The organism is Streptomyces sp. NPDC003077 (genome assembly GCF_040611095.1).
In the GTDB taxonomy this organism is placed as follows: domain Bacteria; phylum Actinomycetota; class Actinomycetes; order Streptomycetales; family Streptomycetaceae; genus Streptomyces.
In genome coordinates this window covers 1-55386 of record NZ_JBEXNM010000060.1, presented here as the reverse complement: position 1 = coordinate 55386, position 55386 = coordinate 1, and the positions used below count along the sequence as shown (strand labels likewise).

At 72.0% G+C, this 55386-nt stretch carries 47 protein-coding genes and 2 pseudogenes; 30 read left to right on the top strand and 19 right to left on the bottom strand.

The features are described from left to right. Nucleotides 1–544 precede the first annotated feature (544 nt). Nucleotides 545–2050 (bottom strand): amino acid permease, encoded by a 1506-nt coding sequence (locus ABZX96_RS29845; RefSeq protein WP_355550371.1) that lies wholly within the window; start codon nucleotides 2048–2050, stop codon nucleotides 545–547. A 484-nt stretch (nucleotides 2051–2534) separates the two neighbouring features. Here ABZX96_RS29845 and ABZX96_RS29840 point away from each other — a divergent pair, with 484 nt between their 5' ends. Next, nucleotides 2535–3272 carry a MerR family transcriptional regulator gene (locus tag ABZX96_RS29840; protein ID WP_355550369.1) on the top strand — a complete coding sequence of 246 codons (738 nt, stop codon included), beginning with the start codon at nucleotides 2535–2537 and terminating at the stop codon, nucleotides 3270–3272. 186 nt (nucleotides 3273–3458) lie between these two features. Here ABZX96_RS29840 and ABZX96_RS29835 read toward each other — a convergent pair whose 3' ends face one another. From ABZX96_RS29835 to ABZX96_RS29820, 4 genes are all read right to left on the bottom strand, one after another. Then, the gene (locus ABZX96_RS29835) at nucleotides 3459–5633 is read right to left on the bottom strand and encodes a 3-hydroxyacyl-CoA dehydrogenase NAD-binding domain-containing protein (RefSeq protein ID WP_355550367.1); all 2175 of its coding nucleotides are present in this window, start codon (nucleotides 5631–5633) and stop codon (nucleotides 3459–3461) included. Between the two features lie 29 nt (nucleotides 5634–5662). Beyond that, nucleotides 5663–6877 carry an acetyl-CoA C-acetyltransferase gene (locus ABZX96_RS29830; RefSeq protein WP_355550365.1) on the bottom strand — a complete coding sequence of 405 codons (1215 nt, stop codon included), beginning with the start codon at nucleotides 6875–6877 and terminating at the stop codon, nucleotides 5663–5665. A 91-nt stretch (nucleotides 6878–6968) separates the two neighbouring features. Beyond that, nucleotides 6969–8111, bottom strand: coding sequence for an acyl-CoA dehydrogenase family protein (locus ABZX96_RS29825; protein ID WP_355550363.1), 1143 nt, complete (start codon nucleotides 8109–8111; stop codon nucleotides 6969–6971). Between the two features lie 91 nt (nucleotides 8112–8202). Continuing rightward, a complete protein-coding gene (locus tag ABZX96_RS29820; RefSeq protein WP_355550361.1) occupies nucleotides 8203–9330 on the bottom strand; it encodes a CaiB/BaiF CoA-transferase family protein in 1128 nt (375 codons plus the stop codon). A gap of 534 nt (nucleotides 9331–9864) precedes the next feature. Between ABZX96_RS29820 and ABZX96_RS29815 the strand changes: the two genes are divergently transcribed. After that, on the top strand, nucleotides 9865–10620 hold the full coding sequence (locus ABZX96_RS29815) for an MgtC/SapB family protein (RefSeq protein ID WP_355550359.1): 756 nt from the start codon (nucleotides 9865–9867) through the stop codon (nucleotides 10618–10620). Nucleotides 10621–10725: 105 nt separating this feature from the next. Here the strand turns inward: ABZX96_RS29815 and ABZX96_RS29810 are convergent, their stop codons facing one another. The 3 genes from ABZX96_RS29810 to ABZX96_RS29800 all read right to left on the bottom strand — a co-directional run bounded on the left by ABZX96_RS29810 (nucleotide 10726) and on the right by ABZX96_RS29800 (nucleotide 14370). Further along, nucleotides 10726–12303: a sialate:H+ symport family MFS transporter gene (locus ABZX96_RS29810; protein WP_355550358.1), complete on the bottom strand. Its 1578-nt coding sequence runs from the start codon at nucleotides 12301–12303 to the stop codon at nucleotides 10726–10728. A gap of 53 nt (nucleotides 12304–12356) precedes the next feature. After that, nucleotides 12357–13286, bottom strand: a complete 930-nt coding sequence (locus tag ABZX96_RS29805) for a dihydrodipicolinate synthase family protein (RefSeq protein ID WP_355550356.1) — start codon at nucleotides 13284–13286, stop codon at nucleotides 12357–12359. A 358-nt stretch (nucleotides 13287–13644) separates the two neighbouring features. Continuing rightward, nucleotides 13645–14370, bottom strand: coding sequence for an endonuclease V (locus ABZX96_RS29800; RefSeq protein WP_355550354.1), 726 nt, complete (start codon nucleotides 14368–14370; stop codon nucleotides 13645–13647). Nucleotides 14371–14536: 166 nt separating this feature from the next. Between ABZX96_RS29800 and ABZX96_RS29795 the strand changes: the two genes are divergently transcribed. Further along, nucleotides 14537–14836: a YciI family protein gene (locus tag ABZX96_RS29795; RefSeq protein WP_355550352.1), complete on the top strand. Its 300-nt coding sequence runs from the start codon at nucleotides 14537–14539 to the stop codon at nucleotides 14834–14836. Nucleotides 14837–15016: 180 nt separating this feature from the next. On the opposite strand, the gene ABZX96_RS29790 is transcribed toward ABZX96_RS29795, so the two are convergent. Beyond that, a complete protein-coding gene (locus ABZX96_RS29790; RefSeq protein ID WP_355550350.1) occupies nucleotides 15017–16420 on the bottom strand; it encodes a sugar porter family MFS transporter in 1404 nt (467 codons plus the stop codon). A 293-nt stretch (nucleotides 16421–16713) separates the two neighbouring features. On the opposite strand from ABZX96_RS29790, the gene ABZX96_RS29785 reads away from it, so the two are divergent. From ABZX96_RS29785 to ABZX96_RS29770, 4 genes are all read left to right on the top strand, one after another. Continuing rightward, nucleotides 16714–17619: an SIS domain-containing protein gene (locus tag ABZX96_RS29785; protein WP_355550348.1), complete on the top strand. Its 906-nt coding sequence runs from the start codon at nucleotides 16714–16716 to the stop codon at nucleotides 17617–17619. Between the two features lie 123 nt (nucleotides 17620–17742). Further along, nucleotides 17743–18624 (top strand): class II fructose-bisphosphate aldolase, encoded by an 882-nt coding sequence (locus tag ABZX96_RS29780; RefSeq protein ID WP_355550347.1) that lies wholly within the window; start codon nucleotides 17743–17745, stop codon nucleotides 18622–18624. A gap of 38 nt (nucleotides 18625–18662) precedes the next feature. Further along, entirely contained in the window at nucleotides 18663–19466 is an 804-nt protein-coding gene (locus tag ABZX96_RS29775) for a DeoR/GlpR family DNA-binding transcription regulator (protein ID WP_355550345.1), read from the top strand. A 460-nt stretch (nucleotides 19467–19926) separates the two neighbouring features. Continuing rightward, complete coding sequence (locus tag ABZX96_RS29770; protein WP_355550344.1) at nucleotides 19927–20262, top strand: SH3 domain-containing protein; 336 nt, start codon at nucleotides 19927–19929, stop codon at nucleotides 20260–20262. A 791-nt stretch (nucleotides 20263–21053) separates the two neighbouring features. On the opposite strand, the gene ABZX96_RS29765 is transcribed toward ABZX96_RS29770, so the two are convergent. After that, nucleotides 21054–21830: an SDR family oxidoreductase gene (locus ABZX96_RS29765; protein WP_355550343.1), complete on the bottom strand. Its 777-nt coding sequence runs from the start codon at nucleotides 21828–21830 to the stop codon at nucleotides 21054–21056. 467 nt (nucleotides 21831–22297) lie between these two features. On the opposite strand from ABZX96_RS29765, the gene ABZX96_RS29760 reads away from it, so the two are divergent. The 4 genes and pseudogenes from ABZX96_RS29760 (at nucleotide 22298) to ABZX96_RS29745 (ending at nucleotide 26005) form a co-directional block, all read left to right on the top strand. Then, nucleotides 22298–22909: a helix-turn-helix domain-containing protein gene (locus ABZX96_RS29760; protein WP_355550342.1), complete on the top strand. Its 612-nt coding sequence runs from the start codon at nucleotides 22298–22300 to the stop codon at nucleotides 22907–22909. 129 nt (nucleotides 22910–23038) lie between these two features. Then, nucleotides 23039–24289 (top strand): annotated as a pseudogene (locus tag ABZX96_RS29755) (lipase family protein); the annotation flags it as partial. 52 nt (nucleotides 24290–24341) lie between these two features. Beyond that, a complete protein-coding gene (locus ABZX96_RS29750; protein ID WP_355550380.1) occupies nucleotides 24342–25037 on the top strand; it encodes a hypothetical protein in 696 nt (231 codons plus the stop codon). A 668-nt stretch (nucleotides 25038–25705) separates the two neighbouring features. Continuing rightward, nucleotides 25706–26005, top strand: coding sequence for a hypothetical protein (locus ABZX96_RS29745; protein ID WP_355550341.1), 300 nt, complete (start codon nucleotides 25706–25708; stop codon nucleotides 26003–26005). Between the two features lie 295 nt (nucleotides 26006–26300). On the opposite strand, the gene ABZX96_RS29740 is transcribed toward ABZX96_RS29745, so the two are convergent. Next, nucleotides 26301–26750, bottom strand: a complete 450-nt coding sequence (locus tag ABZX96_RS29740) for a hypothetical protein (RefSeq protein WP_355550378.1) — start codon at nucleotides 26748–26750, stop codon at nucleotides 26301–26303. Between ABZX96_RS29740 and ABZX96_RS29735 the strand changes: the two genes are divergently transcribed. The 3 genes from ABZX96_RS29735 to ABZX96_RS29725 all read left to right on the top strand — a co-directional run bounded on the left by ABZX96_RS29735 (nucleotide 26638) and on the right by ABZX96_RS29725 (nucleotide 30619). Continuing rightward, complete coding sequence (locus ABZX96_RS29735) at nucleotides 26638–28692, top strand: FUSC family protein (protein WP_355550377.1); 2055 nt, start codon at nucleotides 26638–26640, stop codon at nucleotides 28690–28692. The genes ABZX96_RS29740 and ABZX96_RS29735 overlap by 113 nt on opposite strands. A gap of 222 nt (nucleotides 28693–28914) precedes the next feature. Then, nucleotides 28915–29781: an acetoacetate decarboxylase family protein gene (locus tag ABZX96_RS29730; protein ID WP_355550340.1), complete on the top strand. Its 867-nt coding sequence runs from the start codon at nucleotides 28915–28917 to the stop codon at nucleotides 29779–29781. A 331-nt stretch (nucleotides 29782–30112) separates the two neighbouring features. After that, on the top strand, nucleotides 30113–30619 hold the full coding sequence (locus tag ABZX96_RS29725; protein WP_355550339.1) for a MarR family transcriptional regulator: 507 nt from the start codon (nucleotides 30113–30115) through the stop codon (nucleotides 30617–30619). 98 nt (nucleotides 30620–30717) lie between these two features. Here the strand turns inward: ABZX96_RS29725 and ABZX96_RS29720 are convergent, their stop codons facing one another. After that, nucleotides 30718–31932, bottom strand: a complete 1215-nt coding sequence (locus ABZX96_RS29720; RefSeq protein ID WP_355550337.1) for an oxidoreductase — start codon at nucleotides 31930–31932, stop codon at nucleotides 30718–30720. A 373-nt stretch (nucleotides 31933–32305) separates the two neighbouring features. On the opposite strand from ABZX96_RS29720, the gene ABZX96_RS29715 reads away from it, so the two are divergent. The 3 genes from ABZX96_RS29715 (at nucleotide 32306) to ABZX96_RS29705 (ending at nucleotide 34475) form a co-directional block, all read left to right on the top strand. Then, nucleotides 32306–32557, top strand: a complete 252-nt coding sequence (locus ABZX96_RS29715; RefSeq protein ID WP_355550335.1) for a DUF2630 family protein — start codon at nucleotides 32306–32308, stop codon at nucleotides 32555–32557. 305 nt (nucleotides 32558–32862) lie between these two features. Then, entirely contained in the window at nucleotides 32863–33276 is a 414-nt protein-coding gene (locus tag ABZX96_RS29710) for an SsgA family sporulation/cell division regulator (RefSeq protein WP_355550334.1), read from the top strand. 230 nt (nucleotides 33277–33506) lie between these two features. Then, on the top strand, nucleotides 33507–34475 hold the full coding sequence (locus ABZX96_RS29705) for an aldo/keto reductase (protein WP_355550332.1): 969 nt from the start codon (nucleotides 33507–33509) through the stop codon (nucleotides 34473–34475). A gap of 208 nt (nucleotides 34476–34683) precedes the next feature. On the opposite strand, the gene ABZX96_RS29700 is transcribed toward ABZX96_RS29705, so the two are convergent. Further along, on the bottom strand, nucleotides 34684–34875 hold the full coding sequence (locus tag ABZX96_RS29700; RefSeq protein WP_355550330.1) for a hypothetical protein: 192 nt from the start codon (nucleotides 34873–34875) through the stop codon (nucleotides 34684–34686). 116 nt (nucleotides 34876–34991) lie between these two features. Between ABZX96_RS29700 and ABZX96_RS29695 the strand changes: the two genes are divergently transcribed. Then, nucleotides 34992–35624 (top strand): response regulator transcription factor, encoded by a 633-nt coding sequence (locus tag ABZX96_RS29695; RefSeq protein WP_355550375.1) that lies wholly within the window; start codon nucleotides 34992–34994, stop codon nucleotides 35622–35624. Here ABZX96_RS29695 and ABZX96_RS29690 read toward each other — a convergent pair. The 3 genes from ABZX96_RS29690 to ABZX96_RS29680 all read right to left on the bottom strand — a co-directional run bounded on the left by ABZX96_RS29690 (nucleotide 35551) and on the right by ABZX96_RS29680 (nucleotide 39096). Continuing rightward, the gene (locus ABZX96_RS29690; RefSeq protein ID WP_355550328.1) at nucleotides 35551–36531 is read right to left on the bottom strand and encodes a cytochrome c oxidase assembly protein; all 981 of its coding nucleotides are present in this window, start codon (nucleotides 36529–36531) and stop codon (nucleotides 35551–35553) included. The genes ABZX96_RS29695 and ABZX96_RS29690 overlap by 74 nt on opposite strands. Nucleotides 36532–36621: 90 nt before the next feature. Beyond that, complete coding sequence (locus tag ABZX96_RS29685; protein WP_355550326.1) at nucleotides 36622–37137, bottom strand: DUF2243 domain-containing protein; 516 nt, start codon at nucleotides 37135–37137, stop codon at nucleotides 36622–36624. A gap of 1290 nt (nucleotides 37138–38427) precedes the next feature. Further along, nucleotides 38428–39096 carry a TetR/AcrR family transcriptional regulator gene (locus ABZX96_RS29680; protein WP_355550324.1) on the bottom strand — a complete coding sequence of 223 codons (669 nt, stop codon included), beginning with the start codon at nucleotides 39094–39096 and terminating at the stop codon, nucleotides 38428–38430. A gap of 124 nt (nucleotides 39097–39220) precedes the next feature. Here ABZX96_RS29680 and ABZX96_RS29675 point away from each other — a divergent pair, with 124 nt between their 5' ends. Both ABZX96_RS29675 and ABZX96_RS29670 read left to right on the top strand, forming a co-directional pair. Further along, on the top strand, nucleotides 39221–39736 hold the full coding sequence (locus ABZX96_RS29675; protein ID WP_355550322.1) for a PH domain-containing protein: 516 nt from the start codon (nucleotides 39221–39223) through the stop codon (nucleotides 39734–39736). Further along, nucleotides 39733–41262, top strand: coding sequence for a PH domain-containing protein (locus ABZX96_RS29670; protein ID WP_355550320.1), 1530 nt, complete (start codon nucleotides 39733–39735; stop codon nucleotides 41260–41262). The genes ABZX96_RS29675 and ABZX96_RS29670 overlap by 4 nt, the downstream gene beginning before the upstream one ends. Before the next feature lie 264 nt (nucleotides 41263–41526). Here ABZX96_RS29670 and ABZX96_RS29665 read toward each other — a convergent pair. Further along, nucleotides 41527–41817, bottom strand: a pseudogene (locus ABZX96_RS29665) (hypothetical protein); the annotation flags it as partial. A 167-nt stretch (nucleotides 41818–41984) separates the two neighbouring features. Between ABZX96_RS29665 and ABZX96_RS29660 the strand changes: the two are divergent. The 6 genes from ABZX96_RS29660 to ABZX96_RS29635 all read left to right on the top strand — a co-directional run bounded on the left by ABZX96_RS29660 (nucleotide 41985) and on the right by ABZX96_RS29635 (nucleotide 47663). Beyond that, nucleotides 41985–42395 (top strand): helix-turn-helix domain-containing protein, encoded by a 411-nt coding sequence (locus ABZX96_RS29660; RefSeq protein ID WP_355550319.1) that lies wholly within the window; start codon nucleotides 41985–41987, stop codon nucleotides 42393–42395. A gap of 522 nt (nucleotides 42396–42917) precedes the next feature. Then, nucleotides 42918–43334, top strand: coding sequence for an SsgA family sporulation/cell division regulator (locus ABZX96_RS29655; RefSeq protein ID WP_355550317.1), 417 nt, complete (start codon nucleotides 42918–42920; stop codon nucleotides 43332–43334). A 301-nt stretch (nucleotides 43335–43635) separates the two neighbouring features. Beyond that, nucleotides 43636–44343: a response regulator transcription factor gene (locus tag ABZX96_RS29650; RefSeq protein ID WP_355550315.1), complete on the top strand. Its 708-nt coding sequence runs from the start codon at nucleotides 43636–43638 to the stop codon at nucleotides 44341–44343. A 173-nt stretch (nucleotides 44344–44516) separates the two neighbouring features. Next, complete coding sequence (locus ABZX96_RS29645) at nucleotides 44517–46319, top strand: ATP-binding protein (protein ID WP_355550313.1); 1803 nt, start codon at nucleotides 44517–44519, stop codon at nucleotides 46317–46319. Further along, entirely contained in the window at nucleotides 46316–47074 is a 759-nt protein-coding gene (locus tag ABZX96_RS29640) for a hypothetical protein (protein ID WP_355550311.1), read from the top strand. Before ABZX96_RS29645 ends, ABZX96_RS29640 begins: the two co-directional genes overlap by 4 nt. A gap of 187 nt (nucleotides 47075–47261) precedes the next feature. Then, nucleotides 47262–47663 (top strand): VOC family protein, encoded by a 402-nt coding sequence (locus ABZX96_RS29635; RefSeq protein WP_355550309.1) that lies wholly within the window; start codon nucleotides 47262–47264, stop codon nucleotides 47661–47663. A 126-nt stretch (nucleotides 47664–47789) separates the two neighbouring features. Here ABZX96_RS29635 and ABZX96_RS29630 read toward each other — a convergent pair whose 3' ends face one another. Further along, the gene (locus ABZX96_RS29630; protein ID WP_355550307.1) at nucleotides 47790–48251 is read right to left on the bottom strand and encodes an SCP2 sterol-binding domain-containing protein; all 462 of its coding nucleotides are present in this window, start codon (nucleotides 48249–48251) and stop codon (nucleotides 47790–47792) included. Between the two features lie 731 nt (nucleotides 48252–48982). Here ABZX96_RS29630 and ABZX96_RS29625 point away from each other — a divergent pair. From ABZX96_RS29625 to ABZX96_RS29615, 3 genes are all read left to right on the top strand, one after another. After that, nucleotides 48983–49660 (top strand): hypothetical protein, encoded by a 678-nt coding sequence (locus ABZX96_RS29625; RefSeq protein ID WP_355550305.1) that lies wholly within the window; start codon nucleotides 48983–48985, stop codon nucleotides 49658–49660. A gap of 434 nt (nucleotides 49661–50094) precedes the next feature. Next, nucleotides 50095–51759 carry an AMP-binding protein gene (locus tag ABZX96_RS29620; protein ID WP_355550303.1) on the top strand — a complete coding sequence of 555 codons (1665 nt, stop codon included), beginning with the start codon at nucleotides 50095–50097 and terminating at the stop codon, nucleotides 51757–51759. 279 nt (nucleotides 51760–52038) lie between these two features. Then, entirely contained in the window at nucleotides 52039–52854 is an 816-nt protein-coding gene (locus ABZX96_RS29615) for a class I SAM-dependent methyltransferase (protein ID WP_355550373.1), read from the top strand. A gap of 86 nt (nucleotides 52855–52940) precedes the next feature. Here ABZX96_RS29615 and ABZX96_RS29610 read toward each other — a convergent pair whose 3' ends face one another. Next, nucleotides 52941–53519 carry a hypothetical protein gene (locus ABZX96_RS29610; RefSeq protein ID WP_355550301.1) on the bottom strand — a complete coding sequence of 193 codons (579 nt, stop codon included), beginning with the start codon at nucleotides 53517–53519 and terminating at the stop codon, nucleotides 52941–52943. Between the two features lie 597 nt (nucleotides 53520–54116). Between ABZX96_RS29610 and ABZX96_RS29605 the strand changes: the two genes are divergently transcribed. After that, the gene (locus tag ABZX96_RS29605; RefSeq protein WP_355550300.1) at nucleotides 54117–55292 is read left to right on the top strand and encodes an Ig-like domain-containing protein; all 1176 of its coding nucleotides are present in this window, start codon (nucleotides 54117–54119) and stop codon (nucleotides 55290–55292) included. The last annotated feature ends 94 nt before the right edge of the window (nucleotides 55293–55386 follow it).

Sequence of the window (55386 nt, the reverse complement as noted above, 5' to 3'; positions counted from 1 at the left end):
CCGCCGTCACCCCGGTGGCGCGGCGGGCCCGTCCGGGTGGTGCGGCCTCCGGTCGGCCCCCGGGGCGTACCCCGTGGCGCGCCTCGTACGCGTACTCCGCCGGAGCCCCTCGGCCCCCGGAGCCTCGCGCACACGACATGCGCGGCGCCCCTCCCCCGCGGTGCGGTGGCGTCCCCCGTGACGTACCTCGTCTCAGCCATGCCCCCACGCTAGGGCCAGGCACTGACAACCGGCCGGGCACCGACCATCGGCCGGGGCCGGGCACGGGGATCGGTCGAGGCGGACGGACCGGCCGACACCCCGCATCGGCACGGCTGCCGGACCAGGCGGAGCCACGGGCCACCGCCACACACCGGAACGTCGAACGGCCCGGGCGGACGCGCGGAAACCCCCACCCGCACGACGAACGGCCCGGGCGGACCCACGGAACCCCCCACGCACGACGAACGGCGGGTGACCGGGCGCCGCCGCGAGGCCTGCCTGGTCACCCGCCGTTCCGGTCCCCGCGCTCAAGGCGCGGTTCCCGGGGCCTGGCCCCGTCCGGTCACTTCCGGGCCGGGGACTTTGAGCCCTCCGCGTCGCCCGCGTCCGGCCGCTCGGCCGCGATCCGGTTGACCCGGCCGCGCACCACGAACCAGCCGGCGACCAGCAGCACCGCGAGGATGGGCAGCATCAGCACGGTCTTCTGTCCCACGGCGTGGCCTTCGTCGTCGAACGCCATGAGGACGATGACGCCGAGCAGGAAGGCGATGGTGGCCACGTCGGTGACCGGCGTCCACCACAGCCTGAAGTGCGGCCGGCGCACCAGCCCGGCCTTCGCCCGGCGGACGAACACCATGTGGCAGATCATGATCGTGACCCAGGTGCTGATGATGCCCAGCGCCGCGATGTTGATCACGATCTCGAACGCCTCGTCGGGCAGCAGGTAGTTCAGCCCGACGCCCAGCACGCACACCGCCGACGTGAGCATGATGCCGCCGTAGGGCACCTGGTTGCGGTTCATCAGGCTGGTGAACTTCGGCGCGGAGCCCGCCATCGACATGGAGCGCAGGATGCGGCCGGTCGAGTAGAGACCGGAGTTCAGGCTGGACATGGCGGCGGTGAGCACGACCAGGTTCATCACGTCACCGGCGTACGGCACCCCGACGTTGGAGAGCACCGTCACGAAGGGGCTCTCCTTGCCGCTGTACTTGTCCCACGGCAGCAGCATGGCGAGCAGGATCACCGAGCCGACGTAGAAGACGCCCACCCGCCACATGATGGAGTTGACGGCCTTGGGCACGACCTTCTCGGGCTCGCTGGTCTCGCCTGCGGTGACGCCCACCAGTTCGACGGCGGAGTAGGCGAAGACCACGCCCTGGAGCACGATCACCACCGGCAGCAGCCCGGACGGGAAGAGGCCGCCGTGATCGGTGATCATGTGCAGCCCGGGGGCCTGACCGTCCACGGGGTGCTGCGTGGCCAGCAGGAAGATGCCGATGAACATGAAGACGACCAGGGCCGCGACCTTGATGATCGCGAACCAGAACTCCAGCTCGCCGAAGATCTTCACCGAGATCAGGTTCACCGCCAGCACCACCGCGAGCGCGATGAGCGCCATCACCCATTGGGGAATGCTGGTGAACAGACTCCAGTAGTGGGTGTAGAGCGCGATGGCCGTGATGTCGGCGATACCGGTCGTCGACCAGTTCACGAAGTACATCCAGCCGGCGACGTACGCGCCCTTCTCCCCCAGGAACTCCCGGGCGTAGGAGACGAACGAGCCGGAGGACGGGCGGTGCAGCACCAGTTCGCCCAAGGCCCGCACCACGAAGAACGCGAACAGGCCGCAAACCGCGTACGCCACGGCCAGCGCGGGCCCGGCGGAGGCGAGGCGACCGCCCGCACCCAGGAAGAGCCCGGTGCCGATCGCGCCGCCGATGGCGATCATGTTGATGTGCCGGCCCTTGAGGCCCTTGCTGTACCCGGCGTCCCCCGCGTCGTGGGGGGCGGCCCCCTGCTCTCCGCCTGGCGGCCTGTGTGCGTCTTCTTTGACGGCTTCCGTGCTCACGGCTGGTTCATCTCGCTTTCAGGCCGGCGTATGGAGCTGTTCGCCGTGCCCCGCGATGCGTGTGGGGCGGGACCGGCCGACGGCACACCTTCCCCGAATAGACCGCCCCCGTCTGTGCGCTGGATCACACCAACGACTTCCACATAGTGAGATGTCCAGTTTTGCGGCAAAAATTTTCGGTGTGGGGCGGGCGGAAGCGGGGGTTTTGGGGACCGAGACGGGGGATTCGGACGGGCGGTGGACCATGTTCGGACGGGCGGTGGACCATGATGGCCACCCCGGGACCGTCGTCGATCCGCCGCCGCGGCCGGTAGCCCGCCACCGACGACCCCGGACGGCTTCCGTGGCGGCCGGGGGGGCACCCCCGCGCGTCGCCGACCGGAGCGACGAGGCTTCGCCCGGCGGACCCCCGTCCGCCCCGTGGTGCCGATCCGAGCAGGCCAGCCGGTTTCACAACACTGGTGAGACAGCAATACTGCTGCACATGAGTGAGCCCGCCACCGACCTGAGCCTGACCGTGGACGAGCTGGCCGCGCGGGCCGGCGTCACGGTCCGCACGATCCGGTTCTACAGCACGCGCGGGCTGCTGCCGCCCCCCGAGATCGGTCCCCGCCGGGTGGGCCGCTACGGGCCCGACCACCTCTCCCGGCTCGCCCTGATCGAGGAGCTGCAGCACCAGGGCATGACGCTGTCCGCCATCGAGCGCTACCTCCAGCAGCTGCCGCCGGACCTGAGCGCGCACGACCTGGCCATCCACCGGGCCCTGGTCGCCGGCTGGCTGCCGGACCGGGCCGAGGAGGCGACGCGGGAGCAGCTGGAGCGCCGGGTCGGCCGGGCGCTGACCGAGCAGGACCTGGACCGGCTGGCCGCGATGAGCGTGCTGGTGCGGACGGCGGACCCGGACGTCTTCCAGGTGGATCCCGGCCTGCTGCACCTGGGCGTGCGGTTGCTGGACGTCCCGATCGCGCTGGAGACGATCCTCGCCGCCCGCACGGTCGTCCTGGAACACACCCGGTCGGCGGCGCGGGAGCTGAGTCGCCTCTTCAAGGACGAGATGTGGGAACCGGACCGCGAGGACGCGCCGGACGCGGAGGAGCGGGCCCGCATGCGCTCGCTCTCCGCCCATATGCAGCCGCTGGTGGTGCAGGCGCTGGTCACGGCCTTCCAGCGCTCCATGAAGGACGAGCTGCGGGAGTGGCTGGGCGGGGACGCGACGCGGTGACACCGCGGATGCGAGGCGGCGACGGGCCGGACGACCGCGGCGGGGACCGGCCGTCCGGCGTCGGCGGGCACCGGGCCGTCCGCCGTGGCCCCCGCCCCGCCTCTCACCTCACGTCCTGAGAGCGCGACCGGCCCGGGGGCGGAAGAAGCCGGATGCCTCGGCCGCCCCGCCCCCGCACGCGTCCGCTCACGCGTCGGTGAACTTCTCTCCCCTCTCGGCCTTCTCCAGCAGCAGCGACGGGGGCGCGAACCGTTCCCCGTATGCCTCCTGGAGCTCACGGGCGCGGGCGACGAACCCGGGCAACCCGCCCTCGTAGCCGTTGATGTACTGGAGAACACCGCCGGTCCACCCGGGGAAGCCGATACCGAAGATCGAACCGATGTTGGCGTCGGCGACGGAGGTCAGCACGCCTTCCTCGACGCAGCGGACGGTGTCCAGCGCCTCGGCGAAGAGCATGCGTTCCCGCATGTCCCGGAACGGGATCGCGGCGTCCTTCTTCGTGAAGTGCTCCCGCAGGCCGGGCCACAGGCCGGCGCGCTCGCCGTCCGGCCCGTAGTCGTAGAAGCCGGCGCCGCCGCTGCGGCCGGTCCGTCCGAACTCCTCCACCATCCGGTCCAGGACGCCGTCCGCGGGGTGTCCGGGCCAGGTCCCGCCGGCCGCTTCGACCGCCCGCCGGGTCTCGTCGCGGATCTTGCGCGGGAGGGTGAGCGTCAGCTCGTCCATCAAGGACAGCACCTTGGCGGGGTAGCCGGCCTGGGCGGCGGCCTGTTCGACTGAGGCGGGGTCGATGCCCTCCCCCACCATGGCCACGCCCTCGTTGATGAAGTGACCAATGACGCGCGAGGTGAAGAAGCCGCGCGAGTCGTTGACGACGATCGGGGTCTTGCGGATCCGGCGCACCAGGTCGAAGGCGCGGGCCAGCGCCTCGTCGCCGGTCTTCTCGCCCTTGATGATCTCGACCAGCGGCATCTTGTCGACCGGCGAGAAGAAGTGCAGCCCGATGAAGTCCCGCTCCCGCGTCACCCCTTCGGCCAGGGAGGTGATGGGGAGGGTGGAGGTGTTGGAGCACAGCAGCGCGTCGGGGGCCACCAGGTCCTGGATCTCCTGGAAGACCCGGTGCTTGAGGGCGGTGTCCTCGAAGACCGCCTCGATGACCACGTCGCAGCCCGCCACGTCCTGGGGGTCGGCGGTCGGGGCGATGCGGGCGAGCAGGGCGTCCCGCTTGCTCTCGGTGGTGCGGCCCCGGGCGAGCGCCTTGGCGAGCAGGCCCTCGGAGTACGCCTTCCCCTTCCGGGCCGCCTCCGGGGTCACGTCCTTGAGGACGACCTCGATGCCCGCCTTGGCGCACGCGTAGGCGATGCCGGCGCCCATCATCCCGGCGCCGAGCACGGCGACCTTCTCGACCGGGCGGGGCGCGATGTCCCGGGGGCGGCTGGCGCCGGAGTTGACGGCCTGGAGGTCGAAGAAGAACGCCTGGATCATGTTCTTGGCGGTCTGGCTGGTGGCCAGTTCGACGAAGTACCGCGACTCGATGGTCTGCGCGGTCTCGAAGTCCACCTGGGAGCCCTCGACCGCCGCGGCGAGGATGTTGCGCGGCGCCGGGTAGGGGGCGCCGTTGAGCTGCTTCTTCAGGTTGGCGGGGAAGGCCGGGAGGTTCGCCGCGAACTTGGGGTGGGCGGGCGTGCCGCCGGGGATCTTGTAGCCCTTGACGTCCCAGGGCTGTTGGGATTCGGGGTTGGCGTCGATGAAGGCGCGTGCCTTGGCGAGCAACTCCTCCTGGGTGGCCGCGGTCTCGTGGACGAGACCGGCGTCCTTGGCGCGGGTGGCGTTGTACTGCGTCCCCTGGAGCAGCACTTTCAGCAATGCGTCGGTGATGCCCAGGAGGCGCACCGTCCGCACGACGCCCCCGCACCCCGGAAGGAGGCCGAGGGTGACCTCCGGCAGGCCGATCTTGGTGTCCGGGGTGTCCAGCGCGACGCGGTGGTGGCAGGCGAGCGCGATCTCGTACCCGCCGCCGAGCGCGGCGCCGTTGACGGCGGCGACGACGGGTTTGCCCAGGGTCTCTATGCGGCGCAGGTCGCGCTTGATGGCGTTGCCCGCCTCGAAGATCCGCCGGGCGTCGTCAGGGGTGGCGCGGATCAGGTCGCGCAGGTCGCCGCCGGCAAAGAAGGTCTTCTTGGCGGAGGTGACGATGATGCCGCGGATCCCCTCGCGCTCGGCTTCCAGCCGGTCGGCGATGGCGGCCAGGGAGGCGGCGAACGCGCTGTTCATGGTGTTCGCGGACTGCCGGGGGTCGTCCAGGACGAGGGTGACGACGCCGGTCTCGTCCTGTTCCCAGCGGATGGTGGTGGTCTGGCTCACTGTGGCTTCTCCGTATGAGGGCGGGGCGGTCAGAGGCGCTCGATGATGGTGGCGGCGCCCATGCCGCCGCCGACGCAGAGGGTGACCAGGCCGTAGCGCTTGTCCTGGCGCTCCAGTTCGTCGACGAGCGTGCCGAGGATCATGGCGCCGGTGGCGCCGAGCGGGTGGCCCATGGCGATGGCGCCGCCGTTGACGTTGATCTTGTCCAGGGGCAGTCCCATGTCCCTGGCGAACCGCAGCACGACCGCGGCGAACGCCTCGTTGATCTCGACCAGATCGATGTCCTCTATGGACAGCCCCGCCTTGGCGAGCGCCTTGCGGGAGGCCGGGGCGGGCCCGGTGAGCATGATCGTCGGGTCGGCGCCGGAGACCGCCGCCGCGACGATCCGGGCCCGTGGCGTGAGCCCGTACCGCTCGCCCACCTCGGCGTTCCCGATGGCGACGAGCGCCGAACCGTCGACGATGCCGGAGGAGTTGCCCGCGTGGTGGACGTGGTCGATCCGCTCGACCCAGTGGTACTTCTGCAGGGCTACCGCGTCGAAGCCGCCCGCCTCGCCGATCGTGGCGAACGACGGCTTCAGCCCGGCGAGGGTCTCGGCGGTGGTGCCGGGGCGGATGTGCTCGTCGCGGTCCAGGACGACCAGGCCGTTGCGGTCGCGGACGGGCACGATGGAGCGGTCGAACCGGCCTTCCTTCCACGCCTGGACGGCCCGCTCCTGGGAGAGGGCCGCGAAGGAGTCCACATCGTGCCGGGAGAATCCCTCGATCGTGGCAATGAGGTCGGCGCCGACGCCCTGCGGGACGAAGTTCGTCTCGTAGGAGGTCATCGGGTCCATGGCCCAGGCCCCGCCGTCCGAGCCCATCGGGACCCGCGACATCGACTCCACGCCACCCGCCAGGACCAGGTCCTCCCAACCGGAGCGGACCTTGGCCGCCGCGAGGTTGACGGCCTCCAGGCCCGAGGCACAGAAGCGGTTCTCCTGCACGCCCGCCACCGTGTCGGGGAGGCCGGCGGCGATGGCCGCGATCTTGGCGATGTCGGAGCCCTGGTCGCCGATCGGGCTCACCACGCCGAGCACGATGTCGTCGATGGCGGCCGGGTCCAGGCCGGGGAAGCGGCGGCGGAACTCGTGGATGAGGCCGACGACGAGATCCACGGGTTTGGTGCCGTGCAACGCGCCGTTGGCCTTGCCGCGCCCGCGCGGGGTGCGGATCGCGTCGTAGACAAACGCTTCGGTACTCAAGACAACCGGCCTTTCACGTCAAAGGTGGGGAATGGGGCATTGCTGGTGGGCGACCTTGAGGGGCTGCAGGCGGCCCGGTCGCCGTGGGCGCTCAGCCGAGGAGCGAGCGGCCGATGATCTCCTTCATGATCTCGGTGGTGCCTCCGTAGATCGTCTGGATGCGGCCGTCGGTGAACGCCCTGGCGACCGGGTACTCGGTCATGTATCCGTAGCCGCCGTGCAACTGGAGGCAGCGGTCGGCGACCCGCTTCTGGAGCTCGGTCGCCCACCACTTGGCCATCGAGGCGTGTGTCGCATCCAGTTCCCCGGCCGCGTGGTCCACGATGCAGCGGTCCACGAACGACCTGGTGACGGCGCACTCGGTGGCCATTTCGGCTATCTCGAAGCGGACGTGCTGGAGCTTGGCCAGCGGGCGGCCGAACGCCTCGCGCTCCTTGACGTACCGGGTGGTGATCTCCAGCAGGTGCTCGGCGGCGGCGATGCCGGCCACGGCGATGGCCATCCGCTCCTGCGCCAGATTCGTCATCAGGTGGACGAACGCCCCATTCGGCTCGCCGAGCAGGTTCTCCTTGGGCACCCGGACGTCGTGGAAGAACAGTTCGGCGGTGTCCTGCGCCTTCTGACCGATCTTGTCCAGGTTGCGCCCGCGGGCGAACCCTTCCATGCCGCGCTCGACCACCAGCAGGCTCAGGCCGTGGGCGCCGCCTTCGGGAGTGGTCTTGGCGACGACGATGACGAGGTCGGCGAGGATGCCGTTGGAGATGAAGGTCTTGGAACCGTTCATCAGCCAGTGATCGCCCCGGTCCTCCGCGGCCGTGCGGATGCCCTGGAGGTCGGAGCCGGCGCCCGGCTCGGTCATGGCGATGGCGGTGATCGTCTCGCCCGAGCAGAAACCGGGCAGCCAGCGCCGCTTCTGCTCGTCGGTGGCGAGCTGGGTCAGGTACGGGCCCACGATGTCGTTGTGCAGCCCGAGCGCGAGCCCGGCGGCGCCGGCCCGGGTGAACTCCTCGGCGAGCACGGCGCTGAAGCGGAAGTCCGCGGTGCCCCCGCCGCCGTACTCCTCCTCGACGGCGAGCCCGAGCAGCCCCTGCTTGCCCGCCGCGCGCCAGGCGTCGCGGCTGACGATGCCGTCCTTCTCCCACTGCTCGTAGTGCGGCGACACCTCCTTGGTCAGGAAGGTGCGGACGGTCTCCCGGAAGGCGTCGTGCTCCGCGGAGAAGATCTGGCGCTTCATGGGTACGGGCCCTCCTCGGAGCCGGTGCTCGGCGGTCGCGTGCGGTACGGCGGCGGGGCCCACGGGCGTCCCGCCGGACGGGGCGGTGCGGTCAGGAGCCGGATATCAGGGCGGGGACCTGCCAGTCGCGGGCGACCTCTTCGGTGTCCGCGCCCGGCAGGGCGGGCGGGCGCCGCAGGGCACCGGGTGTGCGGGAGAACCGCGGCGCGGGCGCGGGCTGGGTGATCCCGGCGTGCTCGGTGAAGGTCCCGCGGGCGGCCAGGTGCGGGTGCGCGGGCGCCTCCCGCAAGGAGAGCACAGGTGCCACACACGCGTCCGACCCCGCGAAGACGGCCGTCCACTCGTCCCGGGTCCGGGTCTTGAAGGCGGCGGCGACAGCGGTGCGCAGGGCCGTCCAGGACCCGGGGTCGTCGCGGTCGGGCAGGTCGTCGGCGACGCCCAGCAGCCGGACGAACTCCTCGTAGAAGCGCCCTTCCAGCGCCCCCACGGCCACGTGGCCGCCGTCGGCGGTCTCGTACGTGCCGTAGAACGGCGCCGCGCCGTCCAGGAGGTTGGCGCCACGCCGGTCCTGCCAGCCGCCGGCGGACAGCATGCCGTGGATCATGGCTGTCAGATGAGACGTCCCGTCGACGATCGCCGCGTCCACCACCTGGCCGCCTCCCCCGTCGCTCCGGGCGTGGTGGAGGGCGGCGAGGACGCCGACGACCAGATAGAGCGAACCGCCCGCGTAATCCCCCAGGAGGTTGGCCGGGACGACGGGCGGGCCGTCGGCCGGGCCGATCATCCCGAGGGCGCCCGTGACGGCGATGTAGTCGATGTCGTGCCCGGCCGTGGTGGCGAGCGGGCCCTCCTGGCCCCAGCCCGTCATCCGCGCGTAGACCAGCCGCGGGTTGCGCTCCAGGCAGGGGCCCGGGCCGACCCCCAGGCGCTCGGCGACGCCGGGGCGGTAGCCCTCGATCAGCACGTCCGCGCGTTCGGCCAGCTCCAGCACCCGGCCCGGCCCGTCCGGGGCCTTGAGATCGACGAGCACCGAGCGCTTGTTGCGGTTGGTGACGTCGTGGGCCGGATCGACGCCGAGCCCGGCGCCGCCGGGCCGGTCGACCCGTACGACGTCGGCGCCGAGGTCGCCCAGCAGCATCGCCGCGAAGGGGCCGGGGCCGATGCCTGCGAGCTCCACCACCCGCACGCCGCTCAGCGGACCGTGCCCTGTCCCTGCCATCGATCCCCCAGCGCTCCGCCACTGTGACACTACTGATGTAACACTCGTGATGTTAAGAACGTGTTCCACTCTCCACAAGCCCCCCGGCCCAAGTGCCCGACAGACAAGGGCCCGTGGCGGCGAGGTCGCTTCCCATCGCCGCCACGGGCCCTCACATGCCGCGTCCTCCGCGCGTCAGCGACCCCCGCCCCACCCGGCGACGAACCTCCCACCGGATATGGACCGGCACCGGCGCACCGCTCCCCCGGACCTGCGGTGCCCCACGCCGGACGACCGGGTGCCGGCCTTCGGCCGGACGCCGCACACGGGGCGCGCACAGCGCCACGCCGCGAGCGACTTCGTCCTCACCGCCCTCTTCACCATCGCCCCTCCGTCTCGCCGCGGTCGGCCGCGGGACCGTGGCCCGCCACCGTCTCCCCAGACGTTTCCGCCGGTCCCGCCATCGCGAACCACGCTAGCGGGGGCCACTGACAACGGCTCGCAGGCGGCGCGTGACCAGCCGTCACACATCACCTCTCGATGAACAATAGGGACATGTCGCACACAGACCTCGCCGCCCCGCTGTTCGAGTTCCACGCCGGTCAAGGGACGCGGCAGTTCGCCGAGCTGGCCATGGCGCTGTTGCTCTCCTCACTCATCGGTCTGGAGAGGGAGGTACGGCAGAAGAGCGCCGGCCTGCGCACGCACACCCTGGTCGGGGTGGGCAGCGCCCTGTTCATGGAGGTGTCGGTACACGGCTTCAGCGCGCTGCTCGGCACCGACGGGGCCACGCTCGATCCCTCCCGGGTCGCCGCGCAGATCGTGTCGGGCATCGGCTTCATCGGCGGCGGACTGATCTTCGTCAAGAAGGACGCGGTACGTGGACTGACGACGGCCGCCACCGTCTGGCTGACCTGCGCCATCGGCATGGCCTGCGGCGGCGGCCTGATCCTGCTGGCCATCGGCGCCACGGCGGTGCACTTCCTCGTGGTCCGCGGCTTCCCGAAGGTGACCGAACGCCTGCTTTCCTCCGTCTCCCCGGAACGCGTGGAACTGCGTCTGGCCCACCACCGGCAACCGGGGTTCCTGGGGCAGGCCCTGGAGTTGTGCACCCGCCGCGGTTTCCAGGTGACCGACGTCCGGGTCGAGGCCGACACGCACGATCGCGATCAGACGGACGACCGGACGACCTCCGAGATCTTGCTCTGCCTGGAGGGCCGGGCGCCCGCGAACACGTTGCTGGAGGAACTGGCGGAAATGGACGGCGTGCGCAGGGTCACGCTGGTACGGCACACGGACAGTACGGAATGAGCGCTGTCTCAACGACTCCGCGACGTCCCGGGACGCGCCGACAGGTGACGGCGCGCGTCCGGAGCCGGTCGGATCGGATCGCCGGGCGCGTGACGCCCCGGCCCGTCACGAGGGCGCGTCGGCGGCTGCCCGGCGCTTTCCCGGCAGCAGGTGGTCATCGGGGAGGTCACGGTCCAGCAGGCGGGCCAGGCGCTGGGGAACGTTGCCGCCGACCAGAAGGACGACCACCAGCGTCAGCCCGAAGGTCAGGACGGCCAGCGCCCGGCCGAGCGGCATCCCCTCCGCGAGCCGGGCACCCAGGACGGGGGCCACCGCCCCGCCCAACGCGCCCACGTTGTAGACGAACCCGAGCGAAGCCGCTCGGTTTTCGGTCGGGAAGTGACCGGCGATGTACTTCGGCAGGATGCCGGAGATGCCCTGGCTGAGCGCCAGCAGTACGAACAGCAGCGCACCGAGCCCCCACAGGCTGTCGCGCACGGCGAAGACCGGGAAGACGAAGCCGAGCGAGGCCAGCAGCGTGCCGGCGTAGGCGCGCCGCGTCCCGAAGCGGTCGCCAACGAACCCCGCCAGCCAGCATCCGGCCATCGTGCCGAGCCCCGCGTACAGCATCACGTCGGTGACCTCGGAGGGCGTGTAGCCGAGTTCGGTCTTCACATAGGTCGGCAGCAGCGCCTGGATGGGCCAGCTGTAGAGGAAGGCGCAGAAGACGGTCACCATCAAGGACACGTAGAGCACCCAGCGGCGTCTGCCGCCGAGTTGGACGGCGAAGCCGATCAGGCACAGCGCCGCGAGTGCCGCGAGCCAGGGAACCTGCCCCGCACCGACCGGTGTGAAGACACAGAACAGCGCGCCGGTGGCCACCAGCGCGGCCCCCGCGTTGAGGCGGCGGCGCGCCCGCCCGGTGAACAGCGGGCGGAAGGGGTTCGGCCGGTGCCCGGGCGCGCGTACACCGGCGTGCCAGTCGTCGGTCTCCGGCAGCGACCGCCGCACCCAGACGGCGACGAGAACGGGGAGCACCCCGATCCAGAACAGCCAGCGCCACCCCCAGTGGGGCACCACCCACTTGTAGAGCTCGGCCGCGACCACCGTGCCGCCCGCGTAACCGGATATCAGGAAGCCCGACGCCCGGTTGCGCATGCGGACGGGCCAGCTCTCCAGGACGTACGTCGCACTCGTGCTGTACTCCCCCGCCATGCCGAGGCCGATCACCAGCCGGGCGACGAACAGGCTGGTGTAGTCCCAGGCGAACCCGCACGCGAAGGTCCCGAGCGAGTAGAGCAGGATGCTCAGGATCATGGCGGGTTTGCGGCCGTGACGATCGCCCAGGGCACCCAGGAGCGCACCGCCCAGCCACCGGGTGATGAAGGCGGCGGAGACCAGGGAGGCGGCGGTGGTCGTCGCCAGCCGGAACTCGGCGGCGATCTCGGTCAGCACCAAGGTGATGAGGACGAAGTCGAACCCGTCCAGGAGGTAGCCGAGCCAGGCCGCGGCCATGGACCTCCACTGGCGCGGCGACACCTCGCGGTACCACCGGACGCTTCCCGGGGGGTGTTCCTCCTTGCCGGTCACCTTCGGGAGGGCCGGTTCCGTACCGGTCACCCCCGGGAGGGCCGGTTCCGTACCGGTCGCCTTCGGGAAGGCCGGTTCCGTATCGGTCACCCTGGGGACGACCGGTTCCGTCATGCGCTCCTGAGGCAGACCCGGTTCCTGAGGAGGAGCGCCGTCCGCGCCGGGGCTCACAGCAGACCGGCCTCTTCCAGGAGCCGGCGGACGGTCTTGACGGCGGAGTCGTCGAGCGGGACCTGCGGCGCGGCGGTGGCCGGGCTCGCGAAGACGCCGAGCAGGTGGAGCGCTGCCTTGAAGGCCCCGAGGGCGGACGCGTTGCGGCCCATCACCGCCTCCGCGCCGACGTCTGTCATGGCGAACAGCGCGGCGAGCCGGTCCTGCTCCGCGGCGGCCTCCCGCCAGCGGCCGGCCCTGGCGTGCTCGTACAGCCGTACGTAACCGTGCGGATCGACGTTGCCCAGCCCCGGCACCACTCCGTGCGCACCGGCCAGGAGCGCGCCGTCCACGGACAGTTCCGAACCCGTGAGCACGGAGAACCCCGGATGCGCCGCTCGGGCCCGCACCAGCAGCCGCCGCAGCGCGCCGTCATCGCCACTGCTGTCCTTCAGCCCGGCCAGGACACCGTTCGCGGCCAGGTCCAGCACCGTGTCCGCGGGCAGCTTGGTGTGGACGGCCATGGGGATGTCGTATGCGAAAAGCGGCAGTTGGGAACCGTCGCGCAACCGGGTGAAGTGATCGGCGATCTCCGCGGGGTGGGTGCGCGTGTAGAAGGGCGCCGTCGCCACGATGGCGTCCACCCCGAGGCGGCGGGCCGTCCGCGCGTGATCCAGTGTGCGGGCCGTCGCCGTGTCGATGACCCCGGCCAGGACGGGCAACCGTCCGGAGACCGCGTCGACCACCGTCTCGATGACCGTGCGCCGCTGGTCATCGGACAGATAGGGCACCTCCCCACTGGAGCCCAGGACGAACAGGCCACTGGCCCCGGCGTCCATCAGGCGATGGGTGAGCGCGGTCAGGGAGCGGGTGTCCACCTGACCGTCGGGAGTCAGCGGCGTGCACAGTGGGGGAACGACGCCGGTCAACGGCGTGGGGAGGGGCATCGAGGACCAGCTTTCTGCCGTACGGGCCCAGCGGAAAGAGCGGGCATGGGCACCATATGCGCCAATCCGGACATTGGACGTCCTGTCTGTGGGCTGAATGTCGCCCAGCCATGCGAACGTGTCAATACCGGCGACCGGCCCGGCGTCGCCGGCCGGGAGGACGGCAGAGCGTCCGGCCGAAGGCGGACCGCCTGGCCGCGAGACCAGCAGAGCGCCCGGTCGAGGCGGCGTTCCGTCCGGGCGGGCTTGCGGTCTGATCCGGGAATCCGCCGGGACGTGGCCGGTCACCAGGACGACTCACCTGCTCAGCGAGGCTGCCCGGCCCTCTCCTTCCCACACAGTTGACGGCGCGTCGCTCTCACACACTCGACAGCGCGCGGCGGCACAGGGAGTCGGAGGCCCGCGTCGTCTCCGGAAGCCGGTAAGTGGGCGAGAGGTGGAGCGTGAGCGCACAGGCCTGATCAAGACCGACCCGATGGCCGACGGAGACGAAGACCGGTTTGACGCCCTTCTGGGTGCGCAGCGCCCGGCCCACCTCCTCACCGGCGGCGTGCTCACCGTCCCCTCGGTCCAGCAGCGGGGAGGTGGCACCGCGCTCGTCGCCCGGGGGCTGGTAGGCGAAGGTGAAGGGATTCTTGGCGACCCCGATGGTGGGCAGGCCGGTGAGGACGCCGAGATGGCTGGCGAGCCCGAAGCGGCGGGGGTGGGCGAGGCCGTAGCCGTCGCAGACCACCAGGTCGGGGGTGCGGGCCAGCCGGTCGAGGGCGGCCAGAACGGTCGGGATCTCGCGGAAGGCGAGGAGGCCGGGGACGTACGGGAAGGAGACGCGCCCCACGGCGGTGGCCTGGTCCAGGACCGCGAGCGTACGGGCGTCCAGCGCCACCGCCGCGGCGGCCACGACGTCACGCTCGTCGTCGTAGGCGACGTCCACCCCCACGACGGTCCCGGCGAACCCCGGCTCGGGGCCGGGTTCGTCCAGACGGACCGACGGACGCAGCCGGTCCTGGACCGCGCGCGCCGCGGCTTCGTCGGTGGGCCAGCGGCGCAGTTCCTCGCGGAGGGAGGTCGTGTGGGAGTCGTTCATGGTGGCGCCCACGCTATCGAGCCGCCTCCGCGCCGACCGCTGCGCCCCCGCTCTCTCTCCTCCCTCCCCAAAAAACCCGTCGTTTTCCCCGAAAACCCGCTGTGACCTGCCAGTTCCCGTCGATGAGCAGCACGGCGAGCACGGCGTGACCGCCTAGAATGACCACATGTTCATACTGGAACTGACCTACACCGCTCCTCTGGAGCGCGTCGACGCCGCACTGCCCGACCATGTCGAGTGGCTGCGCCGTCAGTACGCGGCCGGCAACATCCTCGCCTCGGGGCGCAAGAACCCGCGGGACGGCGGCATCATCATCGCCACCTTCGAGGACCGCGCGGCGGCCGAGCGGTGTGTGGCCGAGGACCCCTTCACCCTCGCGGGCGTCTGCGAGTACCGGATCACGGAGTTCGTGGCGACCATGACGGCCCCGGCTCTGGAGGGCTACCGGGAGCAGCTTCCTTCCTGAGGACGCGCCGTTTCGGCGGTGTTCCTCCCCGGCAGGTGGACCGGCCGCCGGCCGGGGAGGCATCCGGCAGGGCGGCGCGGTCCTCCCGCCACGCGCTTCCCGAGGTCCGCTGGGAAGCGGCTGGGCGCACGCCTCCCGAGGTGCGGTCGGTCGCATGCCTCACAAGGCCGGCCGCACGCCTCATGAGGAGGAGGTCGGCCAGTGACCGCCGTTGCGCCAGAACGCCTGTATCTCTTCCAGGTGCCGTCCCTTCGTCTCGGGCGCCATGACGGCGGTGAAGACCAGCGCGCCGACCGCCAGGAGGCCGAGCCCCGCGAACGTCCACGCCGCGCCAGCCCAGGCCATCAGGGACGGGAAGAACTGGGCGATGAGCAGATTGGCCACCAGGTCCGCGGTGAGCATGGCCGAAGCGCCGGTGGAACGCAGCCGGGCGGGGAACGCCTCGCCCGCGTAGACCCAGATCAGCGACCCGAAGCCGAAGTTGAAGGCGGCGGTGAACAGCAGGATGGCGGCGAAGCCCACCCACGTCATGGCCCCGCGCAGGTCTCCGAAGGCGAAGACGGCCGTCAGCGTCGCGAGCATGGCCACCATCGTCGCGATGCCCGACAGCAGGACCACCCGGCGCCCGAGACGGTCGATCACGAGAATGGCGAGGATCGTCGCGGCCAGTGAGGCCAGTTGGACGAAGGACGGCAGGAGGAAGTTCTGCCCGTCGCCGGTGAAGCCCATCTCCTCGAAGATCTGGGGACTGTAGTACGTCACGGCGTTGATGCCGGTGATCTGGCAGAAGAAGCCGAGGCCGACGACGAAGAACGCGGCCCGCGCGTACGGCTTGTGCACCAGCGTGCGTACCGCGCCGCCGCGCTCGCGGTCGAGCGCCTCCCGCACCGCGTCGGTCTCCGCCCGGGGGTCCGCGTCCGGGTCGGTCATCGCCATCACCTCGACGGCCTTGTCCGTACGGCCCTTGAGCACGTACCAGCGCGGGGTGTCCGGGAGCCGGAACAGCGGGACCAGCACCAGCGCGGCGGGGATGGCGGACAGGCCGAGCATCCAGCGCCAGTGCCCGCCGCCCGACAGCCCCCAGTTGACGAAATACGTGACGACGATGCCGGCGACCGTCGCGACCTGGTAAGCGGCTACGCAGGCCCCGCGGGTGCGCGCGGGGGCCGATTCCGCGATGTAGAGCGGGGCGGCCACGATCGAGATGCCGATGGCGACGCCGAGCAGGAAGCGGACAGCGTCCAGGACGATCACGTTGGGCGCGAGCGCGGAGAGCGCGACGAAGACGGTGTACGAACCGGCGACGATCAGCATGGCCACCCTGCGGCCGAGAGCGTCGGCGACCTTCCCGCCGATCAGCGCCCCCACGATCGAACCAAATACCAGAATGCTGTTGACCAGCCCTTTTTCCGCCTCGGTGAGGTGGAACTCCTGGCTCAGGAAGACCAGGGCCCCGGAGATGCTGCCGGTGTCGTAGCCGTAGACGACGCCGACGACGGCGCCGGTGAGGGCGAAGAGCCGTCCGGCGCGGCGGGGAGCCCGGTCGGGTGAGGGGGGCGGCGAAGAAAGCGTTGCAGTGGACATGGAACGTCCTTTGTGCGGCGGAACGGCCTTGCTGCATTGACTGTTCATGCGAGTATTCGGCGCGTTTCACGCAGGTGTCAACAGTTGCCTTCGGTAACTGAATCTCCTTCGCCGAGCTGACCAATTTTCCTTTTAAAACGCCATATTGAGGCACGTAGTCCGCACAACTCGTCGCTCCTCAGTGCGAGTATCGCCCGATCGAGGGATGGCAACGGCGAGGCTGGCATGCGTAGAGTTGCTCGCAAGCGAGTCGTAGCACGCAGTATCACGCAGACCGAAGCGAGAGGACGAGCATGAGCGGGAACTCGTACATGGAGCAGGAACTGCACAGCCAGCCGGAGACCTGGCAGGAGGCCGCGCGGATCGGGGCCGCGTCGACGCCGCTGCCGACGGCGGGACAGCGGGTGGCCGTCGTCGGCTGCGGCACCTCGTGGTTCATGGCGCAGTCGTACGCGGCCCTGCGGGAGGCCGCCGGAATGGGGGTGACGGACGCGTTCGCGGCATCCGAGGCGGCTCTCGGCGACGACCGCCGGTACGACGTCGTGGTGGCCATCACGCGTTCGGGCACCACGACCGAAGTGCTGCGCCTCCTGGAAGAGGTGAAGGGCCGCGTCCCGACGGTCACGGTCCTGGGCGACCCCGACACCCCGGCCGCCGACCTCTCGGACCGGACGGTGACCCTGCCGTTCGCCGACGAGAAGTCCGTGGTGCAGACCCGGTTCGCCACCACCGCGCTCGCCCTCTTCCGTGCGCACCTGGGCGAGGACCTCACCGGCGCGGTACGCGACGCACGGGAGGCGCTGTCCGCGCCCGTCGACGAGGAATGGGTGACGGCCGAGCAGTTCTCCTTCCTCGGCACCGGCTGGACCGTCGGTCTGGCCAACGAGGCGGCCTTGAAGATGCGTGAGGCTTCGCAGAGCTGGACGGAGTCCTACCCCGCCATGGAGTACCGCCACGGCCCGATCTCCATAGCCGCCCCCGGGCGTGTGACCTGGTTGTTCGGGCAGGCACCGGAAGGGCTGGAGGAGGAGGTCACGCGCACCGGCGCCCGGTTCGTGCGCCACGCGAGGGACCCGCTGGCCGATCTGGTGCTGGTCCAGCGGATCGCACTGGCCCGCGCCCAGGCCCGCGGGCTCGATCCGGACCACCCGCGCAGCCTGACCCGCTCGGTCATGCTCCAGCCCCCGGCCGAGCGCTGACCTCCCCCGCTCCCCCGGCACGAGTGGGACGACGGGCACCTCCCGTCACCGATTTCCCAAGCCCTGCCCCTCTTCCCTCGACGATGCGTCTCTCCGCGACCCACACCAAGGGAGTCAGGTTCCATGCCCCTCGTTTCCACCTCGTCGATCGTGGACGCCGCCCGTGAGGCGCGCGTCGGCGCCGCGGCGTTCAACGTCATCCACCTGGAAACCGCCGAAGCGCTGGTCTCCGCGGCCGAACGCGCCGAGACCCCGCTCATCCTCCAGATCAGCGAGAACTGCATCCGCTACCACGGCGCCCTGCTCCCCCTCACCCGCGCCACACTCGCCCTCGCTGAGGCGTCCACTGCCCGGGTGTCCGTGCATCTCGACCACCTCACCGATGCCGCGCTGGTACGGGAGGGCGTCGACGCCGGGGTGAGTTCCGTGATGGTGGACGCCTCCGCGCTGCCGTACGAGGAGAACGTCGCCGCCACCGCGGAGCTGACCGCCTGGTGCCACGACCGTGGCGTCTATGTGGAGGCGGAGCTGGGCGAGGTCGGCGGCAAGGACGGTGCCCACGCCCCCGGGACCCGCACCGATCCGGACGAGGCGCTGGCGTTCGTACGGGCCACGGGCGTGGACGCGCTCGCCGTGGCCGTGGGGTCCTCGCACGCCATGCGGGAGCGGACGACCGTGCTGGACAAAGAGCTGATCGCGGCGCTGCGCGCCAAGCTGCCCGTCCCGCTGGTCCTGCACGGTTCCTCGGGCGTGCCGGACGAGGAACTGCGCCGAGCCATCGCCGCCGGCATGACGAAGATCAATATCTCCACGCATCTGGTGTCCGTCTTCACCGGCTCCATACGGGAGACGCTGGGCCGGGAGCCGGAGCTCGTCGACTCCCGGAAGTACGTCAGGCCCGCGCGGGAGGCGGTGGCGCGCGAGGCGGCACGCCTGCTCGGCATCCTTGGGGCGAAAGCGGAGATACCAGGACAGTACGCCCCGCAGGCGCCCGCCTGCGGATGAGCGGGAACCCCCGGAACACGCACGGTTAGGCTCACGGCATGAAGCGCCATGAACGGATGAATGCCCTGCTCGAACTGCTCGGAGAACTCGGCCGGGTGGATGTCGAGGAGGCGGCGACCAAGCTGGAGGTCTCGGCCGCCACGATGCGCCGCGACATGGACGCCTTGGCGGCGCAGCAGTTGCTGACCCGGACCCGCGGCGGCGCGGTGCTCAGTTCGGTGGCCTACGACCTGCCCATCCGGTACAAGCCCGCCCATCGCACCTCGGAGAAGCAGGCGGTGGCCCAGGCCGCGGCGCGACTGGTCGACCGGGGGCACGTGGTCGGGCTGAGCGGCGGCACCACGACCACGGAGATCGCCCGGGTGCTCGCCACCCGCCCGGATTTCGCCGAGGCCGGCCCGCAGCCACACCTGACGATCGTCACCAACTCCTTGAACATCGCCAACGAGCTCGCGGTGCGACCGCAGATCAAGATCGTGCTGACCGGTGGAGTGGCACAGTCCCGGTCGTTCGAGCTCGTCGGCCCGTTCAGCGAACTGGTGCTCCAGCAGATCTCGCTCGACATCGCCTTCATCGGAGCCAACGGCATCGATCCGACGATGGGCGTCACGGTGCACGACGAAGGGGAGGCACGGGTCAACCGGCTCATGGCCGAGCGGGCCCGTCGGGCCGTGGTCGTCGCGGACTCGTCCAAGATCGGCGAGCGGTGCTTCGCCCGGGTCGGGGACGCGGACGTCTTCGACACGCTGATCACGGACAGCGGAGCGAAGGAGGCGACCCGGCGCGAGTTCACGGACCGGGGGTTGAAGGTGGTGGCGGCTCGTCCCGTGGACGATGACTGAGAGGACGGCGACTGAGAGGACTGAGAGGAGGGATGCCAGGGACGCCATCGGGATGCGGGTCGGCTGACGCGGTAAGGGACGGGTGGTTGCACACCGGGCTGCGGGTTTCGGTAAGGGACGGTCGGTTGCACATGGGGCTGCGGGCTTCGGTGCGGGCGGCGGAGTGCACGCGGCACACGCACACGGGAAGTGTCCGAGTGTCCCCGGCCCCGGCCCCGCCCCCGACCCGGACCCGGCGGTCGCGCGGTGCGGGGATGCGGCGGACGCGGCAGATGAGGGGGCGAGGCGGCTGGAGCGGCGCGGCAGGTAGGGCCGGGTTTCCCGGTTTCCTCCTGGGTACGGGCGATGGGCAACCGGTGGGAACGGGGGTGGACAGCGGACAAGGTCGTGGTGTGGCAGGACGGGCGATCGTCCGGGCCGGGCTCCACCACCACGTACCTTTTCGAGAAGGAGAACTCCGATGTTCCGCACTCCTCGCACCCTCGCGGCGGCCGTCGCCGCCGCTGCCGTCCTCGTACTGAGCGCCGGTACCGCCGCCATCGCCGCACCGAGCGGCTCCGCGACGGTCACCGCCGGCGAGCAGGCGGAAGCCTTCTCGCTCCAGGACGTCGTCTGCACCGTGAACGACAACGGGGTCAACTACCGTTCGGGGCCCGGCTCGCAGTACCCGGTCATGGGCACCGTGAACAAGGGGCAGAAGATCAACGCACACGGGCGCGAAGGATCCTGGGTGATGGGTGACCTGTGGGGCGGTCCCACCGGCGTCTGGATCCACACCGCGTACCTGGACTGCTGATTCCCCGCCCGGGATCACCGTTCTCTTCCAGGGTTCCTGTATCGGCCCGGCTCCGCTCGTGGTCCCGGGCCGACACTGGAACGGGCCCGCCGGGGCGACGCGGGTCCAGGGCTTCCCGGGCCGATGCGGGTGCGGGTCGTTCTGCGGGCCGTCCTGGGCCGTGGGCCGACGCAGGTCTCGGATCGCCGCAGGTCCCGAATCGTCCGCAGGGGCTGGAACGTCCGCAGGCTCCGGATCTCCCGGAACGGTGTCGGGACGACGGTGGGGGGCGCCGCGACCGGATCTCCCGGAACGGTGTCAGGACGACGGTGGGGGGCGCCGCGACCGGATCTCCCGGAACGGTGTCAGGACGACGGTGGGGGCGCCGCGATGGGGCGCCGATGTGTTGGCGGCCGTACTGTGCCGGGGGCGGCGGGGGTCACCCCGCCGTGCGGAGGAAGGTCTGCGGAGTCCCGGTTCCCTCGGGAAGCCGGGCTCCGCTGCCTCCGCCTCGCATACCGAGTCCGCACGGCCCGTTCCCCGCACGCCGGGCCACCGCACGGCCCGTCCCCCGTGCCACTGGGTTCCCGCACGACCCGTCCGTCCCCGCGCCGCTGGGCTCCCGCGCGGCCCGCCCGTCCCCGCACCACTGAACTCCCGCACGGTCGGCCCGCGTCCGGTGCTCCGCACCCTGCGTCTCGGGCGGTCCGAGCTGGTGGCGGGAGGGCGCGTTTCGCGGGGCTGGGGCCGAGGGCTGGGGGGCGGTGGCCGAGGGCCGAGAGGTTTCGGGCCGTCTGTGCCGGGGCCGGGCGTTACCAGGTTTCGTCGCCGCGCAGTGTGGCGTCCGCGCCGCCGTCGATGAAGACGATCTGGCCGGTGACATGGGTGTTTTCCGGTGAGGCCAACCAGGAGAGGAGGGGTGCGATCTGTTCGGGAGACGCGTGGCCGCGCAGCGGCATCGGCACGGTGGCGGCGACGACCTGGCGGGTGGCGGGGTCGGCGAGCATGGGCGCGGTCATGGGGGTGACGACCGTGCCGGGAGCGATGCCGTTGAGGGGGATGCCCGCTCCGGCCCAGGCCTCCGTGATGGCGGTGCGGCGGACCCAGCGCGCGAGGGCGTTCTTGGACGAGCCGTAGAGGAGGTGGCCCTCACCTCGTTCGACGGCGGCGTGCGCTGCGGCCAAGGATGCTTCCTCGTCACCGTCCAGCGCCGCCTTGACGATGTCCGGGTCGGTCGGGTGGACGGAGGCGACCGAGGAGATCACCACGGCCCGCGGGTCGGTTCCGGCGGCGAGCAACGGGCGCAGGGCCTCAAGAACGGCGACGGTTCCGAAGTAGTTGACGCTGATGGTGAGCGGTTCGAAGCGGACGGTTCCCGCGGAGGTGATCACGGCGTCGAGCCGGCCCCCGGTCAGGTCGCGGGTGCGGGCGACGAGTTCCGCGCGCCCTTCGGCGGTGGAGAGGTCCGCGTGGATGTCGGCGCCCTCCAAGTCGGCGCCGATCACCGAGTGGCCCGCCGCCCGGAGGTGGAGGGCGGTGGCCCGGCCTATGCCGGAGGCCGCTCCGGTGACGAGGTACGTGCGGGACATGCTCGGCTCCTTCGCTGTCGCCTGCCGGCCGACCGAGTCGAGCGCAGCCGCCGGGTGGTGGCACCCGGCCGCTCGCACGCGAGGTGGCGAAGCGTCAGGGCGGGCGCCGGGCGTACGCGTCCGGTGCGCCCGGGGGTGGGGCGGCGTGTGCGTATGGTGCGCCGGGGGTGGGGCGGCGTGTGCGTCCGTGTGGCTGTGGGGCTCGTTCGGCGCAGGGGGGTTGACCTGGGTGACGTCAACGTATCTTTCCTGTCACGACGTGCCAATAAGGGGCGGTGCGACGGTAGGGGTGTGTGCGACAAAAGGCCTGTTTGTGTCGGAGCGCGGGTCCGTGCCAAGTTGTGTCACGGCGGGGCCGATGGGACGGATGTCCCTGTACGCGGGCGTGTTGGGGTGCGGTGCGGGCAGCCCCGCCACGACGCGTCCATGAGGAGCGACGAATCCATGAGCAGCGACGAGGAGTGGGGATGGCGGCAGCACGAGGCCGGCCGTCACTGACGGAACGACGACGACGGCAGACCCGGTTGGAGATCGCGGAGGCCGCCGCCCATCTCTTCGCCGAGAAGGGGTACGACGAGACGACGGTCGAGGACATCGCGTCGGCGACGGGCATGTCACTGCGGACGTTCTACCGGTACTGCGCGGCGAAGGAGGACGCGCTGACACCCGTCCTCGTCTCGGGAATCAGTGAGCTCGTGGACCGGTTGGCCGACCGCCCGCACGACGAGCCGCTGACCGCCGCCGTGCCGGCGACGTTCGGCACGTCCATGCCCGAGCCGCGGTCGGCCGATGTCGACGGCGCCCGGCGGCTCGTCCGCATCATGACCACCGTCCCGGCCGTCCGGATGCGCTGGCTGGCCGCCGGTCGCGAGATGCGGGACCGGCTCGCGCACGCCCTCGTCACCCGGTCGGCAGGTGCCACCGACGACCTCGAAGCCCGCCTGCTGGCCGCCGCGCTCATGGAGGCGATCAGCACGGCGACGGAGCACTGGGCCTGGCAGGAGGAGCCGGACGAACTCGGCGACCTGGTCCGGCGGGCGATGACCTATCTGCGGATCGACGAGCTCGGGCGGGGGTGAGGGGCGGAGCCGCGGGGCGGGTGAGTTGCCGCGTCGAACGGACCGCAACCGTGTGGAGCAGCGGGGTTGGCTGCCCCATGGGATGGTCGGGCCACGCTGCCGTACGAGGCCGCCGCGGGGAACTGCCGTATGAGGCAGCCGTACGGAGTCGCCGCATCCGGCGAGAAGCCGGAGCAGCGCCGAGTGCCGAGTGCGACTGCTTATGGCGCACAGGTCTTCCGTCGGTCTCGTCGATTCGCCCCCTCGCCACGATCCCCTCCCACCCCATCACCACCTCCGAAGGGCTGTCAGCCAAGGGTTACCGTCGGTATCTTACTTTCGAGTAAGTACCGCTCGTCACCCACGCAGCATCGGAGGTCTTCCGTGAATCTCCTGCTCAGACGCACGGCGGCGGCGCTGTTGCCGCTGGCGGTCGCGGGCGCGGGCCTCGTGGCGCCCGGCGCGGCAGCCGCGGGCACAGCCCCCGACCACGGCACGTTGCTCAGCCACGCGCCGACCGCGGTGGATCTTGGTCCGGCCGCCCCCGCGGCCCGCGGTTGGCGCATCTCCTACGCGTCGACCGACTCGCGGGGCCGCGCCAACACGGTGACCGGCACGGTGATCATGCCCGTCGCCGAGTGGAGCCGGGGCAGTCGCCCGCTGGTCGCGTACGCGCCCGGCACGCACGGACTCGCGCAGAAATGTGCGCCTTCCGCCCAGTTGGCGGCCGGGACGGATTACGAGGCGGCCAACGTCGCGGCGCTGCTCAGGAAGAACTGGGCCGTCGTCGTCCCGGACTACGCCGGATACCGGGAAGGGACGCCCACCTATCTCGCCGGGCGTTCGCAGGGCAACGCCGTGCTGGACTCCGCGCTGGCCGCCTTCCGCGTACCGGATTCCGGGCTGGATCCCAAGGCCCGCACGGCGGTCTGGGGCTACTCGCAGGGCGGGCAGTCCGCCGCCTGGGCCGGTGAGATCCAGCCGGAGTACGCCGGTTCGCTGCACCTCGCCGGGGTGGCCACCGGCGGGGTACCGGCCGACTTCAAGGCGTCCGCCCGTTATCTGAACGGCAGCGCCGGGGCGTCGTTCCTCTTGCAGGGCGTCGTCGGGCTCGCGGCGGAGTACCCCGACAAGATCCCGTTCGACCAGCTCGTCAACGACCAGGGGCGTGCCGCCGTCGAGGACGCCCGGAAGAAATGCGTCTTCGAGACGCTCTTCGACTACGCCAACAAGGACATCGCGGAGTTCACCAACGGCGGGAAGTCGCTGGAGGAGCTGATGGCGATCCCGTCGGTCGGGGAGGCGCTGGAGGCGCAGGACCTCGGAACGCGGAAGATCAAGGCGCCGGTGTACCAGTACCACGGGCAGGCCGACGAGATCCTGCCGCTCGGCCAGGCCGTCGCGCTGAAGAAGGAGTACTGCCGGCGCGGCACCGCCGTGAAGTTCGACCGACGTGTATCCCGGCGAACACATCGCCACCCAGTTCCAGGCCGCCGGCCGGGTCACGGACTGGCTCGGCGACCGGTTCGACGGGCTGCCGCAGATCGTCGGCGACTGCCTGAACCCCCGCCCGGCGCCGCCGTCCACCGCGCCACCCGGTGGCGGGGACTTCGTGGTCTCCCTCGACAAATGGCCGCTGACCGGTTCGGTCACCGTCAAGAAACTCGACGAGACGATGAACCTGCCCGGAGGCTCGACCTTCACGGCCGACACCAACCTCACCAAGCACACGCTCTCGGGCCGCCTGTCCGTGCCGACCTTCAAGGAACACATCAAGATCATCGGCTTGCCGGTGGAGATACGGGTCTCCCTCACCTCGCAGGGCACCAGCGGCACGGTGTCCCTGGACGGCGCGGGCCGGCTGCACATCCACGGCACCGCGAAGGCGACGGTCGGCATCGAGTCGGCCGGGGAGTTGGGCGTGCACATCCCGATCGGCTGCCGGACGTCCAAGCCGGCCGAGTTCGCCCTGGACTTCGACGGTCCGGTGTCGGCGCTCGGCGGCGGGGGCCTGGGCTTCTCCGGCACGTCGGAGTTCCCCTCCCTCACGGGGTGCGGGCTGTGGGCTCCGCTGCTCCAGTCGTTCTTCTCCGGGCCGGGCAACGGGTACCGGTTCACCGTGGCGCCGCCTGCTCCGGTGGCGTACTGACGCCCGCTGAGCAGTCGATACGCGGGACGGGTGTGCTCCCCGTCCGGTGAACCTGTGCGAGGGGCCCGTTCCGGTCCGAGGCGTCGCGTTCTCACGTCGGGGCCGGACGGGCCTCTCGTCCGTGGGCCGCTTGGGCGGACGGGCCTCTCGTCCACGTGGGCTGCTTGGCCGGATGAGCCTCTCCTCCACGCGCACCGCCTGGCCGGACGGGCCTCTTCCCCACGCGCACCGCCTGGCCGGACGGGCCTCTCCCCCACGCGCACCGCCTGGCCGGACGGGCCTCTCCCCCACGCGCACCGCCTGGCCGGACGGGGCGTGTCGTCCGGGTGCGTTCGCGGGCGGCGGGTGCGGACGATGGTGGAGCGCACCCCGGGCGGCCCGGTTCCGGGCGTCGGGAGAGAATGACATGCCGAGCTTGTCTGGCATGTCCTCTCGTGTACCGGGACGCCACGCCCGCTCGGCACGAGTCGCGCACAAGATGCAGGAACACCGGGCCCAGCCCGCCGACCAGCGAGGACACGAGACCACCGCGGCAAGAAACGGAACACCTGCCGAAGGGCCTTCCGCGGGGTCTGCCCGCGGCGGGGAACGACTTTCATGGGGGAGAACACATGCGGAAGAACGTGCGTAAGAATGCGCGGAAGAATGTGCGGAGAACCCTTGCCGCCATGGCCGCGACGGCCATCCTCAGTGGCGGACTCGGCCTGACGGCGGCCTCCGAGGCGACAGCGGCCACGGCCGCCGGCCGACCGCCGCAGTGCGTCAGGGTGCTGAAGTTCTACACCCAGAGCCACAAGCGCTACGTGCGCCTCAAGAACCTGTGCGTGCGACGTGAGGCGTGCTACCTCATCGTCCTCCCCGGTCGCCCCGGCCCGCGTGGCCGGCTCGGCAAGGGTGTCACGAAGAACGTCTCCTACGGCACGGACCGGGGACCACGCGCGCTGTACGTGAAGAACACGGCCTGCTGAGGGGCAGGGCGGGGGCCCGAGGCAAGGACGGAGGCCGGGCCGAGCGGAGACCCGGGCCAGGAGGGGGCCCCGCCGGACGGAGGCCCCGGGCCGGGCAGAGGTGTCCGGCGATAGCGGTCAGGCGTCGAGAGGGTGCGTTCGCAGTAGCAGGGCGCTCGGGGCGCGTACGCCGTCGGCAGGCATCCGGTAGGTGACCAGGTATCCGGTAAGTGACCAGGTATCCGGTAGGTGACCAGGTATCCGGTAGGTGTCCGGCGGCATCCTGCGGCCATATCTTTTACCTGTAAAATACCTGTTAATGTTTAAGCATGGGGAAGCATGCTGGGCCCGCGAGGAAGGCGGGACGAGGAGAGAAGTCCGCGGCGACCGGCGCGGCGATGACACGGACCGGCGATGCGGCCACATACGACGTCCCGAGCGCGCAGCCTCGACCGGCGGCGGACACGCCGACCGGCGCGACTCGCGCCGCCGCGGGCGCGCCCCGCAACGCTCCAGGCGCACACCGCGACACGACGGGCCCGGCGCACGCGGCGCCGAAGACCAGGAAGGGCGCGGCCCACTCCGCGTCCGGCTCGACCCACTCCACCGCGTCCGGCTCGGCCCCCGCGGCGGCGAGTGCCCGGAACGGCGCGGTGCGCTTCCGGCCGCTGCCCGTCAGGAGCACGGTGCGCTTGCGCCGACCGGCGGACATCTGGCACAAACCGGCCTTCAGTGCGGCCGTGGCGCTCGCGATCCCGGACTTCACGCTGTTCGCGCTGGGCCGTCTGGATCTCGTCCTCTACACCTCGGCCGGTGCGATGTGCGCCCTGTACGCGCACCACCTCCCGTACGCCGCCCGCGCCCGCACGCTGGTGTGGGTGGTGCTGGGCATGGTCGCGAGCCTCGGAGTGGCTCTGACCGCGGCCTCGCTGGTCACGTCGGCCGCGGTGCTGGTCGTCCTCGCGGCGCTGGTCGCGGCCGTCCACAAGATGCTGTGCGACGCGACCCGCATCGGTCCGCCGGGCAACCTCATCCTCACGTTCATCTCCGCCTCCGCGTTCTTCGTGCCGCAGCGGCTCGGGCAGGTCCCGTTCCATCTGTCCCTCGCGCTCGGCACCGGGGTGCTCGCCTGGCTGGTGGGCATGGCCCCCGCACTGGTCCGGCCGCGCGGCCCGGAATCCCTCGCCACCGCCCGCGCGCTGGAGGCCGCGGCGGGGCTGCTGCGGACGCTGCCCGAGGCGGAGAACGGAGCGGGGAACGGGGCCGCGAACGGTCCCGCCGATCAGGCCGCCGTGCCCGGCGCCGCCCCGCCCGACGCCACCTCGCCGTCCCGGAGCGGTCCCGCGCGGCACGCGACGGCAGCCGCGGTGAACGCCGCTTGGCACACCCTGTTCCTCGTTCCGGCGCGCACGGACGCGCAGGTCACCGCGCGTGTCCGGCTGGAGAGGCTGCTGGTGCGCGCCGAGTCGGCGCTCGCGGTGCGGGCGGTCGGAGAGGACGAGCGGGCCGAAGCCGGGCGGTACCTGGCGTGGGCCCACGGTCTGCGGCGGGGCCGGCCGCTTCCCGAGGTTGCGCTCAGCCCCGAGGAAACCGACGAGCTCGCGGGGATCACCGCCGAGCGGGACGCGTTGCGGGACGGGCTCCACGACCCAGAGCGGGACGGACGGCGGAGCTCCCGGCAAGGCGCCCGCATGGGCGCGGCGCACGACGGGCGGGCTGGAGTCCACGGGTGGCCGATGCGGCGTCCGGCGCCGGATCGGCCGCGCGGGGTGCGGGCCGTGTTCGCGCGGCTGGCTCCTGGATCACCGTTGCTCCCCATCGTAGCGCGGGTGGCCGTGGGGTGTGTGCTGGCGGGGTGGGTCTCCATGGCGGTCGGGGTCGGGCACCCGTATTGGGCGGTGGTCACCGCGGCCTCCATCTACCAGGCCAACACCACCCTGTCCTGGCAGCGAGCACTCCAGCGGACCATCGGCAACTTCCTCGGCCTGTTGATCTTCACCGCGCTGCTGCCACTGATCCATACGGGGCACCTCGCGATGATCCTGCTCGCCCTGGCCTTCCAGGTGGGCGCGGAAGCCTGCATCTCGCGGAACTACTGGCTGGGCTCGGTATGGGTCACCCCGATGGCACTGCTCCTCACCGAGTTCGGCAACCACCTGCCCGCGCACACCCTCGTCCTCGACCGCTGGGTCGACACGGTCGTCGGTGCCGCGGTGGGGCTGGCCTGCTGCGTCCTGGTGACGAACCGCCGGGCCGGGCACCGCATCGAGGCCGCGCTCGCCCGCGTCACGGCGACCGAGGCGGCGGCGCGCGCGTGGCTGGACGGCGGCGACCGAGCGATGGCGGCAAAGCTGCCGGACGTGCGTCTGCCGGACCCGGTGCACGAGCGGCGACAGGGGCACGGCACGGACGAAACCGGCGCCTCGCCTGACGCGAACGACGCGAACAGAACGTACGACGCGAACTCGTACGAAACGAAACTGCACGAAACGGGCTCGTGCGACACATACGACGCGCACGAGGCGGGCTGGGCGCGTGACCGCCTCGCCGCCGGGCTGGTGGAGCTGCGGGAGGCCGTCGAGGTGGCGTCCGGCGAATGGTGGCAGGGCGCCCTGCCCGAGGAACGGGTGGCCCGCGCCGAACAGCGGGGGCACCAGACCCTGTCGCGGCTGGTCCGCCGGCTGTCGGAACCCGCCCTGGCCGCTTGATCGGGCGCCCGGCCGACGGCTCCCGGAAGCCCCGGATGGTCACGGCTGAGGCAGGTGTTCGGCCGACGGAGGGGTTCCGCCGGTACGACCGGGTATTTGGGTATGGTCCCGGTCTCCTGTCGCGGGGGCCCTCGCGCCGGCCTTCCGGAAGCGCTGGGCACCGACAGGACCCGGACGGCCCGGATGTCTGAAGCCCGGTACCCATATGGAGGTACGTACGCCATGACGGACACCCGCTACCCGCCGCCGCCCTGGGAACTCGTCGGTGACCTGCGCGCCTCCGTGTGGGTCGTGCCTCGTGGCGCGCTGCCCGCCTGGCGGCTGCCCGAGCGGGCGCGGGCGGCCGGGTTCGGTGGCCGGTGCGTGGTGTGCACGCTGTGGGTGGACTACCAGGAGGGTGGCGTGCTGCGGTACCGGGAGTTCCTGGTCGGGCTGCTGGTGTGGTGGCGCGGGCGGCCCACCTGGACGATCGTGGTGGCCCGGGTCGACGATCCGGCCGCGCTGGCGGGTGGCAGGCAGTTGTGGAGCATCCCCAAGGAGCTCGCCGAGATCACCATCACCCCGATCCGGCCGCCGTCCGCCGGCTCCTCGTCCCGGACCTCCCGCGCGGGCCTGCGGGCCCAGCTCCGTACGGTGCCCGACGCCACCGACCGCGCGCACGACGCCCGGGACGCCCCGAGACCGCGCCCTGCCGACCGCGTGGACGCCCAGGTCGCGCACGGGGCCACCGCACACGACGCCCCCCTCGCCGACCCCGCGCACGACACCCCCCTCGCCACCCCGGCACCCGACGCCTCCCGCACCGGCCCCGCGTACGACGTCCCCCTCGCCATCGCCGCGCGATACGGGCGCGGACTGCCGCCGCTGCCCGGCCGGTGGCCGCTGCGGCTCCGGGTGACGCAGCCCGGGCACGGCGGTCCGCTCCGCGTGCCCGCGACCCTGCGCGGTCGGGTGCGGCTGTGCCGGGGCCGGGTACGGGCGGCGGGGAACGGTCCGCTCGGCTTCCTGCACGGGCGGCGCCCGCTCGTCAGCGTGGCGGTCGACGACTTCCGTTTCGTCGTGCGCGCCGCGGAGCCGGGTCGCCGGTAACGGACTGCTGATAACGGACAGACGGTGACGGACGGCCGGTAACGGACAGACGGTGACGGGCGGCCGGTGTCCGCCCCCGGGCTCGGCATCCGCACGGCGCTACGGCGGTGGCACGGAAAGGCGTCGAGCAAGGCGCGGGAAGGCGGCACGGAAAAGCGTCGGGCCAGGCGCGGCAAGGCCCGGGAAGGCCGCACCGGCGGTGGAACCGCCTGACGGCCGGGGCGGACCGGCCCGCCCGATCGTGCGCACCGGCAGCAGGCAGAATTGGACGGTACGGCGGCGGCCGAACAGTTCGGCAGCAGCCGAGAGAAAGCCGAAGGAAGAGGTGCGCGTGGCGGAGGACATCGTCGCGGGGGTGCTACGCCAGTGGCAGCAGGTCCATCCCGGGCTGGACACCGGCCCGATGGCGGTGATCGGGCGGCTCAACCGCTGCTCGGCCCTGCTCCAGCAGGCCGCCGACGCCCCTTTGCGGCGCGAGGGACTGACCCGGCCCGAGTTCGACATCCTCGGAACGCTGCGCCGGATGGACCGGGAGCTGACGCCCGGCCGGATCGCGCGGGAGACCTTCGCCTCGGGCGCGGCGGTCACCAAGCGGGTACGCCAATTGGAGGCCCGCGGGCTGGTCGCGCGACGGCCCGACGAGCGTGACCGCCGGGTCGCGCACCTGTCGCTCACCCCGGCGGGCCGCGAGGTCATCGACCGCCTGCTCCCCGAACAACTCCGTTACGAGGCCGCCCTCCTGGGCGGCATCGACACCGACCGGCAGCGGGAACTGTCCTCCGCCCTGGGCGAGTTGCTCGTCGTCCTGGAGGGCAGGCTCGGCAGCCTCCTGGACTGAACGGGGCGGGCGGCGTCAGCGCGCGTCCGCCGTCGGCCAGGGCACTGGCTCCGCCGTCGGCCAGGACACTGCGTCCGCCGTCGGCCAGGGTACGAGGGTCACCCCCCGAGCCGTGCGACGCGCCCTCGTTCCCCGGCCGCCCAGCAGCCCAGGTCCGGGGCGCAGTCGACGGTGTCGTACGAACCGTCGTCGAAGGTCCGCCAGGTGCGGCCCCCGTCGAGGGTGACGTCACTGCCGGTGGGGCCGACGGCGAGGGCGGCGCGGCGGGAGTGGGGCAGCCAGCTCACCCCGGAGCGGTAGTCCTGCGGGGGCACGGCGGCCCTCGTCCATGAGGACCCGCCGTCCGTGCTGCGGGCCGCGGCTTCGGGCGAGGCCTGACCCGCCCGATAGTCCCCGCCGACGGCGAGTCCGTGCGCGCGGTCGCGGAAGGCCAGGCCGAAGGTGCCGCGCGCCGGGTCGCCCGCCGGGATCGGCACCTCGGTGGCCGTCCAGGTGCGGCCCCGGTCCGCGGAGTGCAGGACCCGGGACGTGGCGGCGCCCCCGGTGGCGATCCAGGCGTCCCGGGTTCCGGACGTGACCAGGCACTGGCCGCTCGCGGCGAAAGCCGCTTCGCCCGGCTGTGCGGCCGGCATCCCGTTCGACGGCAGCACCCGCCAGTTCCGTCCGCCGTCGTCGGTGGCCAGGACGCGGTACTTGCCCTCGACCGGGTCGCTGAGTGCGAGACCGTGCCGGTGGTCGAAGAAGGCCATGCAGTCGTAGAAGGCGCGCGGATCGGCGTTCCGGAAGCTCTCCGTCCACGTGGCGCCGCCGTCCTCCGTCCGGAAGACCCGCGACGCCTCGCCCTCCCCGATGGCGAGGACGACGGCACGCCGGCCGTCGAACGCCTCGACGTCCCGGAACTCCAGCCCCTCCCCACCGGGCGGCGACACATCGCGCCAGGTCCGGCCGCCGTCGCGGGTCCGCAGGACGGTTCCCTGGGTGCCGGCCACCCAGGCGGTTGAGCGGCTGACGGCGGACAGGCCGCGGAAGCGGGTCTCGGTCCCGCTGTGCTTGAGCCGCCAGCCGCCCTTGGTCGCGGCGGTCGCGGCAGTCGCGGCGGTCGCGGCCCGCTCCGAGGAGGCCGCGGGGAAGCGGGACGCGGTCGCCGAACCGTCGTAACCGTCGTATGCCCAGGCCGTGCCTGCTGCCCCGGCCGTCCTGTTCGCACCTGCTGTCCCGATCGCCCCGACCGTTCCGGTCGTCCCGATCGCTCCGGTCGTCCCGGCCGCCGCCGGTGTACCCGCCGTCGCGACGATCATCGCGGCGCAGCTCACCGCCGTCAGCACCGTCCGCCGCGCCCTCCGGAGCCCCGTCCCCGTAACCGTCCCCGTAACCGTCCCCGTCCCCGTAACCGTCCCCGTCCCCGTAACCGTCCCCGTCCCCGTAACCGTCTCCGCCCCCGTACGCCCCTGGGACCCCATACGCCTCACGGAACTCGTTCCCCTCATGGCGCTGGAACGTAGCCCGCCCCCGTGGTCCCCGTCCAGAGCACGGATCTCCGCCACCCCCGGACCGGTCCTGCGGCCGAAGTCCCCCGCGCCCCCGACGCAGCCCGGGCTCGCCCGACCCCGCCCCGCGGCTCCCGCCTGGCGGCTCGGTGTGGGGCTTCCTAGAGTGCTAAGTGTTCCCGGGTCCGAGGAGGCCGTCATGGATCAGCAGGAGATCTTCTCCCGCATCACGACGATGGTCGAGGAGGAGAAGGCGCTGCGTGAGCGGATCGCCGGCAGCGACACCGACACCGACACTTCTTCGGATCGCGAGCGGCTGACCTCGCTGGAGCACGCGCTCGACCAGTGCTGGGACCTGCTGCGGCAGCGCCGGGCCAAGTCGGAGTTCGGGGGGAACCCGGACGAGGCCACCGTCCGCCCGGCCTCCCAGGTGGAGAACTACCGCTCTTAGCGAGGGAAACGAGGGTCCCCGCACGACACCTCACGGGCGGCCCAACGGCCTGCCCCCGCTCCCCCATGCGCCGGAATCAGACCCTCCCGGCCCGTCCCGACCCGTCGCGATGCGTCGGTTTCGGGCAGCCCGCGCTCCCGTCCCGGAGACATTGAACGCATTCCGCAAGCAGAAAGAGCACATATCCCCACATTCAAAAGTTCGTGACGCACGTCACGCCGCGATCAGGTGCACTGCCGTTATCGGCTGCCCGTCATAGGGGTCGTAGAGGCAAGGATCCGCACCAGATACCAAGGGAGTCGGCGATGCCGCACGCCATCGAGCAAGCCGTCCAGGCCCGCCTCATCGCGACCGCGCCCCGATCACGGGTGATCTTGGCCCGACTGCGTTACGAACGTGCCGATCCCTTCGCCGTCCGCGTCCTGTTCCCGGCCACCGCGTCGCTGGACGGGACGGAGGTGGAGTGGGCGTTCGGCCGCGAACTGCTGGCCGCCGGGGTGCTCGCGCCGGCCGGTACCGGTGACGTGCGCGTCTGGCCGTGCGGGCCGCGGCGGACGGTGCTGGAGTTCCACACCGAGGACGGGATGGCGATGGTGCAGTTCGCGACGCACGACCTGCGTCGTTTCCTGGCGCTCGCGTACGGGCTCGTCGCCCAGGGCAGGGAGAGCCACCACCTGGACGTGGACGCCGATCTGGCCGCCTTGCTGCGGGAGGCGTGAGCCCGGGACCGGGGAACGGGGAACGGGAACGGGTCCGAGCAAAGACCAGCACACAGCATCGGCGAGGCGCCGTCGGCACGGGCTCGGCCCCGCACGCCGCATCCAGGCCCCGAGCGCTCGTCCGCACCGGCGCCTTCCGCTCGCCTCCGCCGCTTGACTTCGAGTGCGCTCCAAGGGACACAGTGGCCCGGTACGCAGCCCACGGGAACGCCATTTCGAGGAGTAGCACCATGCGCACCACCACGCTCGGCAGCGGGGGCCCCGAGATCGGCGTCATCGGCCTCGGTTGCATGGGGATGACCCACGCCTACGACACCGCCGGCCGGGACGACGCCACCTCCATAGAGGTGATCCGGCAGGCGATCGACCTCGGGGTGACGCTGATCGACACGGCCGACGTCTACGGCCCCTACACCAACGAGGAGCTGGTGGGCCGGGCGCTGGCGGGCGGGCACCGGGAGCGGGTCGTGCTGGCGACGAAGGTGGGGCTGGAGTCCGGCGAGCCCCGCCCCGGCGACACGGTCCCCCTCGTCCGCAACGGGCGTCCCGAGCACATCCGCCGGTCCATAGACGAGAGCCTGCGCCGCCTGGGCACCGATCACGTCGACCTCTACCAGCTCCACCGGGTGGACCCGGACGTGCCCCTGGAGGAGAGCTGGGGCGCCCTGGCCGAGGTCGTCAAGGCGGGCAAGGCGCGGCACATCGGGCTGTCCGAGGTCACCGTCGAGGAGATCCGGCGGGCGCAGGCGGTGCATCCGGTGGCCTCGGTCCAGTCCGAGCTGTCGCTGTGGACGCGGGACGCGCTGGCCGACGTCCTGCCCTACTGCGAGGAGCAGGGCATCGCCTTCCTGCCCTTCTCGCCGCTGGGCCGGGGGTTCCTGGCCGGGCGGATCTCCTCCTTCGAGGAGCTGGCGGAGGACGACTTCCGCCGTCGGCTGCCCCGTTTCCAGCAGGACGCGCTGCGGGCCAACCTGGCGCTGGCGGCCACGGTCCGGGACATCGCGGAGCGGGACGGGGTGACGCCGGCGCAGGTGGCGCTGGCCTGGGTGCGGGCGCGGGGGCGGTACGTCGTTCCGATTCCCGGCACCAAGACGCCGAAGTACCTGGTGGACAACGCCGGCGCGGGCGAACTCACCCTCTCCGCCGCCACGCTGGCCGAACTCGACGCCCTGCCGCCGGCGGAGGGCGCACGGTACTGAGCCCTCCCGGCGCCCTGCCGCCCCGGGGCGCCGGAGGCCCGTCCGGGTCACCACTCGACCGCGCCCGGGTCACTACACGACCGAGCCCGGGTCACCACTCGACCGCGCCCGGCTGCTTACCCGCCCGCCCTCCGACGTCACCCGCGATCAGGCCCGCGCCCCGGCCCCGGTGCCGACCGGCCCCTCAGGCAGGCCCGCGCCGGACCGCTCACCCCCTCCCCTCCCCCAACGCCCGCCGCGCCGGCAGGACCGACGCCACCAGCCCGAGGGCCAGGCAGCCCAGCACCGCGCCGATCACGGCGGGCCAGGGAACGACCAGCCCGACCGGCACCCCGAGCGTCCCGCTCAGGCCCGCCCGGATGCCGAGGACGGAGGGCAGCGCGACCAGGGCGCCCAGCACGGAACCGACCTGCTGCGGGTGGAGATCCCGGTGGAGCCGCCGGCCGAGTTCTCCGGGGAGGCCGGGTGCGGGAGTTGAGCGGGGCGGGGAGCGGGGCCGAGCGGTCCCTGCGGGTCGTGGTCGCCGAGGACACCGTCCTGCTGCGCGAGGGCGTGGTGAGCCTGCTGGACCGCTTCGGCCACCGGGTCGTGGCAGCGGTGGGAGACGCCCCGGCGCTGGTCTCGGCGGTGGCGCGGCACGAGCCCGACCTCGCCGTCGTGGACGTCCGCATGCCGCCGTCCTTCACCGACGAGGGGCTGCGCGCCGCCCGCCGCCTCCAGCGCGCGCACCCCTCCCTCGCCGTGCTGATCCTCAGCCAGTACGTGGAGCAGACGTTCGCGGACGAACTGCTGGCGGACCGCCGGGGAGCGGGCACCGGCTACCTGCTCAAGGACCGGGTGGGGGACGTGGAGGAGTTCGTGGCCGCGCTGGAACGCGTCGCGGACGGCGGGACGGTCGTGGACCCGGAGGTGGTGCGGCAGTTGCTCGCCCGCCGCCGCGCCCCCCTGGCCCGGCTGACGCCCCGGGAGCGCGAGGTGCTGGCCCTGATGGCGGAGGGCAGGTCCAACGCGGCGATCGCCCGCGCCCTGGTGGTCACCGACGCCGCCGTCGCCAAACACATCGCGAACATCCTGCTCAAACTGGATCTGCCGCCGGCCCCGGACGACCATCGGCGGGTGCGGGCCGTGTTGGCTTATCTACGGGGATGAGGGGGCCGGGGGCTCGCGGGCTGACGGCTCCGGGCGCGGGGGCCGGCGAATCGACGGATCCGGTCCCCGGAATCTCTGCCCCCTGAACCTCTGTCCTCGAATTCCCTGTCCTCGAAACCTCTGCCCCCGTGACCCGACCCCGCCGCCGGTCCGGTCGCCAAGTGGCGATCAGGGCACCGGCCAGCAGGAGTTCGGCGATGTCCCCGCCGTAGTACATGATCTCGGCGCCGCCCCGCACCTGGCCGCCGGGTGCGTGCACCCCCACGCCCACCCCCGCGTAAAGGAGCTGGGAGAGCGTGGCGTGCGCGGCGACGGCGACGCCCAGCACGACGAGCCGGACGGGGACGGAGGGCCGGTTCGGAGCCGGGTCCAGCCCGGCGATCACCCAGGCGAACAGGCACCCCGACAACAAGAAGTTCAGGTGCAGCAGCCCATGCGCCACAGGGCGGCCCGCCGTGGCGTCGTACAGCGGAGTGAAGTACAGGGCCCCCAGCGAGCCGACGCTCAGCGCCAAGGCGACCACCGGCCGCGCGAGCACCCGCACCGGCCCACTGTGCACCAGCCGGGACAGCCGCCGGGCGGCCCCCGTCGGCAGGCCGCGCAGCAACAGCGTCACGGGCGCCCCGAGGACGAGCGCGAGCGGCGCGTACATACCGATCAGCAGGTGCTGGAGCATGTGCCCACGGAAGTCCCGGTGGGCGAACGACGCCAGCGGCGGCAGCAGGGCGACCGCGAGCAACCCCGCGCCGACCAGGAAGGCGACGGTCCGCCGGGCACGCCATGGCCGCGCCGGATTGCGACGACGGGCGCGGGACACGAAGCAGAGATATCCGACGATCAGCAGGAACGGCAGCAGCACCCCGGCCACCAGCGCGTCCATGGGAACACCGGCGTCCCCGTGGTGCACTCCGTGGCTTCCATGACCTCCATGGCCTCCATGGGCGACGGTGACGTATGAAGCCAAGGCCGGTCCGATCACACCCAGTCCGTCCACCTCTCACCCCGCCCGGTCGTCCGGACCGGCGTGCCGGGGCCCGTCGCCGAGTTCCACCGGCCGGCCGCGGTGCTGGAGGAGCCAGCCGACCACCAGGAACACCAGGCCCAGCAGCAGGAAGGCCAGGTCCCACCAGATCCGGTGGGGGCCGTCGCGGACGTGGTGGATGCCGAGGATGTGGTGGTCCAGCACCCCTTCGACGAGGTTGAACACCCCCCACCCGGCAAGGATCCAGCCCCACAGCACCGCCGACCCCCACACCCGCCGCCGCCCATGGGTGACCCGGGCATACAGCAGCGCCAGCCCGGCGAGGACGGACACCCAGCAGACGGCGTGGAAGACGCCGTCCCAGATGGTGTTCATGCGCAGCCCGGACAGGGTGTCGGCCGGATAGTCCTTCACGCCGATGTTGTCGTCGTAGGTGCTGGTCAGCATGTGGTGCCAGCGCAGGAGCTGGTGGAGCAGGATGCCGTCGACGAAGCCACCGAGCCCGACTCCGAGAAGGAGCCCCGGGGCCATGATGCTCCTGGGATGCGCCACCCCACGGGCGTACGCCCCATTCGTCCCGACCGCCATCGCGACCTCCTCCGGGCCACCGGCCGACCCCGGCCGGAGCGGCACCGGCCGGACGGTCCGGCCGGAGACGCACCCGCCACGGGGGTATCCGGCTGGGCGGGGAGCAAACCGGCGGGGCGAAGGAGAGCTGGCGGCGGGCACTCGGGTCACCTGGTGACCGACTCTGCCTTTCATTCGCTCGTTAATGAACCTCTGCGAGCGCAGAGCGAACAGTCGAGAATTCTAAGTACACGAAAAACTGAGCGGTAAACCTCCGAATTAGCAGAGAAATGAAAAGCGACGGAATCCCCTATCGCAAGCCACGGGGGAGCTACCATGTCTCGCGAACGAAGGCGCCAGCGGCATGCGCTTAGCGCACACCTCGCGCGCACTTGACAATTACAGCAGATTTGCCAAATCCGCCACCCGCAGGCGGCCCGCAAAAGCCCTTCTAGCGACCCCCTCGGAATTAGGAGCATATTCCATGGAACTAACGAGAGGAGGTTTACATGTTAAAGCGACTGTTGAATCGATTGCGCGCTTTACGGCAGAGGTTGATCACGTGGATAGAAACCCATAGCGTCACCCTCCACATCGCATCAACGCTCTTCCTGGCGAGCACCGATGTCTGGTTGACGTTCATGGTGATAGATAGCTGCCCCCGGCACTAGCACCTTGCCGGGGACAGCCGTACCCGGGCCCCAGATCGGAGACAGCCGATCCCGTGTTCCCGGGTGCCGAAGGACCCTGCCCCTCGCAGCTCGCTGCGAGGGGCAGGGCTTTCTCCCTGCGCCCGCACCCGCAGGATGACCTCTCGACAGGCGCGCGACCACCCGAGTTCCGCAGTCCTGCGCGGCGGCCACAGGCTTGCACAGCTTGGGCCCCCGCGAAAGGTCAGCAAGCCCTGATTGACAGACAGGCTTTTGATCGTTTTCTAAGTGCAGGAAAACCTAAGCTTTGGCCGCGACATGCCGGTCACGGTACTCCTGATCCAGATCTGCGCCAACCTCAGGCAGATTTAAGCCATCGCCGTCTCAAAATATTCGCACATCAATCCACACGAAACTGCCCGAATCATGATTCATCAACGCGGCATCCACTGATGTAAATCAAGTCTGTTCGAGCGCCGCGTCGACACCCAGCTAATCACTGCGACCGAGAAGGAGATCACCCGATGTGCGACCAGAGACAAACCGAATGAAATATGACAAAGAGCACCAATCGAAACAAAGGTGAACCGTCATGCGAAACGTGCTAAACCTTTCCTTCCCCACCGAATCCGCCAGCCTGACGGCACTCAGCCGGGCGCCATTTTCTCCGCCCCACCCCCGGGAACAAGTTCCCCAAATGCACATCCAGCAGCCGCACCGCCTCCTCCGGCCCGTACACGTCCAGAAGGAGATAGGTGGACAGCCCGTCGGCCAGGCTGATCAGCAGCATCGCTTCCGCGTCGGCGTCGCGGCCGGGCGGCACCTCGCCGCGTTCCATCGCCAGCCGGAGCTGGTCGGCGAAGAAGCCGCGCAGGTTGGGGATGCCCTCCTTGGCCTCGGTGCGCAGCCGTTCGTCGTGGACGGCGCGGGCGAAGTGGGCGATGCCCACCAGGATGCCGGTCCGGCTCTTGTCGTCCAGCGGCAGCATGCCCGTCAGGCAGGTGCGCAGGACCTCGTAAGGAGTGGGGGCCTCGGTCAGTGACTCGATGCGGCTGCGGATGCGCTGGGCGGCGAGGTCGTTGATCAGGCGGAGGGCGAACTCCAGCATCTCGTCCTTGGTGCGGAAGTAGTGCTGGAGCCGGCCGAGCGAGATGCCGGCCTCGGCGGCGACCTCGCGCAGGCTCACCCCGTCCAGGCCGCGGGTGCTCGCGATGCGCCACAGGGCCTGGGAGATCTCCCGGCGCCGGACTTCGTGGTCGACCTTCTTGGGCACGGACGCCCCTTTCTCTGTTGCGCCCCCACTTTACAAGTCGGCTGTATCGCGTCTTTTGCAAGTCAGTCGTATTGCTGTAGCGTGCTTTTCGCAATACATCCGACTTGAAAACCCGGTGACGCCCATGCCCACACACGCGGCCCCGCGCCTGCGACCACCCCGCCACCGCGTCGATCCCCGCGCCCGCCGATGGTGGACGGCGCAAGCCGTGACGGTGACCGGCGGACCGGTCCTCGTCGCCGTCGCCCTGCTCGTGCTCGCGGCCCTCTTCTTCCCCGGCACGCTGGTCTGGCTCGGCCCGCTCGTGCTGGTCGTCCTGCTGCTGCCCGCGCTGGCCTACGTCCTGGTCATGCCGGGGTGGCGGTACCGGGTGCACGCCTGGGAGCTGGGCGGCGGCGCGGTGTACGCGGCGAGCGGCTGGTTCTGGCAGCGGCGGCGGATCGCGCCGCTGTCCCGGGTGCAGACGGTGGACACCGTGCGCGGCCCGCTCCAGCAGCGGTTCGGGGTGGCGACGGTCGTCGTCACGACCGCCTCCACGGCGGGTGACGTCAAGATCGCGGGATTGTCCGACGCCGACGCCGAGGAACTGGCCCGGCTGATCGGCGAGGCCGCCCAGGCGGTACCGGGGGACGCCACATGAGCGCCACCGCCCCCGCGCCCTCCCGTCCGGCGACCGACACCCCGTGGCACCGGCCGAGCCCGCGCGCCCTCCTCGTCCCCTGCCAGTGGCTGCTGCCGCCGCTCGGGTCGCTCGCGCTGACCGCGCTGGCCACCGGCGGCCGGCTCCGCCCCGGCGCCTGGATCCCGCTCGCCTGCGTCGCCGCCGCCTTCGGCGTCCTGACGGCGGCCGGTGTCCTCCGGTGGTTCCGAACGGGCTACCGCGTCACCGCCGACACCTTCGAACTGCGGGGCGGCCTGTTCGCCCGGCGGCTGCGCACCGTCCCGCTGTCCCGCATACGCAGCGTGGACCTCACGGCCTCGCCGGCGCACCGGCTGCTGCGCCTCGCCGTCCTGCGGGCCGGCACCGCGGGGTCCGCGGACGGCACCGAACTGTCTCTCGACGCGCTGACCACCCCGGACGCCGAGCGCCTGCGCGCCCTGCTGCTCGCCCGCACCACCACCCGGGCCACCGCACCGGACCCCCTGCTCGCCCGCCTCGACTGGCGCTGGCTGCGCTACGCGCCGCTGACCTTCTGGGTGCTCGGCGGCGTGCTCACCGCCACCGGGACGGTCTACCGGGTGCTGGACGGCGTCGGGATCGAGCTCTGGAAGGTCGGCCTCCTCCGGGACGCCTTCACGGAGTTCGGCCACAGCTTCCTCTGGCTCACCGTCCCGGCGGCGCTGCTCGCCGTGCTGGCACTCGGCTCCGCCGGAGCGCTCGCCCTCTACGCCGAGAACTGGTGGAACTTCCGCCTGGAATGGACCGACCGCCGCACCCTGCGCGTCCGCCGCGGACTGCTGACCGCCCGCTCGATCACCATCGAGCGCGCCCGGCTGCGCGGCGTGACGCTGAGCGAACCGCTGCTGCTGCGCGCGGGCGGCGGGGCGCGGGTCCGGGCCGTGGCCGGCGGCCTCGGCGACCAGGAGGAGAACCGCGCGCGCAGCGCGGTCCTGCCCCCGGCCCCGCGCACCCAGGCGCTCCGGGTGGCCTCCGGCGTCCTGCGGTCGCCGTTCCCCACCGGGCCGCTGCGGTCCCACCCGAAGGCGGCCCTGCGCCGCCGCCGCACGCGCGGCCTGCTCCTCGTCGTCCTCCCCGGCACCCTCGCACTCGCCGTCCTCGGCGCTCTCCTGACGCCGGTGCTGCTGCCGTGCGCCGCGGCCTACGCCCTGGTCTCCGGCCTCGCGGTGCTGTGGCTGGCCCGGGACGCGTACCGGGCGCTGGGGCACGGCATCGCCGGCCCGCACCTGGTGGTCCGCTCCGGCACGTTCCACCGCGACACGCATGCGCTGGAGCGCGCGGCCATCGGAGGCTGGACGTTCTCCAGTTCGCCGTTCAGCCGCCGGGCGGGCCTGTGCACCCTGACGGCGGCGGTCGCGGCGGGCGAGGAGGGGTACCACGTCCGGGACCTGCCGGACGCGTACGCGCCGTCGTTCGCCGCGCAGGTGACGCCTGGGCTTTTGGACGAGTTCCTGGAGTGGCCTGGGGGGTTTGCGGGGCGTTGGTGATGGTGGCGCACGGGGTGCCGGTGCGGGGACGCCGCGGGGGTGGCCGGGAGCCTGGGGCGGCGGAGGGGGCGGGGCTTCCCTGAGGCCGTCGGATCGAGGGCGTGCAACCGACGAGTTCCCGCAGCATCCCGGGGGCCCACGGATCGTCGATGACGGCGGCGGGGGGCGTCAGTGCGTCGTCGCTGCGGGAGTGGCCGCGGGCCGGGGCGACGGACGCGGCTGGGCTTCCCTGGGGCCGTACGGAGCAGGCGCCTGGCCATGCTCTCCGCACAGCGCCGAGGCCACGGTGAAGATCCCGAGCCCGGCGGCGAACACCCGTTTGCGGCCGACGAGATCGCCGATCTGCACGGCGAGCAGCAGCGGTCCAGCGAACGCGAGGGTGCAGGCGTTGACGATCCAGGCCGGCCCGGCGGACGAGAACCCGAGGTCCGCGCGGATCGCGGGCGGCGCCACCGTGACGATGCCGCCGTCGGGGATCACCATCAGCATGCCGCCGTCGAGGATCACCATCAGCGTGCCGCCGCCGAGGGTCACCATCAGCGTGCCGCCGCACAGGACGGCGAGCGCGGTCCACCGCGAGACGGGTGCGGCCGGGGTCGCGGTGACCTAGGTCGCGGGTGGTGCCGTGGGGTCGGCGGACATGGGCTGACCTCCAAAGGTGCACGCCTTGTAACGGCACCCATCCTTTGTGACCATGGGCGTCCGCGTAAGGAGGCACTTTTATGTCCCACCGTCACACCGATGTGCCCGCCCGGGTCATCAGCGAGGAGGCGTGCCCGGTCGCCGAGGTGCTGGACCACGTGTCGGGGAAGTGGAGCATCGGCATCCTGGTCGCCGCGGCCCACGGACCCGTCCGCTTCACGGAGTTGGAGCGCCGGATCGAGGGCATCAGCCGCCGGATGCTCACGCTCAACCTGCGCAAGCTGGAACGGGACGGGTTACTGACGCGGACCGTCCACGCGACCGTCCCACCCAAAGTCGAGTACGAACTCACCGGCATGGCACGCGAGTTGCACACCCATCTGAGCGGGCTGGTGGGCTGGGCCGAGCAGCATCGCGCCGCGATCCAGTCGGCGCGCGTGGCGTATGACGAGAGGAAGAGCGCGGCTACGGCTCCGGGGACGGCGGTGTAGGGCGGGGGCGGTGATGCCGCGTAGGCCAGGGGTCGGTGACGCGGCGCAGGGCAGGGGGTCGGTGATGCCGCGCAGGGCGGGGGGCAGTGACGCGGTGTGCCGGGTGGCCGACGCCGTCGTGTGGCGGGCGGGGGACGGACCGTTCGAGGCGGGCCCGGCACCAGCACACCGCCCCACCTCCACCGGGCCGGCACGAGCGCACAGCCACCCGCCCCTCCACCGTCCCGGCACCAGCACATCGCCGCATCTTCATCAGGACGCCCACTCCGGACCACCGCCACGCAGCCGCCCGTTCACCGGTCTCCCCGGCCGGTCACGGAGGTTGCGCGGGATCGCTCCGGCTTTCGCGGATCTGCTGGCATCCTCACAGCAGCAGCCCGGAGGCACCGGACATCAGTGGTATTCCGGAACATCGCAAGCCGACACAGCATGACGTGAGTCACATCCTTGTCACGTACACCGGAAGTGCGGGCACCCCATCCCGCAGACCGTGACCGTTCGTCCCATCGTGAGGGAGCAGCCGTGACGCGTGATGTCATCGACCAGGCCGTCCAGGTTCGTCTGATCGCCACCGCTCCGGACCCGCACGCGGTCCCCGCGGTGCTGCACTACCACCCTTCCGATCCGCTCGCGGTGCGGATCTCCTTCCCGCCGGAGATCTCGCTGGACGGCGGGGCGGTGGAGTGGGCGTTCGGCCGCGAGTTGCTGGCCGAGGGGCTGCGTTCGCCATCGGGCCGAGGCGACGTGCGGGTGCGCCCGGCGGGGACGGACCGGACGGTGCTGGAGCTGTATGTCCCGGACGGCGTCGCCATGGTGCAGCTGCCGACCGCGGACGTGCGGAGGTTCCTCGACCGGGCCTACGGCGCGGTGCCCGCCGGCCACGAGCGACGGCACCTGGACGTCGACCGGGAGCTGGGGGAACTGCTCGGCGGCGGGTGAGACATCCAGGGACGGGGCGGGGCCGCGATCGGGACGGGGCGGGGTCGGGCACAAGGCAGAGGCGGGCGCGAGGCAAGGCCGGGCGCGAGGCATGACCGGGGCCCCGGTCGCCGCACCTGCAAGGAGCGGAACTTCGCCGCCTGGTGGGGCAGGGAACCAGTCACCTCGTGGGACCGGAAAACGGTCAGCAGCAGTCGGAAGCGGTCACCTGCTGAGTCTCGGAAACACCTGTGAAGCACCAGAGGGCATCTTCGGACACTTCTGTTACAAATCTGGCAAGAAACTTTCCGATACTGATCACATGCCCCGTGTACTTCTGATCGAAGATGACGCTGCCGTGCGCGACGGCGTCACTCTCGCACTCCGGCGGCGCGGCCACGAGGTGGCCGCCGCGGCCAGCGGCGAGGAGGGCCTGGAGACTCTGCCCGCCTTCCGCCCGGACATCGTGCTGCTGGACCTCATGCTCCCCGGCAAGGACGGGTTCGAGGTCTGCCGCCTCATCCGCGCCGAGCGCCAGTTGCCCATCATCATGCTCACCGCACGCGGTGACGACCTGGACGTGGTGCTGGGGCTGGAGGCCGGGGCCGACGACTACATCGTCAAACCCGCCCGGGGCGAGGTCCTGGAGGCGCGCATCCGCGCCGTGCTGCGCCGCACGGCGCTGCCCGCCGACGGACGGACGGTCCGCACCGAACCGGGCCCCGCCCCCGTCGAGAAGTACGGCCTGCTGACGATAGACAGGGCGGGCCTGGTCGTCACCAAGAACGGCAAGGACCTGGCGCTGGCGCCCTCGGAGATGAAGCTCCTGCTGTTCCTGTCCGCCGCTCCCGGGCAGGTCTTCAGCCGCCAGCAGCTCCTGGAGCACGTGTGGGAGCACAGCTACCACGGCGACGCGCGGCTGGTGGACGCGTGCGTGATGCGGCTGCGCACGAAGATCGAGGACACCCCCCGCGCCCCCCGGTACGTGCAGACGGTGCGCGGTTTCGGCTACCGCTTCGGTCCGCTGTGAAGCGCGTACGACCATCGGGGCGGCCCCTTCCCGACCGCCCGGACGGGGCCGCCCTTCGGGACGCGCCGCACCCGGACCCCTCGCTCCCCCACCCACCGGGCCCGGACCGCCCCCAGCCCCCGGGCAAGGCCCGGCCCCGCCCGGACAAGCGGGCGGACAATCGCCTCGCCCGGATGCGCGCGCTGGTGAGCGGTCTGCGCGCCCGGCTCGTCGTGGCGTTCGTCCTGGTCGCCGCCGTCAGCGCGCTGACCACCTCGGCCCTCACCTACCGCGAGGCCCGCAACGCCATCCTCCAGCGCTCCCAGGACACCGCCATCCAGGACCTGCGCGGCCAGATCAACTCGCTCGCGCCGGACCTCGCGGTCCCGCCCGCGCGCGCCGACCTGGACGAGTTCACCCGTCAGCTCGACCGCTCCGGCAAGGCCCGGGACTGGGACGTGTACGTCCAGTACACGGGCGTTCCCGAGGACCGCGCGAACGGCCAGCGGCGCGCCTTCGTCGTGCCCGACGACCTCAAGGAGTCGGTGGACAAGCGCCACGTGCCGGCCTTCCAGCGGGTGGTGCGGGACGGCGAGCCCTGGCTGCTGATCGGGATGCCGGTCATGGAGTCCCAGGGCGGCCGGGCCTCCGCCCTGTCCGTCTACGCCCGGCTTCCCCTGCGCGGCGAGGAGGCCAACACGGAGGCGCTGGTGAGCGCCGCGCGCCGGGGCGCGGTCCCGGTGCTGGCGCTGGCCGTGGTGCCGGCGCTGTTCGCGGCGCGCGGGGTGCTGCGCCCGGTGCGCCGCCTGCGGCAGGCGGCCGGGCGGATCGCCGAGGGCAAGCTCGACACCCGGCTGGGGGTCAAGGGCCACGACGAACTCGCCGATCTGTCCCGATCGTTCAACGACATGGCCGCGAGGCTGGAGAAGAGCGTGGCGGAGCTGCGCCGCATGGAGGCCAACTCCCGGCGGTTCGCGGCCGACGTCTCCCACGAGTTGCGCACGCCGCTCGCCGCGATGACCGCGGTCACCGACGTCCTGGACGAGGACGCCGACTCCCTCGACCCCGACACCGCCTCCGCCGTCCGCCTGATCAGCCAGGAGACGGGCAAGCTGGCCCGCATGGTCGAGGACCTGATGGAGGTCTCGCGCTTCGACGCGGGGGCCGCGGCGCTCCACGAGGACGAGGTGGACGTCGCCGAGACCATCCGCAAGACCCTCCAGGCCCGGGCCTGGCAGGACCGGGTGGAGACGGACCTGCCCCGGGGCGTGCGGACCCGGCTGGACCCGCGCCGGCTGGACGTGGTGGTGGCCAACCTCGTCGGCAACGCGCTGCACCACGGCGGCGAGCCGGTCCGGGTCGCGCTACGCGCTCCGGAGCCGGACGCCGACCGCCTGCTGATCGAGATCATGGACAACGGGCCGGGCATCGACCCGAAGGTCCTCCCACACGTCTTCGACCGCTTCTACAAGGCGGACTCCGCCCGCGCCCGTTCCGAGGGCAGCGGACTGGGGCTGGCGATCGCGATGGAGAACGTCCGGCTGCACGGCGGGACGCTCCGGGCCGCGAACCGCCCGGAAGGCGGCGCGGTGTTCACCGTCGACCTGCCGCTGTGGCCCACGGGGACGGAGGAGGCCGAGGACGCGGAGGGCGCGGAGTCCCCGGCGATCGCGGGGGTCCCCGACGACGTGGATACGGAGACCCTGGCCAAACCCCTGATCCCCGCGGGGATCGCCGATCCGGCGGAGGCGACGGCCCCCGTGTCCCCGGCACCGGCGGACGCCACCGACGCGAAGCCCCTCCGAGCGCGGGCCGACGAAGCACAGCCGACCCGCCCCACGGCCCAAGCCGACCCGGCGGAGCCCGCGCAGCCCTCACGCCCCCCGTCGCGGACCGGCCGGACGGACCCGGCGAAGGACCCGGCGAAGGACCCGGCGGGCCCCGGCCCCGAAGGCCCCCGTTCTTTGGGAGAACGAGAGAAAGTGGACACCGCATGAGCACCTCGCACACCGCGCGCACCCGCCGGCTCGCGTGGGGCGGGCTGCTGCTCGGCGCCCTCACCGGCTGCGGGATCACCCCGAGCGGTGTGATCGACGCCGGGGAACCGGCCCACGGCGTGCGGGCCCCGGGCAAGGACGAACCCGTCGCCGACGTCCAGTTGTTCTTCCTCGGCCCGGACGGCCTGCGGCCCGCCAGCCGCCCGGCGAAGGCCCCGTTCTCCCCCCAGGAGGCGATCCGGTTGCTGATCGAGGGGCCGAACGAGGCCGAGCGGCAGCGCGGACTGTCCAACGCGCTGCCGGAGTTCCCGGGCCGGGTGGCCCTCACGGTGAGCGACGGCCGGATCCAGATCGCGGTCCCCGTGGCGGCCCGGCAGCTCAGCACCCCCGCGGTGAGCCAGTTGGTCTGCACGGCCGCCAACGCCCGGGTCCCCGGTCACCAGCCGGCCGCCGAGGTGCTCGTCACCCTGTCGGGCGGGGGCTCCGTCGTGGGCCCGATGACGTGCGCCGGCAACAACGCCTTCCCGGTCATCCAGCCCGGGCCCAGCGCCTGGCCCTCGGCGGCGGCGAACGGCTCGCCGCAGGACGCGGAACGCGGCGAGGCGACGGACGAGGAACCCGGCACGGACACCGGCATGAACACCGGCATGAACACCGGCACGGACACCGGATCGGACCCTGGCACGGACGCCGGATCGGACGGCCGGGGCCCGGGCGCTCCGAACACCGGCACCGGCGCCGGCAGCGGCAAATGACCGGTTGAGAAGGCCCCGGCCCACCGCGGTCCGGTCGGCGGCGGCGAACGCCCGGCGCGGCTGCCGACCGGACCGCCACGCCGTCCGACCACCGACACCGAAGGACTGACAACGGAGCGGACGGGTAGCCGACCCGCAGTCGTCCCACGGGGACGGCCGCGCTTCCGAGTGCCTCCCGGGAGGGTTCATGGGACTGGTCAAAGCAGCCGTGATCGTGCTGGATTGCTCCGAGCCGGAGAAGCTGTCGGAGTTCTACAAGGAACTGCTCGACGGTGAGCTGCGCGGTGAGACGGACGCCCATCGCATCGAAGTCGTCGGCGCCACGGGAATCCACCTGGCCTTCCGGCGCGACATCAACGCCACTCCCCCGAGTTGGCCCCGCCCCGACGACTCACAGCAGATCCACCTGGACATCATCGTCGCCCAGGAGGACATGGACGAGGCCGAGCGCCGGATCATCGGTCTCGGCGGTCGCCCCCTGGACACGAAGGACGACACCGGACCCCACGAGGTCCGCCTCTACTCCGATCCGGCCGGGCACCCCTTCGCCCTGCGCTGCTCCTCGGGGAGGGGCCCGAAGGCCCACTGAGCCGGACGGGAGCGCCCGGCCCTGCCGACCGACAGCCAACGGGCGACGGCCAACAGCCACCGGCCGTCGGCCGCGAGAGCGCCAGGGCCAGGCAGCCGGCCTCCCCCGGCGCACCTCGCGCCGGGTTCAGGGCTTGGGGATGTCGAAGTACCGGTGCAGGCCCGCGGCCAGCCCCAGGTCGCCGGTGGCCTTGACCTTGCGGGTGAGGAACATCGTGACGGGGTTCCCGTTGCCCGACACCAGCTTCAGGAACTCGGCGTCGTTCATGGTCAGCGTCAGCCGCGGCTCCGCGTCCCCGGCGCCCTCGCGCACCGTGCAGACGCCGTCGGCGATGGTCGTCTCGTAGACGGCGTCGCTCTCGCCGGTGACCCGCCAGCGGATCACCGCGCTCAGCTCCCCGGCCTGCTCGGGGCGGAACTGCCGTCCCATCCGCCCGAACACCTCCGCCAGCACCCGGGCCCGCAGCTCTCCCCGTGCCAGTGCGGCGATCTCCTTGTTCGTCAGTCCTTTCACGATCCGCACGAACTCCTCGGGCGTCACGCTCGCGAAGTCGAGCGCGGCCAGCCGGGCGCCGACGTCTTCGGACACGGGTTTCTCCTCACCGGTACCGGTCGCGGACGACCGGTCGCCGCTTGTCGGACCAGGGACGGGCGCGGGCCGCGAGCCCGCCGGACGCCGGAGGGCCCCGACGGACGCGGGACACCGGCGAGCCGGACGATTCGCCCGTTTCTTACCGTCAAGTAATCTTACGGTGGGGTTCAAGTGGCACCGAGCGGGGGTCGGTCAGGCCGGGGCCCGCGGAGAACGGCCCCGAGCCGCCACCCTCGGCGCGTAAAGCCCGCTCCACCGCGCGAGAGGCCGCACAAGCCCCACCGCGCCCACGGCTCGTGCGAGTTCCAACCGCCGGACGAGAACCGGGGCCGCGCAAGCCCCGCCGTGCACCCGAGCCGTCCCGTCCCAGGCCAACGGGTCACACGGCGGGCAAGGGTTCGCGTACCGGGAACCGCGCGGCACCGGGCGGAAGTGGTACCGGGCAGGGAACCGGTCCGCCATCCCGGCGGCCGGGAGCGGCACGCGGACCGACGCCGTCACGGAGACGGGTGGCGCGGAGTGGCGACGCGGAGCGGTACGCCGTCGCCCGCGCCCCGTCGCACGGCCGGCGCGCTCCTTACCGCCTCCGGTGACGGCTGGTGACCGCGTATCACTCGGAGTTCACTGAGGAAGAAGGACGGGCAAGCCTCCGCGTACGGGGCACTCGGTAACGAGGCGGGCGCCCGTACCGGACGCCGCGCCGCCATTCGACAGCGAGGGAGCACGTGATGCCCAGAGTCCGTACCGTCCGCCGTATCACCCTGGTCGCCGCCCTGTCAGCGGTGACGATCGGCACCTCGGCCGCCGTGGACGCCGCCACCGGCTCGCCGGTGGCGGCGGACTCCGGCAGGCCCACCGCCCCGGCCGCGGCCGACCGCGCCGCCCACGACGCGGGCGACCGGCCCGTCGCCAATGCCGCCGACAAGGGCGGCCGGTCCGACGCCGTCGCCCCGCCGGACGGCCAGGCGGACGGCCAGGCGGTCGCCGCCCCGCCGCCGCGGGAGCTCGCAGCCGACGCGCCCGCGCCCGGCCTCGGCGTCCCGTCCCGCACCGGCAGCACCGAGTCGTCCGTCGACCGCGTCGCGGACTTCTACGGCGCCTACGTCGACGCCCGGCGCGACGGCAACGGCAAGCTGGCCGAGGCGCTGCGCGCCCACTACCTCACCGGCGATCTGCGGACGCGGCTGGCGAAGTGGGAGAAAGCGCACCACGCCGACGGAGTGTTCCGCGACAAGAAGGTGCCCACCACCTGGCGCGTCACCTACAACGACAGCGGTATGGGGCACGCGTGGCACCGGGTCCGCCTCACCTGGGGCGACGGAGCACACGCGCGCACCACCCAGCTCACGGTCCAGTCGGATCTGGCCACCTTGCGGATCTCCGACATCCAGTCCGGTGTGCGGTGAGGCGGCCGTTCCGGCACACGGTGACGTGGCCGTGAGGAAGCGGCCCGGCGGTGGTGGCCATTGAGGGGCGGAGGGCGCGGTCGCGTCCTCCGCCCGCGGCCGACGGGCTCGTGCCGCGCGGACGCCAACCCCCTCCCACCGCAGCCCGATCCGCAGGTCACGCAGCCTTTTCGCCAGTTGGCCGAATATCGCCACCGGCGCACGCGATGGCGTGAAACGCGCACCGTCCGGCTTGGAGCTGTTGATCAACAGGAGCTAGCATGGAAATGGTTGTTCGGGGCAACCATTCTGGGTGGGAGGCCCTGCCTCCGGCCCGGGCGCGAAGGCACGGTGCCGCTGTGCCCGCCCTCGGTTCCCGGGCGCCACCGTCACCGCCGTATCTCCCTCCGGCCGCGCCCAAGGACGAGCGTTCCGGAGGCGGGGAGGAGCCTCACATGCCGGACACCGCCCAGCGCTTCCGCTCGTACGTGGAAGACAACCTCGACGCCCTGGCCGCCCGGCCCGAGCGCGTCGCCGTCGTCCACGAAGGGCGCCGCATCACCGCGGGCGAGCTGGCCGCGCTCGTCCACCGGCTGGCCTGGGCCCTGCGCAGCCAGGGCGTGGACCGCGGCCACACCGTCACCCTGCTCAGCGGCAACCTGCCCGAGGCGATCGCCGTGCGGTACGCGGCCAACCTGATCGGCTGCCGGGTCAACCACCTCTACAACAAGCTCTCGGCCGACGTGCAGGCGAACATCGTCCGCGACGTGGAGACCCGCGCCCTGATCGTCGACCCCCGGTACGCGGACCGCGCCGAGGATGTCGTCTCGCGGGCCCCCGTGGCGTCCGTGCTGACCCTCGGACCGGCCAAATCCGGTACGGACCTGCTGGAACTGGCCACCGAGCAGACCACCCAGCCGTTCCCCGGACAGGCGCGCCCCGAGGACGTCTGCTCCATCCGGCACACCGGGGGCACGACCGGCCACCCCAAGGGCATCTGCACCACCTACGCGCAGATCAACGCCTTCCGTGAGGCGCAGAACGCACGGGGCGACGGGCACGGTCCCGCCGACGCGGCCCCGGGCGACGGGTCCTCGTCCGAGAACGCCGCGCAGGACTCCCCGGTGAGCTTCCTCACCCCCGACTCCGACACGGCGTCCGAGCCCGGGGCCCCGGACACCGCCGCGCCGCGGCTGCTCGTCTGCACCACCCTCGCACACGCCGCGGGCATGATGGCCGACGGCATCCTCGCCGCCCACGGCACCGTCGTGCTGCACGAGGACTTCGACCCGGCCGACGTCCTCGCCGCGATCGCGCGCGAGCGGATCACCCACCTGTTCCTGCTGCCCCCGCTGCTGTACCAGCTCACCGACCACCCGGACGCGGAGTCCACCGACACCTCCAGCCTGATGGCCGTCATCTACGGCGGCTGCCAGGCGTCGCCGGCCCGGATGGCCGACGCCATACGGCGGTTCGGCCCGGTCTTCGTCCAGTTCTACGGCCAGAACGAGGCCGGCGGCATCAGCGTCCTCGCCGCCGAGGACCACGACCCGGAGCGCCCCGAGCGACTGCGGTCGGCCGGCAAGGTGCTGCCCTGGGTCGAGGTGGCGATCCGCGACGAGTCCGGGCGCGACCTCCCCCACGGCGAGCACGGCGAGATCTGCGTCCGCTCGGCGACCCTGATGGACGGGTACTGGAAGCAGCCCGAGCTGACCGCCGAGGTCCTGCGGGACGGCTGGCTGCACACCGGCGACGTGGGCTTCCTGGACGACGAGGGCTACCTGACCATCGTCGACCGGCTGAAGGACATGATCGTGGTGGTCGGCGGCCACGTGTACACCACCGAGTTGGAGGACCTGCTCAACTCCCACCCGCAGGTCCTCCAGAGCGCCGTCTTCGGCGCCCGCGACGCCGACCGCATGGAACAGGTGCACGCCGTCGTGGTGCCCGTCCCCGGCGGCTCGGTGGACGCGGACGAACTCGCCGCGCTGGTCCGCGCGGAACGCGGCCCGATGTACGAGCCGGCCCGCATCACCTTCACCGACCATCTGCCGCTGACCGACGCCGGCAAGCCGGACAAGCGCGCGCTCCGCGAGGAGGCCGAGCGCGCCTACGCGTAAAGCCGAGCATGCTGACGCGTAAAAGCGAGCGCGCCTACGCGTGAAAAAGGGGCGGCCGGGAGAGGACGGGGTGGCCATCGGGGAAGCCCCCGACTCTCGTTCCTCCGGCCGCCCACCCCGGCTTCGTACCGTCCGACCCGACTTCGTACCCGCCGGACCTGGCGGTTTCATCAACCGGCCCGGTAGAACGGTCGCGTGACAGCACAGGAACATGAGTACCCCGACAGCACGCACGAGTCCACCGGCGCGGACGCGGCACCGGCCACCGCGACCGAGGACATGATCCAGGCCAACCAGGCCAACTGGGACGCCCGCACACCGATCCACATCGCCAGCGACTTCTACGGTCAGCGGATCACCTCCGACTGGTTCGCCTCCTTCGAGTGGGAGGATCTCGGCGATCTCGACGGCCGGGACGTCGTCCACCTCCAGTGCCACCTGGGCACGGAGACGGTGGCGTTCGCCGATCTCGGCGCGCGCACCGTCGGGTTGGACTTCTCCGAGGCCGCGCTGAAGGAGGCGCGCCGCCTGGCGGACGAGTCCGGGCGGGACATCGAGTTCGTGTGGTCCGACGTCCACCGGGCCGTGGAGGCGCTGGGCGGACGGCGGTTCGACGTCGTCTACACCGGCAAGGGAGCCCTGTGCTACCTGCCCGACCTCACCGCCTGGGCCCGCGTGGTGCGCGACCTCCTGCGGCCCGGCGGGATGCTGTATCTGGTCGAGTTCCATCCGCTGCTGAACGCGCTCGGCCCGGTGTCCGGCCCGGACGGTGACGAGCTGACGCTCCGTCACGACTACCTCGCCGGACGCGGCCCCATCCGCAGCGACAACCCGTACACGTACACCGACGGCCCGCCCGTGGAGGGCGCGACCACGAGCTACGAGTGGCGGCACGGCCTCGGCGAGATCGTCGGCGCGCTGACCGGCGCCGGGCTGACCGTGGACGTGCTGCGGGAGACCGACCTGCTGCCGTGGAAGCGGTTCGAGGCGATGGAGCGCGCCGAGAACGGCTGGTGGCGGCTGCCCGCCGACCAGCCGAAGATCCCGCTGCTGTTCGCCCTGCGCGCGCGAGCGCCCGAGGGATCGGTGAGCTGAGGACGGTCACCGGCACGACCGGCCCGCCGTCTCCGTCAGGAGGGGCGGGCCCGGCACCGTGCCGGTGACCACAGCGCCGTCGACGATTACCGCGCGGCGGCCGTCCAGGAGTGCGCGACGTCCACGATGACCTGGGTCGGGGTCTGGGTGACCCGGAAGGGCAGGCGGGCGCGGACGCCGAGGCCGATCAGGCTGTCGCCCTCGAAGCTGCCGCCGAAGCGGGTGTCCCGGAACGTCCGGTAACCGGTGACATCCACTCCGGGCAGCCGCTCCCCGACCTTGCCGTTGTAGACCGGCTTGAAGGTGTCCGGGTCGTAGCTGGGCGCGGCGATCCGCACGGACAGGATCGCGCCGCCGCCGACGGGGACGAGGTCGCCGGAGCCGTCCTGGTGGAGCTCGTCGACATATCCGACCCGGAAGCCGATCGGCCGGTCACCGGTCCCCCGGACGTCGAGGACCAGCCGGTCGTAGCAGTCGTGCCGCCCGGCCCGGACGTTGACCAGCGGTCGCGCGTAGTCGGCGACCTCGCCGACCTTGTCGGCGCTGCCCCAGCCGACCGCGCAGCTCGTCGCCGCGGACGGCCTGCCGGTGGCCGTGGCCGCCGACGCCGTGGTGGCCGACGCCCCCACGGCCGCGAGCGACAGCGCGATCAGCGCCGTTCCCATACGTCCCAAACGTCGCATTTCCCATCCCCGGTTCGCTGATTGCTCGCTATTTCGCCGATTGCTCGCCATACCGACATTCACATGACGACAAGTCTGTATGTCTCCGTGCGCCGAACGGACCCCGCCGCACTCGCCCGCCTCCGCGGAGCGCGCACGACTCTCCACCCTTCACACGGCGCACACACCGCATACCCATGCGCGCACCACAGCCGCACGCGGGCGCGCACCACCGCGCGGGCGCCCCGCACGAGGAGCCGGGCCGTCCGCTCGCGCTGATCATCCCGTACGGATTCCCCGTCACAGCCCCCTCTTTCGGCCAGCCGCGGACGACTTCCGGTCAACCCGGTGCCGACCTGGATCGGAGGCCCCGTCACCTCCTCACGACGCCGCCGCCCCGCCCCGCCGGTTGCCCTCCCCGCCCTCCTCCGCCCATCGCAACCAATTAGTGACACAAATATCCGTTTCTTCAGGCAACCGCCCACCACAGAACACCCGTCTGCATATGAGGCGGATGTCGATCCGCGGCAACGGGTGCCCCTCGGGGCTGCCCGGCGCCACCGTTATTTGTGTGCTTGTACTGCTTTGAAGGAGACTTACGTGCACGCCGGACGTCGGGGCCGACGCTCTGCCCAATTGATAGCCGTCCTGACCGGTGCCTCCCTGCTGTCCGCCTGCGGGGCGGGCTCCGGTGGATCCTCAGCGGACCAGCCCGCGGCCAAAGTGACCGTCACCCCGGCCGGCGGTACCAAGGCCGCCGCGCTCGGCTCGCCGATATCCGTGAAGGCCACCGACGGCACCCTCACCTCGGTCGAGGTCAAGGACGACAAGGGCGGCAAGGTGTCCGGCCGGCTGTCCGGCGACGGCTCGTCGTGGACGTCGGACGGCAAGGTCGCGCCCCAGACCACCTACACCGTGGAGACCCAGGCGAAGTCGAGCGGCGGCAAGACGTCCTCGAACAAGTCGGTCTTCACCACCGAGCAGGCCGACAAGGTCAACAAGCTCTCCAACCAGCCCGGCAACGGTCAGACCGTGGGCACCGGCATGCCGATCTCGATCCTCTTCGACGACCCCGTGGACAAGGACCACCGCGCCGAGGTCGAGAAGGCGCTCAAGGTCACCACTCAGCCGCGCGTCGAGGGCGCCTGGGGCTGGGTGCGGGACTACTCCGGCAAGGACCGCATCGACTGGCGCCCCAAGACCTTCTGGCCCTCGGGCACCAAGGTCTCCGTCAAGGGCGGCCTGTCCGGCATCAACTCCGGCAAGGGCGGCTGGTTCGCCCGCGACTACAACTTCGGCTTCACCATCGGCCCGGACCACAAGGCCGTCATCGACGTGCCCTCGCACCTGATGACCCTGTACGCGGACGGCAAGCCCGTCGGCACCATCCGCGGCTCGGCCGGCTCCCCGCAGAGCCCCACCCGCGGCGGCATCCACACCGTCCGCAGCAAGAACGCCGCGGAGACGATGGACTCCTCCACCATCGGCTACGGCAACCAGTGGATGCTCGACGCCAAGTGGGTCACCCACCTCACCGCCTCGGGCACCTTCCTGCACTCCGCCCCCTGGAACAACTCCATCGGCGTGGTGAACAACAGCCACGGCTGCTTCGGCATGACCACGTCGGACGCCAAGCGGGCGTACGACTTCCTGCCCATCGGCTCCACCGTCGAGGTGCGCAACACCACCAACCGGGAGCACACCGACGTCGGCAACGGCCTGGAGGTCTGGCAGGAGAGCTGGGCCGAGTGGCAGAAGCGCAGCGCGCTGAAGTAACCGATCACGTCTGACGAGGAAGAGGCGGGGGGCGCCCGGGAATGGCGGGGGGCCCCCCCCAAAGGCAGTGACGCGCGGGGGGGACAAGGGGGCC

What these genes read in the sequence shown, in the direction of transcription:
- ABZX96_RS29840 (WP_355550369.1), top strand. Translation starts at nt 2,535, where the DNA reads ATGAGTGAGCCCGCCACCGACCTGAGCCTGACCGTGGACGAGCTGGCC.
- ABZX96_RS29825 (WP_355550363.1), bottom strand. Translation starts at nt 8,111, where the DNA reads ATGAAGCGCCAGATCTTCTCCGCGGAGCACGACGCCTTCCGGGAGACC.
- ABZX96_RS29820 (WP_355550361.1), bottom strand. Translation starts at nt 9,330, where the DNA reads ATGGCAGGGACAGGGCACGGTCCGCTGAGCGGCGTGCGGGTGGTGGAG.
- ABZX96_RS29815 (WP_355550359.1), top strand. Translation starts at nt 9,865, where the DNA reads ATGTCGCACACAGACCTCGCCGCCCCGCTGTTCGAGTTCCACGCCGGT.
- ABZX96_RS29810 (WP_355550358.1), bottom strand. Translation starts at nt 12,303, where the DNA reads ATGACGGAACCGGTCGTCCCCAGGGTGACCGATACGGAACCGGCCTTC.
- ABZX96_RS29805 (WP_355550356.1), bottom strand. Translation starts at nt 13,286, where the DNA reads ATGCCCCTCCCCACGCCGTTGACCGGCGTCGTTCCCCCACTGTGCACG.
- ABZX96_RS29800 (WP_355550354.1), bottom strand. Translation starts at nt 14,370, where the DNA reads ATGAACGACTCCCACACGACCTCCCTCCGCGAGGAACTGCGCCGCTGG.
- ABZX96_RS29795 (WP_355550352.1), top strand. Translation starts at nt 14,537, where the DNA reads ATGTTCATACTGGAACTGACCTACACCGCTCCTCTGGAGCGCGTCGAC.
- ABZX96_RS29790 (WP_355550350.1), bottom strand. Translation starts at nt 16,420, where the DNA reads ATGTCCACTGCAACGCTTTCTTCGCCGCCCCCCTCACCCGACCGGGCT.
- ABZX96_RS29785 (WP_355550348.1), top strand. Translation starts at nt 16,714, where the DNA reads ATGAGCGGGAACTCGTACATGGAGCAGGAACTGCACAGCCAGCCGGAG.
- ABZX96_RS29780 (WP_355550347.1), top strand. Translation starts at nt 17,743, where the DNA reads ATGCCCCTCGTTTCCACCTCGTCGATCGTGGACGCCGCCCGTGAGGCG.
- ABZX96_RS29775 (WP_355550345.1), top strand. Translation starts at nt 18,663, where the DNA reads ATGAAGCGCCATGAACGGATGAATGCCCTGCTCGAACTGCTCGGAGAA.
- ABZX96_RS29770 (WP_355550344.1), top strand. Translation starts at nt 19,927, where the DNA reads ATGTTCCGCACTCCTCGCACCCTCGCGGCGGCCGTCGCCGCCGCTGCC.
- ABZX96_RS29765 (WP_355550343.1), bottom strand. Translation starts at nt 21,830, where the DNA reads ATGTCCCGCACGTACCTCGTCACCGGAGCGGCCTCCGGCATAGGCCGG.
- ABZX96_RS29760 (WP_355550342.1), top strand. Translation starts at nt 22,298, where the DNA reads ATGGCGGCAGCACGAGGCCGGCCGTCACTGACGGAACGACGACGACGG.
- ABZX96_RS29745 (WP_355550341.1), top strand. Translation starts at nt 25,706, where the DNA reads ATGGCCGCGACGGCCATCCTCAGTGGCGGACTCGGCCTGACGGCGGCC.
- ABZX96_RS29730 (WP_355550340.1), top strand. Translation starts at nt 28,915, where the DNA reads ATGACGGACACCCGCTACCCGCCGCCGCCCTGGGAACTCGTCGGTGAC.
- ABZX96_RS29715 (WP_355550335.1), top strand. Translation starts at nt 32,306, where the DNA reads ATGGATCAGCAGGAGATCTTCTCCCGCATCACGACGATGGTCGAGGAG.
- ABZX96_RS29710 (WP_355550334.1), top strand. Translation starts at nt 32,863, where the DNA reads ATGCCGCACGCCATCGAGCAAGCCGTCCAGGCCCGCCTCATCGCGACC.
- ABZX96_RS29705 (WP_355550332.1), top strand. Translation starts at nt 33,507, where the DNA reads ATGCGCACCACCACGCTCGGCAGCGGGGGCCCCGAGATCGGCGTCATC.
- ABZX96_RS29685 (WP_355550326.1), bottom strand. Translation starts at nt 37,137, where the DNA reads ATGGCCCCGGGGCTCCTTCTCGGAGTCGGGCTCGGTGGCTTCGTCGAC.
- ABZX96_RS29675 (WP_355550322.1), top strand. Translation starts at nt 39,221, where the DNA reads ATGCCCACACACGCGGCCCCGCGCCTGCGACCACCCCGCCACCGCGTC.
- ABZX96_RS29670 (WP_355550320.1), top strand. Translation starts at nt 39,733, where the DNA reads ATGAGCGCCACCGCCCCCGCGCCCTCCCGTCCGGCGACCGACACCCCG.
- ABZX96_RS29660 (WP_355550319.1), top strand. Translation starts at nt 41,985, where the DNA reads ATGTCCCACCGTCACACCGATGTGCCCGCCCGGGTCATCAGCGAGGAG.
- ABZX96_RS29650 (WP_355550315.1), top strand. Translation starts at nt 43,636, where the DNA reads ATGCCCCGTGTACTTCTGATCGAAGATGACGCTGCCGTGCGCGACGGC.
- ABZX96_RS29645 (WP_355550313.1), top strand. Translation starts at nt 44,517, where the DNA reads ATGCGCGCGCTGGTGAGCGGTCTGCGCGCCCGGCTCGTCGTGGCGTTC.
- ABZX96_RS29640 (WP_355550311.1), top strand. Translation starts at nt 46,316, where the DNA reads ATGAGCACCTCGCACACCGCGCGCACCCGCCGGCTCGCGTGGGGCGGG.
- ABZX96_RS29635 (WP_355550309.1), top strand. Translation starts at nt 47,262, where the DNA reads ATGGGACTGGTCAAAGCAGCCGTGATCGTGCTGGATTGCTCCGAGCCG.
- ABZX96_RS29625 (WP_355550305.1), top strand. Translation starts at nt 48,983, where the DNA reads ATGCCCAGAGTCCGTACCGTCCGCCGTATCACCCTGGTCGCCGCCCTG.
- ABZX96_RS29620 (WP_355550303.1), top strand. Translation starts at nt 50,095, where the DNA reads ATGCCGGACACCGCCCAGCGCTTCCGCTCGTACGTGGAAGACAACCTC.
- ABZX96_RS29615 (WP_355550373.1), top strand. Translation starts at nt 52,039, where the DNA reads ATGATCCAGGCCAACCAGGCCAACTGGGACGCCCGCACACCGATCCAC.
- ABZX96_RS29610 (WP_355550301.1), bottom strand. Translation starts at nt 53,519, where the DNA reads ATGGGAACGGCGCTGATCGCGCTGTCGCTCGCGGCCGTGGGGGCGTCG.